The sequence below is a fragment of the Isoptericola sp. NPDC057391 genome (assembly GCF_042668085.1).
GTDB lineage: Bacteria > Actinomycetota > Actinomycetes > Actinomycetales > Cellulomonadaceae > Isoptericola.
The window spans coordinates 1-43507 of the sequence record NZ_JBHVBO010000019.1 but is presented as its reverse complement, the minus strand read 5'-3'; the positions used below and the strand labels follow the sequence as shown (position 1 = coordinate 43507).

The following is a 43507-nucleotide window of genomic DNA, read 5'->3' as shown; positions in this document are numbered from 1 at the left end:
CCCCGCGGGCTGCCGCGGGGCGCGCGGCTCGGGGTCGACGTCGGCAAGGCGCGCATCGGGCTCGCGGGCAGCGACCCCGACGGCCTCGTGGCGACGCCCGTCGAGACGGTGCCGCGCGTCCTGGACGTGCCCGCGGGCGTGGACGGGACGCCCGCGGTGACGCCCGACGTCGCGCGCATCGCCGCGGAGGTCGAGGAGCGGTTCGCCGCGGTCGTGTACGTGGGGCTGCCGCGCCACCTGTCCGGGGCGGAGGGCGCGGCGACCGCGGACGCGCGCGACTTCGCCGCCCGCGTGGCGGCCGCCGTCGCGCCCGCCGAGGTGCGTCTCGTGGACGAACGGATGACGACCGTGACGGCGCACGCCCAGCTGCGGTCGGCAGGACGACGCACCAAGACACACCGGTCTGTCGTCGACCAGGCCGCAGCCGTTATCATTCTGCAATCTGCACTCGACGTGGAGCGGTCGGCGGGGGAGCGCGCCGGCGAGCTCGTCGAGCGGCGGTCACCGGGCGCCTGACCTGCCCGGACAGCAGCACCCGACCCCACGTGCCCACCTCAGGCCCTGTCAGAAGGAAGAACCCGGCGTGACGGACCTCTTCGAGCACCCCGCCCTCCAGGAGGCGCCGGCGGCACCCTCGCGGCGCCGCTCGGCCGCCAGCCGGAGGGCCGCCGCCAAGCGCAAGCGCCGCCGTCGGCAGCGCACCGCGGTGGTCCTGGTGGTGGTCCTCGGGTTCGTGGGCGCGGGCGCCTACCTGCTCTGGGACCGCATGGACTCGCTCGTCGGCGACCTGCCGTTCATCGGCGCGCAGAACGAGGACTACCCGGGGCCGGGTGGGGAACCGGTCGAGGTCGTCATCCCCGAGGGCGCCTCGGGCGGCGAGATGGGCACCGTGCTCCAGGAGGCGGGCGTCGTCGCCAGCGTGGGCGCGTTCACCGACGCGTTCGGCCAGAACCCGGCGGCCGCCGGCATCCAGCCGGGCACGTACCAGCTGCAGGCCGAGATGAAGGCCTCCGACGCCGTCGCCGCGCTGGTGAAGAACGAGAAGCTGCAGACCAACGTGACCATCCCCGAGGGCTACACGGTCGCGCAGATCGTCGAGCGTGTCGGCTCGGTCACGGACATCACGCCCGAGGAGCTCGAGAAGGCGCTGGAGGACCCGGACTCCTTCGGGCTGCCGCAGCAGGCGAAGGGCAACGCCGAGGGCTGGCTGTTCCCGAAGACGTACACCGTGCAGCCGGGCGACGACGCCACCACGCTGCTCACGGCCATGGTGGACCAGACGAAGAAGGAGCTGGAGTCGCTCGGGGTCGAGAAGTCCGACTGGCAGGACGTGCTGAACAAGGCGTCGCTGGTGGAGAAGGAGGCACCGGACGGGTACCGGGGTGAGGTCGCGCGCGTGATCGAGAACCGCCTGGACCGCGGCGAGGCGCTGTACCTGGACGCCATCAACTCCTATGGGCTCGGCAAGCCGGCCGACGAGATCACCAAGTCGGAGTTCGCGGACGCGAGCGATCCCTACAACTCTCGCAAGAACACCGGGCTTCCGCCCACGCCGATCGCCAACCCTGGCCAGGAGTCGGTCGAGGCCGTCCTCGACCCGCCCGAGGGTGACTGGAACTGGTACGTGACGGTGAACCTGGACACCGGCGAGACGAAGTTCACGGACAACTACCAGGAGTTTCTCCAGTACCGCGCCGAGTACCAGAAGTGGGCCTCGGAGAACGCCGGCTGACATGACCGTCTCCCGACGAGCGGCGGTGCTGGGCCACCCCGTCGCGCACTCCCTCTCGCCCGTCCTGCACACCGCCGCGTACGACGCCCTCGGCCTCGAGGGCTGGGAGTACTCCGCGATCGACACCACGGTCGACGACCTGCCGTCGTTCGTGCGCGGTCTGGACCTGGGCTGGGCCGGCCTGAGCGTCACGATGCCGCTCAAGCACGCGGTCATGGGCCTGGTGGACCACGTGGACCCGCTCGCGGTCGCAGTGGGTGCGGTGAACACCGTGCTCGTCGCCCCGGCGCGGTGCGGCGTGACCCTCACCGGCACCAACACCGACGTCTACGGCCTGGTCACCGCCCTGCGCGAAGGGTTCGCCGCCCAAGGGCGGGCTGCCGGCGCGGGAGCGGCGAGCGCCGTGGTCCTGGGCGGCGGCGCGACGGCGGCATCCACCCTCGCGGCGCTAGGGGAGCTCGGCTGCACGACGCCGCGCGTCCTGGTGCGCTCCCTCGGCCGGACGTCCGGCCTGCAGGAGGCGGCCGCGCGCATGGGCGTGAGCCCGCGCTTCGAGGTCCTCGACCCGTCGGCGTCGCTCGGCGCGCTGCAGGACGCCGACGTCGTGGTGTCGACCATGCCGGCCTACGCCGCCGACCCGGTCGCAGCCGCGCTCGCCGCCCAGGGCGGCCTGCCCGCCGGCGTGCTGCTGGACGTCGTCTACGACCCGCGCCCCACCGCGCTGTCCTCGGCCTGGTCCGCCGCGGGCGGCACCGTCGTCGGGGGCGAGCGGATGCTGCTGCACCAGGCGGTGGAGCAGGTGCGCCTCATGACGGGCCGCACGGCCCCGGTCGCGGCCATGGACGCGGCGCTCGGCCGGGCCCTGGCGGCCCCGGCGTCCGCCCGCTGACCACCGGACCGACCCGCGGCGCGGGCGTGGAAGAATCGCAGGCATGCTGCGCTGGATGACGTCGGGGGAGTCGCACGGTCCGTCACTCGTGGGGGTGCTGGAGGGCCTGCCGGCAGGCGTCGAGGTGGTGACCGCGGACATCCAGGCGGCGCTCGCCCGCCGCCGGCTCGGTTACGGCCGCGGCGCCCGCATGAAGTTCGAGCAGGACGCGGTGCGCGTGCTCGGCGGGCTGCGTCACGGCGTCACGCAGGGCGGCCCGCTGGCCTTCGAGATCGGCAACACCGAGTGGCCCAAGTGGACCGACGTCATGTCGCCGGACCCGGTCGACCGCGAGGCGCTGCTCGTCGACGCCGGCACCGGTGACGAGCGCGAGATCGCGCGCAACCGGCCGCTCACCCGCCCCCGCCCGGGCCATGCCGACCTGGTCGGGATGCGCAAGTACGGGTTCGACGACGCCCGCCCGGTGCTCGAGCGCGCGTCGGCCCGCGAGACGGCGACCCGCGTCGCGCTGGGCCTGGTCGCGGCGAAGTTCCTCGAGCAGGCGGTCGGCGTGCGGCTCGTCTCTCACGTCGTGGCGATCGGCCCGGTCGAGGTGCCCGAGGGCGCCGACCTGCCCGCGCCCGACGACGTCGCGGCGCTGGACGCCGACCCGGTGCGCTGCTTCGACGCCGCGACGAGCGCGGCGATGGTCGCCGAGATCGACGAGTGCCGCAAGGATGGCGACACCCTGGGCGGCGTCGTCGAGGTGCTCGCCTACGACGTGCCCACCGGCCTCGGCAGCTACGTGCAGGGCGACCGCCGGCTCGACGCGCGCCTGGCGGGGGCGCTCATGGGCATCCAGGCGATCAAGGGCGTCGAGGTCGGCGACGGCTTCCGCACCGCTCGGCGCCGGGGCTCCGCGGCGCACGACGAGATCGAGCGCGGGGACGACGGCCGCATCCACCGCCGCTCCAACCGCGCCGGCGGCATCGAGGGTGGCATGAGCAACGGCGAGGTGCTGCGCGTGCGCGCCGCGATGAAGCCGATCTCGACCGTGCCGCGCGCCCTGGCGACGGTCGACGTCGCCACGGGCGAGGCCGTCACGGCGCACCACCAGCGCTCGGACGTGTGCGCGGTGCCGCCCGCGGCCGTGGTCGCGGAGGCGATGGTGGCGCTCGAGCTGGCGCAGGCCGTCGTGGAGAAGTTCGGCGGGGACTCGGTCGCCGAGGTGCGCCGCAACGCCGAGGCGTACCTCGCCTCGATCCCCGAGCTGCTCCGATGAGCGCGGGCGTGCCGCGGGCGGTGCTCATCGGCCCGCCCGGCAGCGGCAAGACGACCGTGGGCCGCCTGCTCGCCGAGCGCCTCGGCGTCGCGTTCCGGGACACGGACGCCGACGTCGAGGAGACCGCGGGCAAGCCGGTCGCCGACATTTTCGTGGAGGACGGCGAGCCGCGCTTCCGCGAGCTCGAGCGGGAGGCCGTCACCACCGCCCTGGCGTGCCACCCCGGCGTCCTCGCGCTCGGCGGCGGCGCGGTGATGGACGAGCACACCCAGCGGGCGCTGGAGGGCTACGTCGCGGGCGGCGGCACCGTCGTCTTCCTAGACGTCTCCCTCGCGCACGCGGCCCCCCGCGTCGGCTTCAACCAGTCGCGCCCGCTGCTCGTGGGCAACCCGCGGGCGCGCTGGGTCGAGCTGATGCAGGCGCGCCGGCCCACCTACGAGCGGCTCGCCACGGTGCACGTGGTCTCCGACGAGCGGCCCGCGCACGAGGTCGCCGCTCAGGTGCACGCCGGGGTCACGGGCGAGGCAGGAACGCAAGGCGCGGCGCAGCACGACGCGGCCGCGGGCACATCGGCTCAGGAGGTCCAGTCATGACGGTCCGCGTGACCGTGCAGGGCAGCACGAAGGAAGCACCGGCCTACGACGTCGTCGTCGGGCGACACCTGCTCGGCGAGCTGCCGGGCCTGCTCGGGGACGGGGTGCGGCGGGTGCTGGTCATGCACCCGGCGTCGCTGCAGGCCACCGGCGAGGCCGTCCGCGAGGACCTCGTGGCGCAGGGCTACGAGGCGTTCGCCGTCGAGCTGCCGGACGCCGAGGAGCAGAAGACCGCCCAGGTGGCGGCGTTCTGCTGGCAGGTGCTGGGCCAGGCCGACTTCACGCGGTCGGACGCGATCGTGTCCGTCGGCGGCGGCGCGACGACCGACCTGGCCGGCTTCGTCGCGGCCACGTGGCTGCGCGGCATCAAGGTCGTGCACGTGCCGACCACGCTGCTCGCGATGGTCGACGCCGCGGTGGGCGGCAAGACGGGGATCAACACGGCCGAGGGCAAGAACCTCGTGGGCGCGTTCCACCCGCCCGCGGGGGTGCTGTGCGACCTGGCGGCCCTGGAGACCCTCGACCGCTGGGACCTCGTCGCCGGCATGGCGGAGGTCGTCAAGACGGGCTTCATCGCGGACCCGCGCATCCTCGAGCTCGTCGAGGAGCACGCCGACGAGCTGCGCGAGTGGAAGGGCGCGGACACCACCCCCGAGACGTGGGCCGTGGTGACGGAGCTCATCGAGCGGTCGGTCCGGGTCAAGGCCCGCGTCGTGGGGGAGGACCTCACGGAGCAGGGGCTGCGGGAGATCCTCAACTACGGGCACACCCTGGGGCACGCGATCGAGCTCACCGAGCGCTACCAGCTGCGGCACGGCGCCGCGGTCGCGATGGGGATGGTCTTCGCGGCCGAGCTCGCGCGCCTCGGCGGCAAGCTCGACGACGCGGTCGTCGACCGGCACCGCGCGATCCTCGACTCCCTCGGCCTGCCCACCACCTACCGCGGCGACCGCTGGGACAAGCTCCTCGCGGCCATGCAGCGCGACAAGAAGACGCGCGGCAACCTGCTGCGGTTCGTCGTGCTGGACGACGTCGCGAAGCCGACGCGCCTCGAGGGCCCGGACCCGACGCTGCTCGCCGCCGCGTACGCGGAGATCTCGAAGGAGCCGCCGGCCGGCCGGCCCGGCGTGACGGTCCAGCTCGGGCTCTAGCCGACCTGCTCGGGCCGCCGGCGCGCGGCCTCGCGGTCGGCGTCCCACGCCCGGACGACGTCCCGGCACGCCGGGACGTCGTCGTCCGGGACGAGCAGCACGAGGTTGCCGTCGTGGTCGCTGTACAGCGTCCGGACGACGACTCCGGCCTCCGCCAGGCGACGCGCGAACGCGCCCATCTGCCCGGGCCGGTCCTGGGCGAGGCGGGTCGTGACGACGTCGCGCGCGACGGCGGGGCCGAGGCCGGCGGCCGCCATGGCGGCGACGGCGCGCGGGCCGTCGTCGACGAGGAAGTGCGCGACGCGGCCGCCGCGCAGGGACGTCACCCCGCCGCCCTCCAGGCTGACGCCCGCGCGCCCGAGCGTCTCGCCGAGGTCGGCCAGCGCGCCGGGAGTCGCCGGCAGCAGGACCTCGAGGTCGGTGCAGGTCTCCGGTGTGCCCATGCCCGGACGATAGGCCCGGGACGCTTCGGCACCCGCCGAAGCGTCGTCGCCGTATCGTCGGGGCCATGGGTGGTGACGGGCGGGACCGGGACTTCACCGACGTCGGGCGGGCGCTCGCCGCGCCGGCGCGGTCGGTGATGGTCGGGCTGCTCATGGACGGCACGGCGCGGCCCGCGGGCGAGCTGGCGCGTGCGGCGGGCATCGGCGCGCCCGCCGCGTCGGAGCACCTGGCGGTCCTCGTCGCGAGCGGGCTGGTGACCGGCCGGGCCCGCGGCAGGCACCGGTACTACGCGCTCGCGGGCGTGGAGGTGGCCGACGCGCTCGAGGCCCTCGGCGCGCTGGCCCGTCCGACGCCCGTGGCGGGGCTCCGGCGCAGCCGGGAGGCCGACCGCCTGGCGGCGGCGCGGTTCTGCTACGACCACCTGGCGGGCCGCCTCGGCGTGGGTCTCGCGGAGGCCTGGGTCGCGCAGGGGTGGCTGGCCGACCCCGAGGTGCTCGCCCTCACCGACGCGGGCGCCGACGGGCTGCGCGGCATCGGCGTCGACGTCGACGGCGCGGTGGCCGCCCGGCGCCCGACGTCGCGGACCTGCCTGGACTGGACGGAGCGCCGCGCGCACCTGGCCGGCGCGCTCGGCGCGGCGGTCGGGACGAGGTTCCTCGACGCGGGGTGGGTGACGCGGACGAGCGGGCGGGGGCTGCGACTCACCCCGAGCGGGAAGCACCTGGTGCGCGAGGCCTGGGGCGTCGAGCTCGCCCCGGGTCCCGCGGACGCCGGCCCGGGACGGGCCTGACGGACGGGCCGGTCAGCCCCGCCGGCCGCTCAGCCCCACAGGCCGCGGGCGACGAGCACGTCGCGCAGCAGGTCGGCGCGGTCGGTGACGATCCCGTCCACGCCGAGGTCGAGGAGGCGGCCCATCTCCCCGGGGGTGTTGATGGTCCACACGTGCACCTGGCGCCCGGCACGGTGGGCGGCGGCGACGGTGGCGGCGTCGACCACGGTCAGGCGGCCCTCGGCGACGGGGACCTGCAGGGCGTCCACCTCGCGCAGCGCGCGGCGGGCGATCGCGTCCACCCGGAGGCGGGCTCCCGCGAGGAACCGCGCCACCTCGCGGCGCCCGGCCGACGTCGCGACCGGCCGGGACAGGCGGGCGACGGTGGCGCGGCGGCGCCGGACGTCGAACGACGTGACGCAGACCCGGTCGTGCGAGCGCGTGCGCTCGATCGCGGCGGCCGTGGGCGCGATCCCCGAGTCCTCCTTGACGTCGACGTTGACGCGCACGTCGGGCCAGGTGCCGAGCACGTCATCGAGGCGCGGCACGGGCTCGCTGCCACCGATGCGCGCGTGCCGCACGACCGACCACGGCAGGTCGGCCACGCGGCCCGTCGCGTCGGTGGTGCGGTCGAGGGACGCGTCGTGCAGGGCGACGGCCACGCCGTCGGCGGTGCCGTGCGCGTCGGTCTCGACGTACCGGAAGCCCAGGTCGACCGCGGCGGCGAACGCCGCCAGCGAGTTCTCCAGGTTCTCCCGGCCGTGCGAGAAGCCGCGGTGCGCCAGCGCGAGGACGGGCAGCGGCGCCCCGTCGGCGCCGCGCGGGTCGAGGTAGGGGTGCGCGGGCGCGGGTCTCACGGCTGCTCCTCGTCGTCGTGTATGTCGTCGCGCGTGTCGTCGTGCATGTCGTCGCGGGTGCGGTCGGTGACCGCGACGCGGGCCCCGGCGTCGGGGGGCCGGACGCCCGGCAGCCGGGCGTCGAGCCAGGCGACGACGCCGTCGAGGTAGGTCCGCCGGGCCGCGTCGGCGGAGAGGGCGAGGTCGTGCACGCCTCCCGGCACGACGAGCGCGTCCACGTCCGCCCCGACGCGGTGCGTCAGGGCCGCGATCCGCCCGACGTCGAGCACGGTGTCCTGCGCGTCGAGCCGCGGGTTGTCGGGTCGGTCGGGGCCGGACGAGTCGCTGCGCGCCACCAGGACCGGCCCGGGGACGGCGAGGCCACGGGCCAGGCGGGCCTGCGCCCGCGTGACCGTGCGGAGCCAGCCGGCGCGGGCCGGGAGCCCCTCGGGGCGCTTCAGCGTGGTGTCGAAGTCCCACCGGCCGCCGTGGGAGGCGTGCTGGTAGGTGGCGTACTCGGAGCGGTTCGCGCTGACGACGGCGAGCGGGCGGCGTCGACCGAGGAGCTCGAGCACCGCGGAGCGGCCCGCGTCCGCGAGCCGCGAACCGCTGAGGGAGAAGAACGGGGAGTTCAGCACCAGGAGGTCGGGCCCGTGCGCCGGGTCGTCGCGGGCCGCGTGCGCCCACAGCGCCGCGCCCAGGCCGCCCGTCGAGTGCGCGTGCACGACGAGCGGCAGTCCGGGCTCGAGCTCGCGGACCGCGTGCGCCGCGGCGGACAGGTCCGCGCCCGCCTCGCGCAGGCTCGCGACGTAGTGCGGCGGGAGCGGGTCGTCGGCGCCGGGGCCGCCGTCGAGCAGGGACCGTCCCGCGCGGCGCAGGTCGACGGCGCAGAACGCGTGCCCGGCGGCCACCACCGCGCGCGCCAGGTGCGCCTGGAAGAAGTAGTCGTTGTACCCGTGCACGTGCAGCACGACGGCGCGCGGCCGCTGCGGCCGGTCGACGGCCCGCACCAGCGTCGCGGGGCCGAGCGGGCGTTCCTCGAAGGCCGCGCCCAGGAGCCGGTCGACCCGCCACCGCGCCGCCGGGGCCGGGCGCGGGGACGGGGAGGGCGCGTGCACGGCGCGATCGTAGCCGCGCCCCGCCGCGCAGGCTCGGCGCCGCCCCGGGGTCAGCCGACGTCGAGCGCCGCGCGGCGCAGCTGCTCGAAGTGGTCGGCCCGCCGCTCGGCGAGGTACGGCACGCGGCGCAGCGGTGCGGCGATCTCCCACGCGCGCCGGTGCTCGCCGGCGTGGAACGCGGCGTACGCCTTGGCCAGCTCCAGCACCTCGGGGAACGGGATGCCGCCCGTGACGTCGTCGCCGAGCCGGTCCTGGACGCGGGAGATCAGGTCGAGCTGTTCGTCGACGTCGGCCTCCTGCCGGGCGATGCGGTCCAGCACGGCGGCGGGCACGGGCTCGCGCACGACGAACGCCAGGGTGGAGCGCACGGGCGGGCCCACCAGGTCGACCCACGGCAGCAGCGCGCCGGTGCTGTGGTGCAGCCACGGCAGGCGCGGGCTCGCGAAGTCCTGGTGCAGCACCACGGCCCCGGGGGCGAGCAGCGGGAAGAAACGCTCGGCGACGAGGCGGAACACGCGCGGGGTCTTCGCGATGTCCACGTGCAGCAGCTCGATCGTCGCGTGCGGGGGGTCCGTCGAGGTCTCGGCGAGGTCCCCGGCGTGGACGTCCAGGAGGTCGAGGTACCCCGCGAGGTGGGCGCGGAAGTCGGCCAGGAACGAGCCGTCCGCGCCGGGCCCGTCGTCGGCGAAGCGCGGGCTGGCGAACGTGCCCCGGCCCACGCGGAACCAGTCGTAGGCGTGCAGCCGGTGGTGCGCCCGGTCGAACACCGAGTTCTCGGCGAGGCCCTGCGCCAGCGCGACCGTGGAGCCGCCGCCCCCCGACCCGAGCTCGACGACGTCGCCACGCCCGGACCAGAGGTCCCGCGCCACGAGGTAGAGGAAGGCCCGCTCCCACTCGCTCACCTGCGTGTACGGGCCGACGGGCAGCTCCACCTCCGCCAGCGCCGCGTACCGGTCGCGCCAGTCGACGAGGGGTTCGGGGAGCGGGGCGGTGCCGGTGCCGGGCGCGGGGGTGTGCGGCGTCGTCATGCGGGCGGTCCCTCCGTCGGTCGGGGTCGGGCCGGCGTCGTCGCCGGTCGGCCCTCCCGACGCTCGCACCGCGGGGTGACGCCCGGGCGGCCCGCAGATGAAGCCCTGGTGACGACACGACGGCCACCCCTGCCGCTGCACCACCCGGGTCCGGCAGACTGCACGCTCATGAGCGACCAGCACGACGCGACGGACCCCGCGGGCACCGACGACGTCCCGCGCACGTCCGGGCAGGGCGTCGCCGTGCCCCCGGCACCGGTCCCGCGCCGCCAGGTGGTCTCCTGGGCGATGTGGGACTGGGCCACCCAGCCCTTCAACACCGTGATCGTCACGTTCGTGTTCACGGCGCTGTACCTCACGAGCGACGCCTTCCTCGCGCCCGAGGTGGCCGCGCTGCCGGCCACGGACCCGGCGCACGAGCGTGCCCTGGCCGGCCTCACCAGCGGGCTGGGGCTCTGGATCACGGTGGGCGGGCTGCTCGTGGCCCTCCTCGCCCCCGTGCTCGGCCGCCGCGCGGACGTCGAGGGTCGCCGCAAGGCCTGGGTGGGTGGCGCGACCCTTGTCATGGTCCTGGCCATGGCGGCGCTCTTCGCCGTCCGCGCCGACCCGGTCTGGTTCGTGCTCGGCGCCGCCCTGGTGTCGCTCGGCAGCGTGGCGAGCGAGATCGCCGGCGTGAACTACAACGCGATGCTCGTGCAGGTCTCGACGAAGGCCACGGTCGGCAGGGTCTCGGGCCTCGGGTGGGGGCTGGGCTACCTGGGCGGGATCGTCGCGCTCGTCCTCGTGGTGGTGGCGCAGGCCTTCGACTGGTGGGGGATGCCGACCGACGACGGGCTCGCGTACCGGGTCATCGCCGTCGGGTGCGCCCTGTGGGCCGTGGCCTTCGCCTGGCCGCTGTTCCGGTACGTGCCCGAGGCGCCGCCCGCGGACGACCGCCCGCGGGTCGGGTTCTTCGCCGGATACGTCGTGCTGGTGCGCGACGTGGTGGCCCTGTACCGCCACGAGCGGCCCACCTTCTGGTTCCTGCTCGCCAGCGCCGTCTACCGCGACGGGCTGTCCGCCGTGTTCACGTTCGGCGCCGTCATCGCCGCGGTCTCCTTCCGGTTCGGCGACGACGCAGTGATCGCGTTCGGCATCGCCGCCAACCTGCTCGCCGGCCTGAGCACGATCGTCGCCGGGCGCCTCGACGACCGGTTCGGCCCGCGCGCCGTGATCATCGGGTCGCTCACCGGGCTCGTGGCGTGCGGGCTGCTCGTCGTCGCGCTGCACGGGTTCGGGCCCGTCGTGTTCTGGGTGGCGGGCCTGGCCCTGACCTGCTTCGTCGGCCCGGCGCAGGCCGCGTCCCGCTCCCTGCTGGCACGGGTCGCGCCCGCCGGGCGGGAGTCCGAGATCTTCGGCCTCTACGCCACGACGGGTCGCGCCGTGTCGTTCCTCGCCCCCTCGATGTGGACCCTGCTCATCGCGCTCACGGGGGCCACGATCTGGGGCACCCTGGGCATCGTCGCCGTGATCCTCGTGGGACTCGTGCTCATGCTCAAGGTGACGGTGGGGCGTCGGGAGCCTGCGCGTCCCGACGCCGCCGCCCCGCTGCCCTGATCTCGGCGGCGACCGCCTCCAGGTCGGCCAGCGGGGCCAGGTGCCGTAGCTTGTCGGGGTTGATGACGCCGTCGATCCGAGTGATGCGGCCGCCGGAGATTCGCAGGGAGTACGTGCCGATGACGCCGCCGCCCACGGAGTCGTCGGCGTACGCGATCAGCCCCGGGCCGCCGTTGACGACGGTCGCCTCGATGCGTGCCGGCGCGCCCCGCCTCGCGAAGCCCGACAGCAGCCGGGCCACCGCCACGTTCCCCGACACCGGCCGCGACACCGCCAGCCCTGTGGGCACGTTGCCGCCGCTGTCGCCGGTGAGGGCGACGTCGTCGGCCAGCAGGGCCACCAGCGCGTCGACGTCGCCCAGCTCGGTCGCCGCGATGAACCGCCGCACCAGCTCCGCCGCGTGCGGGTCGTCCCCGCGGGCGGCGGGCGTGTCCGTGGGGGGCGCCTCCGAGTCCCGCCGGGCCGCCACCCGGCGCCGGGCCCGGGACGCGAGCTGCCGCGCGGCCAGCTCGGTCGTCCCGATCACCCGGGCCGACTCCCGGTGGGGGTAGCCGAACACGTCGTGCAGGAGGAACGCGGCCCGCTCCGCCGGCGTGAGGGTCTCCAGCAGCACGAGGAACGCCGTGGACAGGTCGTCGGCGAGCTCGGCGTGCGCGGCGGCCTCGCGCCCCGCCGACCCCGCCGCCACGACGTCCCCGACGAGCGGCTCCGGCACCCACTCGCCGACGTACGACTCGCGGCGGACCCGCGCCGAGCGCAGCACGTCCAGCGCGATCCGGGTCGCGACGGTCGTCGTGTACGCCGCCGGGTTCACGACCGCGGCGTCGACCGCGCCGACGGGCGCCACGCGCAGCATGGCCTCCTGGGCGACGTCCTCCGCCTCCGTGACGCTGCCGAGCATCCGGTAGGCGGCGCCGAACGCGACCCGGCGCAGGTCCTCGAGGTCGGTGACGCGGTCGGTGACCCGGTCGGTGGCGCGGTCGGTGGGTCGGTCGGTCGCGCGCCCGGCGCGTCGCCGGGCCGGGTGCTGCGTGCGTGGCATGCTGCCCATCCTTCCGCGGGGCGGGCGTTCCGCCCCGTACCGCCGACGACGCGGCGCGGCGCGACGTGACGCGAGCTGACGTGAGATGACGGTGCGCCGGGTGCGGTGCGCGCTCGCGCGCCGCACGATGGACCCGTGGGAGACGTCGAGGACTACCTGGCCACGCTGTCCGGGGCGGAGCGCGACGCCGTCGCGCGCGTCTACGCGCGGGCGCGGTCCCTGGTGCCCGACGTCGAGGAGGGCCGCGGCTACGGCATGCCCGCGCTGCGCTACCGCGGTAGCCCGCTGGTGAGCGCCGTGGTCACGCGCACACACGTGGGCCTCTACCCGTTCAGCCCGGACGTGGTCGCGGCGCTCGCGGGCGACCTGGAGGGGTTCCGCACCACGAAGGGGTCCGTCTCGTTCCAGCCCGAGGCGCCGCTGCCGGACGACGTCGTCGACCGGCTGGTGCTCGCGCGCCGCGACGAGATCGACGCGCGAGCCCGCTGACCGCGCTCACCCCGGCGGCACGTTGACGTTGCCGCGGAACAGGTTCTGCGGGTCGTAGCGCCGCTTGAGTTCGCGCAGCCGGTTCCAGGTCGCGCCGGGGTAGGCGGCCCGCGCCACGTCGACGCCGCCGTCGAGGCAGAAGTTCGCGTACGCGCCGTCGGCACCCCGCAGCCGGGCCGCGAGCGCGTCCACCCACGGCTGGTACCCGGCGGCGGTGGCCGCGTCGCGCGCGACGGCGGCGACGTTGCCGACCACCCGGGCCGTCCGGTGGGCGTAGGCGGTCGCGTCGGCGGGCACCTCGGCCACCGCGCCGCCCAGCACCCGGAGCTGGGCGGCGCGCATGAGCGCGTCGGACCCCTCCAGCTGGTCCAGCAGGTGCGCCGCGGCGGCCTCGTCGAGCCCGTCGGCGAGGAACGAGCGACCGGTGGCCACGACCGGGCCGCCCTGCGGACCGCCCTCCAGCAGGCTCGGGTAGGGCGCGGTGCGCAGGCCGTCCAGGAGCGCGCCGCCGGCGCGGGCCGCGACGTCCCGCAGCGGCGCGAGCGCGGCGTCCGCGCTCTCCACCGGCCCGGACCAGCAGGCGTTCGCCATCACGACGAGACGCCCGTGCCACTCCGCCGGGATCATCGGCATCGGGGGCGCCGGCATCACCATGACGACCATCGTCAGCTCCGGCGGCGCGGCGTCGGCGGCCGCGACCACGCCGGCGACGGACTCGGGGGTCGCCGGCATGAGGAGCACCCCGCCGACCACCTGCGACACGTCGTGCAGCGCGAACCGGAACCGGGTGACGACGCCGAAGTTGCCCCCGCCGCCGCGCAGCGCCCAGAACAGGTCGGGCTCGTGGTCGGCGTCGGTGCGCACCACCTCGCCGTCGGCCGTGACGACCTCTGCCTCGACCAGGCTGTCGATGGTCATGCCGAGGGACCGGGACAGCAGGCCGATGCCGCCACCGAGGGTGATCCCCCCGACGCCGACCGACCCCGTGTCGCCGAACGGCGTGGCGAGGCCCGCCGCGCCGACGGCGGCCGAGTACGCGCCGGCGGTGATCCCGCCGCCCGCCCAGGCGGTGCGGCCCTCGGCGTCGAGGTCGACGCCGTCGAGGCCGCGCAGGTCGAGCGTGAGGGCGCCGTCGGCGGCGCCGAGCCCGAACACGGAGTGACCGCCCGAGCGGACGGAGACCTCGACGCCGGCGTCGCGCGCGAAGCGCACCGCGCGGACCACGGCGTCGGTGTCGGCGGGTCGGACGACGGCGGCCGGGCGCTGCTCGACCCCGCCGGGCTCGACGGTCCGGGCGGCGCCGTAGTCGTCGTCCTCGGGAGCCACGACGGGGGTGGCGGCGCCGAGCGCGGTGCGCAGCGCCTCGACCGGGACGGGGGGACGGGTGGGGGGAACGGGGGACTGGGACATGTCGCTGCTCCTCGTCGTGGGGGGATGGCGTGCCGGGCACGCCGGGGCGCTCGGGTGCTGTCGCGTTCAGATGCTGTCCGTCAGGACCGTGCGGGGACGGGATCCTCATCGGCAGCATCCCGTACACCCGACGGGAATGCGACGGAATTCGTGACCTCCCCGACGACGGCCGGCCGGGTGCGAACGACCAGCACGGTCGCGACCAGCGCGAGCGCCGCCGCGAGGCCGAGGCACACCGCGTACGCCGCCGCGCCGACCCGGTCGTGCAGCGCCCACAGGAGCGCGCCCGTGCCGGCGAGCGCCAGCGACGACGCGACGGCGTCCGCCACCTGGAGCGCCGACATCGACACGCCCTGCGCCGCCGGCGGGGCCAGCTCCAGCACGAGCAGGTTGAGGGTCGGGTACGTCAGGCCCATCCCGAGGCCGCCCAGCACCCACGGGACGGCGGCCGCCGCGAGCGGCACCCCCGGCGCCACGAGGAGGGCGACGCCGGCGGTGCCCAGCACGAGCGAGAGCCCGCCCGCCCGCAGGTACCCCGCGTGCGACAGCCCGCGCAGGCCTCGCCCGCGCGCCCACGACCCGGCGGACCAGCCGAGCACGCTCAGCGTGAGGACCGCCCCGGCGAACGCCGGGGAGAGCCCCCGCTCCCGCGTCAGGGCCAGCGGCAGCAGCACCTCCGCGCCGACGAACGCCGCCGCGACGAGCGCGCGGACCAGGACGACCGTGCCCAGGCCGCGCGACCCGCGCAGCACCGCGCGCGCGACGGGCCGCCAGGACGCGCCGGCGTCGGGCGCGGCGCCCGGCGGCGCGCCGGGGCCGCGCGCGCCCCGCGCCGCGGTCAGGCCCGGCCGCAGCGCGAGGAGAGCGGGGACGGCCACCACCGGGACCGCCAGGAAGACCCACCGCCACCCGAGGTACTGCGTCACCGCCCCCGCCAGCAGCGGCCCGACCACCCCGGGTACCACCCACGCCGCCGCGAACCACGCGAAGACCTTCGCCCGCCGCGCCTCGGGGAACACCCGCGCCACGAGCACGAACAGCGCCACGCCCTCCAGGCCAGCACCCGCGCCCTGCAGCGTGCGCCCGACCAGCAGCACGGGCATGCTCGGCGCGAGCCCAGCCACGACCACGCCCCCCAGGAACAGGGCGATGCCGGTCCACAACGGCGGGGTCGGGCCGCGGCGGTCCGTCCACGGTCCCGCCACGAGCATCCCCACCACGCCCGCCGCGGACGCCGCGGCGAACGCCAGCGTGTACAGGCGCAGCCCGTCGAGCTCGGCGGCCACCGTCGGCATCGCCGTCGAGACCGCCAGCGACTCGAACGCCCCGAGCGCGACGTACGCCACCATGCCCACGAGCACCGTGCGCTGCGCCCGCGCGTCCAGCAGCCCGCCGTGCGACCCGTCGGACGCGCCGCCGGGGGACGCGCCGGTCATCCGAGGACCACCTTCCCGACCGTGCGGCGCTCCTCGAGCTCACGGTGCGCTCGCGCGGCCTCCGCGAACGCCACCCGGTGGGTGAGCACGCGCCACTGGCCCGACGCGGCCCGCTCCAGGGCCCGGCGCTGGTAGGCGCGCAGGTCGCCGAACGCGGGCGCGCCCGGCCCGACGACGGCCCGCACCTCGATCGGGTCGCCCCCCGGGGTGACGGCGCTCGCGGCCGCGGGGTTCGAGCTCCCGGAGGCCCACCCCTGCACGACGAGCCGGCCACCCGGGCCGAGCAGCGCCGCGGCCCGTGCCCCCAGGTCGCCGCCGACGCCGTCGATCAGCAGGGTCGCGGCCGGCGCCCGCAGGCGCCCGAGCGCCGCGCGCGCGTCGGCGGGCCAGGACGGCGCGGCGACGTCGACGACGGCGAGGCGCTGCCCGGCGTCGGGCACGAGACCCCGCACCGCGCGGACCTTGCGCGCCCCGCCGGCCAGGGCGAGGACGCCAGCGCCGGCGTCCAGCGCGGACTGCACGAACAGGGAGCCGAGGCCGCCCGCGGCGGCGGTGATCGCCACGACGTCGTCGGGGCCGACCTGCGCGACCTCCAGCGCCATGAGGGCCGTGCGACCCGTGCCGATCATGGCGACGGCGTCGGCCAGGTCGAGCCGGTCGGGCAGGCGGTGCACGGCCTCGACGGGCGCGACGGCGAGGCGCGCGTACCCGCCCCCGTCGGGGGTGGCGCCCAGGTGGGCGGCGACCCGGGCCCCGAGCCAGTCGTCCCCCACGCCCGGGCCGACGGCGACCACCGTGCCCGCCACCTCGCGGCCGGGGATCGCGGGGAGGCGGGGCGCGGGCAGGGGGCCGGAGGCGTCGCCGCGGCGCAGGGTGGTGTCCAGCAGGTGCACGCCGTGCACGCGGGCGGCGACGAGCACCTGGTCGGGGCCGGGCACGGGGTCGGGGACCTGCTCGAGGACGAGGGTCTCGGGCGGGCCGTAGGTGTGGTGACGGATGGCGTCCATCCCGTCATGCTGTGACCTGAACTATGGTTGAGGTCAAGGGTCGGGAGGCCGCCGCGCGGGGAAGGACACGGATCGTGCCGGAGCAGGCCACCGAGAGGGTCCCGTGGGACCACGTCGAGCTGACCGTCGGGGAGGTGGCCGCGCGCAGCGGCGTCGCCGTCTCCGCCCTGCACTTCTACGAGCGCCGCGGGCTCATCGCCAGCCGCCGCACGGCGGGCAACCAGCGCCGCTACCGGCGCGACGTCCTGCGCCGGGTCTCGTTCATCCGGGTCTCCCAGCGGGTCGGCATCCCTCTGGCGCGCATCGCCGAGGCGCTCGAGACCCTGCCCGCCGACCGCGCGCCGAACGTCCGCGACTGGGAGCGTCTGTCCACGGCGTGGCGCGCCGACCTCGACGCGCGGATCGAGCAGCTCGAGCGCCTGCGCGACGACCTCACCGACTGCATCGGGTGCGGGTGCCTGTCGCTGAGCCGCTGCGTGCTGGCCAACCCGCACGACGCGCTCGGCGACGACGGCCCCGGCCCGCGCCGGCTGCTCGTCGACGACCCGGACTGATCCGACCGGCGGGTCGGCTCTGACGGACGCACTCACGCGGACGGCCGGGACGCCGGCCCGGACGTCCCCGTACCCTCGGGCCATGACTCACGTCCTCGTCCTCAACGGTCCCAACCTCGGTCGGCTCGGCGTGCGCGAGCCCGAGATCTACGGCCACGCGTCCATGGCCGACCTCGAGCGGGAGTCCGCCGTCTGGGGGAGCGAGCTGGGCGTCACGGTCGACGTGCGCCAGACCGACGACGAGTCGGAGCTCGTGGGCTGGCTGCACGAGGCCGTGGACGCCCGCGCGCACGTGGTGCTCAACCCCGCCGCGTTCACGCACTACAGCTACGCGCTGCGGGACGCCGCCGCCCAGGTGACGTCGTCCGGCCTGCTGCTCGTCGAGGTGCACCTGTCGAACCCCGCCTCGCGCGAGTCGTTCCGGCACTACTCCGTCGTGGCCGGGATCGCGACGGGGACGATCGCAGGCTTCGGCTTCGACTCCTACCGGCTGGCGCTCGACGCCCTGGCGCACAAGCTCCAGTCCTGAAGCACAGCAGATCCACGGTGCAGGCTTGAGGCAGATCAGGCCTGCACCCTTGAGCGAAGCGGGACAAGGCTCTAGCCTGAAGTCATGATCGTCGTGACCGCGGACCAGCGGGGCAGCACGGGTGCCGGTGACTGCGTGCCCGAGGCCCTGACGCTCGTCGCGGCGCGGGTGCGAGGACGGCCGGGGGTCGTGCTGCCCTTCGACCGCACGGTCGGGGACGAGCTCCAGGGCGCGCTCGCCGCGGACGAGGACGGCGCGGCACTGGCCGTCGACGTCGTCCTCGACCTGGTGCGCGACGGCGGGTGGTCCGTGGGCATCGGGCTCGGCGCCGTCGACCGCCCGCTGCCGACGGAGTCGAGAGCGGCCTCCGGCGCGGCGTTCGTGCGGGCCCGAGCGGCTGTCGACCGCGCGAAGCGGCGCGGTCGGGGCAGCGTGCCCCTGGCCGTGGTGGGCCCCCAGGAGGAGCCGCGCGCGACCGTCACCGCCGACGCGCAGGCGCTCCTGCACCTGCTGGGGGCCGTCGTCGCGCGGCGCTCCGCGGCAGGGTGGGAGGCGGTCGATACGCTCGTCGCGCAGCGCGGCCCGGCGCCGCAGCGGGCGTCCGCGGCGGCGTTGGGCGTCAGCGAGCAGGCCGTGAGCCAGCGGCTGCGTGCCGCGCTCTGGGCCGAGGACGCGGCGGCCCGGCCGCTGGCGGCGCGCCTGCTGCGGGCGGCGGGCGCCGACCCGGGCGACGAGGACCCGAGCGACGAGGACCCGGGCGACGACGCGCACGGCGCCCGCGACGACGAAACAGGGGAGGGGCACGCACGGTGAGCTTCGGAGCGGTGGCGGCGGACGTCGCGGTGTGGCTGGTGGGCCTGGCCGCGAGCGTGGGCGGCGGTGCCTGGCTCGTGCCGTGGGTGCTCCGGCACGCCGAGCGGGAGCCGCAGGTGGCGGCGGAGGCGGTGGCCGTGCTGCGCGGCGGCACCTGGATCGGCCTGCTCGAGCGGTTGTGCGTCACCGGCTCGCTGCTCGCCGGCTACCCGGAGGGCGTGGCGGTCGTCGTCGCGGTCAAGGGGCTCGGCCGGTTCCCCGAGCTGCGCGAGCACCCCGTCGCGAGCGAGCGGTTCGTGGTCGGCACGCTGGCGTCGCTCGCGTGGTCGGCGGCCCTGGGCCTCGCGGGCCACGTGCTGCTGGTCGCGCTGTAGAATGTTCCGGGCCCTCTGCGGCCCCGCACGCCGACTTCCGCACGACCTCCGCTCAGCACCCGACCGCACCCCGAACCTGAGGACGAACAAGAAACGTGGCTACCTCCAACGACATCAAGAACGGCACCGTGCTCCGCATCGACGGTCAGCTCTGGACGATCATCGAGTTCCAGCACGTCAAGCCGGGCAAGGGTGGCGCGTTCGTCCGCACCAAGATGAAGAACGTCGTGTCGGGCAAGACGGTCGACAAGACCTTCAACGCGGGCATCAAGATCGAGACCGCGAACGTGGACCGCCGCGACTTCCAGTACCTGTACATGGACGGCGCCGACTACGTCTTCATGGACACCGACACCTACGACCAGATCACCGTGCCCGGCGCCACCGTCGGCGACGCGGCGAACTACATGCTCGAGGGCATGAACATCATGGTCGCCTCCAACGACGGCACCCCGCTGTACGTCGAGCTCCCGTCGTCCGTGGTCCTGGAGATCACCTACACGGAGCCGGGCCTGCAGGGCGACCGGTCCACCGGCGGCACCAAGCCCGCCACGCTCGAGACGGGCGCGGAGATCCAGGTCCCGCTGTTCCTCGAGCAGGGCACCAAGGTCAAGGTCGACACGCGTGACGGGTCGTACCTGGGCCGCGTGAACGACTGACGGGCGCCCGCTGACATGGGTGCACGCACCAAGGCGCGCAAGCGTGCCGTCGACATCCTCTTCGAGGCGGAGCAGCGCGGGATCGACCCGCAGGTGCTCGTCGCGGACCGGGTGATCGAGCCGCACACCGAGGCCGCCGTGCCGCAGTACACGGTCGACCTCGTGGAGGGCGTCGCCGCCCACCGCGAGCGCATCGACGAGCTGCTGGCCACCTACTCGCAGGGGTGGACCGTGGAGCGCATGCCCGCGGTCGACCGCGCGCTGCTGCGGATCGGCACCTGGGAGCTGCTGTACAACGACGACGTCCCCGACGCCGTCGCCGTGGACGAGGCGGTCGACCTCGCCGGGCAGCTCTCGACGGACGACTCGCCGTCGTTCGTCAACGGGCTGCTGGGCCGGCTCGTCGACATCAAGCCGACGCTGTTGATCTGACCGCACCCTGGGGTGCGCGGACGAAGGGCGGGAATCCTGACCAGGGTTCCCGCCCTTCGTGCTCCCCGCGACCGGTCGGGTGTGACGCAGGACGCGCCCGCATCGTGGGCACGCTCACCGTCGGCGCGGGGGCGACGGGATAGGGTGGAGGCCGTCAGAACGACACCCTTTAACCCCGTCCCGTGAGGCGGAGAAGGAGGTCGCCAGTGACTGCTGGCACCGGCATGCCCGGAACACCCGAACCGCGCGACGTCCCCGAGGGGACCGTCGTGCTCGGCGCGAGCGACGTCGCCCGCGCCCTCACCCGCATCGCGCACGAGATCGTCGAGCGCGCCAAGGGGGCCCAGGACGTCGTCCTGCTCGGCATCCCGACCCGCGGCGTCACCCTCGCCGCCCGCCTCGCGCAGCGCCTCGCGAGCATCGACCCCGGTTTCGACCCGGAGCGCGACCTCGGCGAGCTGGACGTCACGATGTACCGCGACGACCTGCGCCGCCAGCCCACCCGCGCGGTCGGCGTCACCCGCCTGCCCGCTGCGGGGATCGAGGGCAAGACGGTCGTCCTCGTCGACGACGTGCTCTTCTCCGGCCGCACGATCCGCGCCGCGCTCGACGCCATCGGCGACCTCGGCCGCCCGCAGGCCGTCCGCCTCGCCTGCCTCGTCGACCGGGGTCACCGCGAGCTGCCGATCCGCCCCGACTTCGTGGGCAAGAACCTCCCCACGGCCCAGACGGAGCGGGTGCGCGTCCTGCTCGCGGAGGTGGACGGCTCCGACGCCGTGGTGATCAGCGGGCGCGAGCCCGGCGCCGCGACCCCGACCCACCAGGCCGGCGAGGGGGACGAGCGATGAGGCACCTGCTCTCCACCGCCGACCTCGCCAAGGACGAGGCGATCGAGCTCCTCGACACCGCCGCGCAGATGGCCGCCACGCAGTCCCGCGAGATCAAGAAGCTGCCGACGCTGCGCGGCCGCACCGTGGTGAACCTCTTCTTCGAGGACTCCACCCGCACCCGCATCTCGTTCGAGACGGCAGCCAAGCGGCTGTCCGCGGACGTCATCAACTTCTCGGCCAAGGGGTCGAGCGTCTCCAAGGGCGAGTCCCTCAAGGACACGGCGCTCACGCTGCACGCGATGGGTGCCGACGCCGTGGTGGTCCGGCACTGGGCCTCGGGCGCGCCGTACCAGCTCGCGCACGCCGGCTGGCTCGACGCGGCCGTGCTCAACGCCGGCGACGGCACGCACATGCACCCCACGCAGGCGCTGCTCGACGCGTACACGATCCGCCGCCATCTCGGCGGGCACGGCGTGGGCCTGCGCCGCGGCGGGGACGACGGCGTCGGCGCGGACCTCGCGGGCGTCAAGGTCGCGATCGTCGGCGACGTCCTGCACTCGCGCGTCGCGCGGGCCAACGTGTGGCTGCTGCGCACGCTGGGCGCCGAGGTGACGCTGGTCTCGCCGCCCACGCTGCTGCCGGTCGGGGTCGAGACCTGGCCGTGCCGCACGTCCTACGACCTGGACGCCACGCTCGCCGACTGGCAGCCGGACGCCGTGATGATGCTGCGCGTGCAGCGCGAGCGGATGTCAGGGGGAGCGGGCGCGTTCTTCCCGAGCCCGCTGGAGTACACCCGCTACTTCGGCCTCGACGGCCGCCGCCTCGCGCTGCTGCCCGCGCACTCGATCGTCATGCACCCCGGCCCGATGAACCGCGGGCTGGAGATCTCCGCCGAGGCGGCCGACTCGGAGCGTGCCGTCATCGTGGAGCAGGTCGCCAACGGCGTGGCCGTGCGCATGGCCTCGCTCTACCTGCTGCTGTCGGGCACCGCTTCGTCCGCCTCTGCGCCAGCCCCGGCGCCGGCCTCTGCGCCCGCCCCTGTCTCACCCGCCACCGAAGGGACCGCCCTGTGACCACGACCTATGTGCTGCGCGGGGCCCGTCCCCTCGGCGGCGAGCCCGCCGACGTCGTCCTCTCCGGCGGCGTGATCGCCCAGGTCGCGGCCCCCGGCGCCGCTGACGTGCCCGCCGGCGACGACGTCGTCGAGATCGCGGCCGACGGGCACGTGCTGCTGCCCGGCCTGGTCGACCTGCACACCCACCTGCGCGAGCCGGGCCGCGAGGACGCCGAGACGGTCGCGTCCGGCACCCGTGCCGCTGCGGCGGGCGGCTTCACCGCCGTGCACGCCATGGCGAACACGTCGCCGGTGGCGGACACCGCCGGCGTGGTCGAGCAGGTGTGGCGCCTGGGCCAGGAGGCCGGCTGGGTCGACGTGCACCCGGTCGGGGCCGTCACCGTGGGCCTCGGCGGCGAGCGCCTCGCGGAGCTCGGCGCGATGGCCGACTCCGCCGCCCGCGTCCGGGTCTTCTCCGACGACGGCAAGTGCGTGCACGACCCGATCCTCATGCGCCGCGCGCTGGAGTACGTCAAGGCGTTCGACGGCGTCGTCGCGCAGCACGCGCAGGAGCCGCGCCTCACCGAGGGCGCCCAGATGAACGAGGGCGTCGTGTCCGCGGAGATCGGGCTCGCCGGCTGGCCCGCGGTCGCGGAGGAGGCGATCATCGCCCGCGACGTGCTGCTCGCCGAGCACGTCGGCTCGCGCCTGCACGTGTGCCACCTGTCGACCGCCGGCTCGGTCGAGATCGTCCGGTGGGCCAAGGGCCGCGGCATCGACGTCACCGCCGAGGTGACGCCGCACCACCTGGTCCTCACGGACGAGCTCGCCCGCACCTACGACCCGACGTACAAGGTGAACCCGCCGCTGCGCACCGCCGAGGACGTCGAGGCGGTGCGCGCCGGCCTCGCCGACGGCACCATCGACATCGTCGCCACGGACCACGCCCCGCACACCCGCGAGGACAAGGACTGCGAGTGGGGCGCCGCGGCGTTCGGCATGACCGGGCTCGAGACGGCCCTGTCGGTCGTGCAGCAGACCATGGTCGACACCGGCCGACTGACCTGGGCCGACGTCGCCCGCGTGCTGTCCACCAACCCGGCCCGGATCGGCCGGGTCACCGACCACGGCCGACCGGTCGAGGTCGGCGAGCCCGCCAACCTCACCCTGGTGGACCCGGCCGCCACGCGGACCGTCGACGGCGCCGCCCAGGCCACCGCGAGCGGCAACACCCCCTTCGCGGGGCGCGAGCTGCCCGGCCGCGTGGTGGCGACGTTCCTGCGCGGCCGCGCCACGGTGCTGGACGGCGCGCCCGTCGAGCCCGCCGCTGCGCCCGCCGTCCAGCGGGGAGGCGCACGATGAACCTCCCGATGCCCGTCGCCGTCGGGATCTGGGTCGTGGTCGGCGTCCTGCTGCTGCTCGTGATCCTCACGGGCCGGCGCCGGCTCGCCGCCCGCACCCGGGACACGGTGCCCGTGCCGCCGGCCGTGCCCGAGGACCTCGGCGCGCTGCGCCTCGGCCCCCTCGAGGCCACGTACGTCTCCTCGACCCTCGCGGGGGACTGGCTGGCCCGCGTCGGAGCCCACCACCTCGGCGACCGCTCCACCGCCCGCGTGTCGGTGCACGACGCCGGCGTCCTGGTCGAGCGCGACGGTGCCCCGGACGTGTTCGCGCCGGTCGGCGCCCTGCGCGGCGTCGGGCTCGCCCCGGGCATGGCCGGCAAGTACGTCGGCGCCGACGGCCTGGTCGTCGTCACCTGGGAGGACCCGGAGGCCGGCGGCGTGCCCGCCGTCGCCCTCGACACGGGCCTGCGCACGCGCCACGAGCCCGACCGCTCCCGCCTGGTCGACGCCGTGCGCCACCTCATGACCTCAGCCCCCGCACCGAAGGACGAGCAGTGACCTCCAGCTCCCTGACCAGCCCTGCACCGAGCTCCGTGCCGAGCCCCGCACCCGCGCCGCACGCGGCCCTCCTCGTCCTCGAGGACGGCACCGTCGCCCGCGGCCGCGCCTACGGCGCGCGCGGCGCGACCTTCGGCGAGATCGTCTTCTCCACCGGCATGACCGGCTACCAGGAGACGCTCACCGACCCGTCCTACCACCGGCAGATCGTCGTCATGACGGCCCCGCACGTCGGGAACACCGGCATCAACGACGAGGACCCGGAGTCCGGCAAGATCTGGGTCGCCGGCTACGTGCTGCGCGACCCGGCCCGCCGCGTGTCCTCCTGGCGCGCGGACCGCTCTCTCGAGGAGGAGCTCGCCGCCCAGGGCGTCGTGGGCATCAGCGACGTCGACACCCGCAAGCTCACGCGCCACCTGCGCGAGCTGGGCGTCATGCGCGCCGGGATCTTCTCCGGCGACGCGCTGGTGCGCGAGGTCGCCGGCGGCACGCTCGTCGAGCGGTCCGTCCCGGAGCTGGTCGCCGAGGTGCAGGCCTCCCCGCAGATGGCGGGCGCCAACCTCTCCCCGGAGGTGACGACCGAGCAGGCGTACGTCGTCGAGCCGTCGGGCGAGTTCGCCGGGCAGGCGCCCCTCGCGACCGTCGTCGCCGTCGACCTGGGGATCAAGGCCATGACCCCGGCGCGTCTCGCGCAGCGGGGCGTGCGCGTCCACGTCGTGCCCCAGTCGGCCACGATCGCCGACGTCGAGGCGCTGCTGCCCACCGACGGCTCGCCCACCGGCGTGTTCTTCTCCAACGGCCCCGGCGACCCGTCGTCGGCCACGCACGAGATCGAGCTGCTGCGCGGCGTGCTGGACCGCGGCATCCCGTTCTTCGGCATCTGCTTCGGCAACCAGCTGCTGGGCCGCGCCCTGGGGTACGGCACCTACAAGCTCGGGTACGGCCACCGCGGCATCAACCAGCCGGTCATGGACCGCACCACGGGCAAGGTCGAGGTCACGGCGCACAACCACGGCTTCGCCGTCGACGCGCCGCTCGACGCCGTCTCCACGGCGCCGCACGACGCCGAGCGCACCGACGGCCGCGCCTACGGGCGGGTCATCGTGTCCCACGTCGGCCTCAACGACCAGGTGGTCGAGGGCCTGACGGCGCTGGACGTGCCCGCCTTCTCGGTGCAGTACCACCCCGAGGCCGCCGCCGGCCCGCACGACAGCGCCTACCTCTTCGACCGCTTCGTCGAGCTCATGACCACCCGCGAGCCCGTGACCGTCCCCGCCGCCACGCTGGCCGCGCTGAAGGAGAACTGATGCCCCGCCGTTCCGACCTCTCCTCCGTCCTGGTCATCGGCTCCGGCCCGATCGTCATCGGCCAGGCCTGCGAGTTCGACTACTCCGGCACGCAGGCCTGCCGCGTGCTCAAGGAGGAGGGCCTGCGCGTCGTCCTCGTGAACTCGAACCCGGCCACGATCATGACCGACCCGGAGTTCGCCGACGCCACGTACGTCGAGCCGATCACCACCGAGGTGCTCACCTCGATCATCGCCAAGGAGCGCCCCGACGCCCTCCTGCCCACCCTGGGCGGCCAGACGGCGCTCAACGCCGCCATCGCCCTCGACGAGGCCGGCGTCCTGGAGCAGTACGACGTCGAGCTCATCGGCGCGAACATCCCCGCCATCCAGAAGGGCGAGGACCGCCAGCAGTTCAAGGACGTCGTCGAGAAGTGCGGCGGCGAGTCCGCCCGCTCCGTGATCGTGCACACCGTGGAGGAGGCCGTCGCCGCGGCCGCCGACCTCGGCTACCCGATGGTCGTGCGCCCGTCGTTCACGATGGGCGGCCTCGGCTCCGGCTTCGCGTACGACGAGCGGGAGCTGCGCCGCATCGTCGGGCAGGGCCTGCACTACTCGCCGACCACCGAGGTGCTCCTGGAGGAGTCCATCCTCGGCTGGAAGGAGTACGAGCTCGAGCTCATGCGCGACAAGGACGACAACGTCGTGGTCGTCTGCTCGATCGAGAACGTCGACCCGGTCGGCGTGCACACCGGCGACTCGGTGACCGTCGCCCCCGCGATGACGCTCACCGACCGCGAGTACCAGAAGCTGCGCGACATCGGCATCGCCGTCATCCGCGAGGTCGGCGTCGACACCGGCGGCTGCAACATCCAGTTCGCCGTCGACCCCGACACGGGGCGCGTCATCGTCATCGAGATGAACCCGCGCGTGTCGCGCTCCTCGGCCCTCGCGTCGAAGGCGACCGGCTTCCCGATCGCGAAGATCGCGGCGAAGCTCGCCGTGGGGTACACGCTCGACGAGATCCCCAACGACATCACGCGCGTCACGCCGGCCAGCTTCGAGCCCACGCTCGACTACGTGGTCGTCAAGGTCCCGCGGTTCGCGTTCGAGAAGTTCCCCGCCGCCGACCCGACGCTCACCACGACCATGAAGTCGGTGGGCGAGGCCATGGCCCTCGGCCGCAACTTCACCGAGGCGCTCGGCAAGGCCCTCCGCTCGATCGACAAGGGCGGCGTCGCGTTCCACTGGGACGGCGCCGCGCCGTCGGGCGCGGAGCTCGACCAGCTGCTCGCCGAGATCGTGCGCCCCACCGAGCACCGCATGGTCGGCGTCCAGCAGGCCCTGCGCGCCGTCGTCGCCGGGCACACCACCCTCGAGGCCGTGTTCGACGCGACCAAGATCGACCCCTGGTTCCTCGACCAGATCCTGCTGATGAACGAGGTCGCCGCCGAGGTCGCCGCGAGCCCCACGCTCACCGAGGAGGTGCTGCGCCGCGCCAAGCGGCACGGCCTGTCCGACGTGCAGGTCGCGCGGCTGCGCGGCATGGGCCCGGCGGGGGAGGCCACCGTCCGCGAGGTGCGGCGCGCCCTCGGCGTCCGCCCGGTCTACAAGACGGTCGACACCTGCGCCGCGGAGTTCGCGGCCCGCACGCCGTACCACTACTCGTCCTACGACGAGGAGACCGAGGTGGCGCCCCGCGAGCGCGAGGCCGTCATCATCCTGGGGTCGGGCCCGAACCGGATCGGCCAGGGCATCGAGTTCGACTACTCGTGCGTGCACGCGGCCCTGACCCTGTCGGAGCGGTACGAGACCGTCATGGTCAACTGCAACCCGGAGACCGTCTCGACGGACTACGACACCTCCGACCGGCTGTACTTCGAGCCCCTCACGTTCGAGGACGTCCTCGAGGTCTACGAGGCCGAGCTCGCCGCGGGCCCCGTCAAGGGCGTCATCGTGCAGCTCGGCGGGCAGACGCCGCTCGCTCTCGCGCAGCGCCTCGCCGACGCGGGCGTGCCGATCCTCGGCACCTCGCCGGAGGCCATCGACGCCGCGGAGGACCGCGGCATCTTCGGCCAGGTCCTGCTCGACGCCGGCCTGCCCGCGCCGGCGTTCGGCACGGCCCGCTCGCTGGGCCAGGCCCGCGAGGTGGCCGAGACGATCGGCTACCCGGTGCTGGTGCGCCCGTCGTACGTGCTGGGCGGTCGCGGCATGGAGATCGTCTACTCCGCCGAGCAGCTCACCGAGTACGTCGAGCGCGCGCTCGAGGCGGCTGCGGCGGACGAGCGCACCGCGGGCGGCCTGCTGCCCGCGCCGCTGCTCATCGACCGCTTCCTCGACGACGCGATGGAGATCGACGTCGACGCCCTGTACGACGGCGAGGAGATGTTCCTCGGCGGCGTCATGGAGCACATCGAGGAGGCCGGCATCCACTCGGGCGACTCGGCCTGCGTGCTGCCGCCGGTCTCGCTGTCGGCCGCGGAGGTCGAGCGCATCCGTCGCTCCACCGAGGCGATCGCGAAGGGCGTCGGCGTGCGGGGCCTGCTCAACGTGCAGTACGCGCTCGTCTCGGACGTCCTGTACGTGCTCGAGGCGAACCCGCGCGCGTCGCGCACCGTGCCCTTCGTGTCCAAGGCGACGGGTACCTCGATGGCCAAGGCCGCGGCCCGGGTCATGGTTGGCGAGTCGATCGCCGAGCTGCGCGCGGCGGGCGTCCTGCCCGAGGGCGACGGCGGCACCCTCGACCTGGGCGCGCCGCTGGCCGTCAAGGAGGCCGTGCTGCCCTTCAAGCGGTTCCGCACCGCCGAGGGTCAGGTCGTCGACACGGTGCTCGGCCCGGAGATGCGCTCCACCGGCGAGGTCATGGGCTTCGACAAGGACTTCCCGCACGCGTTCGCGAAGTCGCAGGCCGCCGCGTTCGGCGGGCTGCCGACCGCGGGCCGGGTGTTCGTGTCGGTCGCCGACCGCGACAAGCGCTCGATCATCTTCCCGGTGAAGCGGCTCGCGGAGCTGGGCTTCGAGGTGCTCGCCACGGCCGGCACGGCGCAGGTGCTGCGCCGCAACGGCATCGGCAGCACGGTGGTGCGGAAGTTCTCCGAGGGCCGCGGCGCCGACGGCGAGCCGACGATCGTCGACCTCATCACCGACGGCGACGTGGACCTCGTGGTCAACTCGCCGTCCGGCCAGGGCGCGCGCGCCGACGGCTACGAGATCCGCGCGGCCACCACGGCGGCCGACAAGCCGATGATCACCACGGTGGACCAGCTCGCCGCGGCGGTGCAGGGCATCGAGGCGGTGCGCGGCGGCCCGTTCGACGTCGCGAGCCTGCAGGAGCACACGGCGGCGACGCGCGAGCGGCTCGGTGCGGGCGCGGCGGCGGGGGTGCCGGCGTGAGCGGGGCGGCGCCCTTCGGTGCCCGCCTCGCCGCGGCGATGGACGCGCACGGGCCGCTGTGCGTGGGCATCGACCCGCACGCGTCGCTGCTCGCGGCCTGGGGGCTGGCCGACGACGCCGCCGGCGTCCGCGAGTTCGGGCTGCGCGTCGTGGACGCGCTCGGCGGGCGGGTCGCGGCCCTCAAGCCGCAGGCCGCGTTCTTCGAGCGGCACGGCTCGGCCGGCGTCGCGGCGCTGGAGGACGTGATCGCCGCGTCGCGGGCCGTCGGGACGCTGACGATCGTCGACGCGAAGCGCGGCGACATCGGCTCGACCATGGGCGCGTACGCGGACGCCTTCCTGGCGGACGGCTCGCCGCTCGCCGGGGACGCCGTGACGGTGTCGCCCTACCTCGGCTTCGGGTCGCTGGCGCCGGCCGCCGAGCTGGCCGCCCGCACCGGGCGCGGGATCTTCGTGCTGTGCCTCACCTCCAACCCGGAGGGCCACGAGGTGCAGCACGCCGTCGGGCCCGACGGCGCGAGCGTGGCGGCGTCGGTCGCCGCCCAGGCGGCGGCGCTGAACGCCGGTGCCGTCGCCGAGGGGCTGCCGATGGGCTCGGTCGGCCTCGTCGTGGGCGCCACCGTCGGCGACGCCGCCCGGGAGACCGGGACGGACCTCGTGGCGGTGCGCGGTCCGCTGCTGGCGCCCGGCGTGGGCGCACAGGGCGCGGGGGAGCGGGAGCTCGCCTCGGCGTTCGGGGACGCCCGACGGCAGGTGCTCGCGTCGTCGTCCCGGGGCGTCCTCGCCGCGGGGCCCGACGCCGAGGGGCTGCGCGCCGCCGCGGCGACCGCCGTCGCGGACGCGCGGGCCGCGCTGCGTCCCTGACGCCGCGGCGCTCTCGGAGCGGACGACGGGCCCGCCCCCTATGGAGACTTCCGGGGGCGGGCCCGTCGTGCTCCCCAGCGTGGTCAGGACGCGGCGACCTGCCACACGGACACGTGCCGCTCGCTGTCGGCCGTGAAGGGCGTGCGGTCCCAGTCCTCCCAGCGGTGCACCAGGCGCATCCCGGCGATCCGCGCCATGAGGTCCAGCTCGGCCGGCCAGACGTACCGGAACGGCAGCCACCGGAACCGGCCGGTGCCGTCCGGCCCCACGGTGACGTGGTTCGACGTGAACCGCTGGGTGACCACGTCGAGCCGGTCGAAGCCCACGTACCCGCCGCCGGCGCCGTCGGGCGCGACGGTGAACGGCACGGTGTCCTGCCCGGGCGGCATCCGGCGCAGCGGCGGGACGCCGACCTCGACCACGAAGTGCCCGCCGGGGCGTAGGTGCGCCGCCGCGGTGCGGAAGCAGTCCACCTGGCCGTCCTGCGTCGTGACGTTCCCGATCGTGTTGAACACGAGGTAGGCGAGGGAGAACTCCCCGGGCACGCGCGCGCTCGTCATGTCGCCGACGGTCACCGCCACGCGGTCGCCGCCGGGCTTGTCCGCGACGCGCGCCGCCATGGCGCGCGACAGCTCGATGCCGTGCACCGGCACGCCGCGCAGGGCGAGGGGCGCGGCGACGCGACCGGTGCCCACGGCGAGCTCGAGGGCGGCGCCGTCGCCGGCGAGCCCGGCGAGCACGTCCACCGTGCGCGCGACGACCGCCGGGTCGAACTCGCGGTCCGTCGAGGAGTCGTAGGACGCGGCCACGCTCTCGGGGAACCACCCGTCCTCGACGGCGTCCGGCATGGCGTGCGGGGTGGTGCTCGGGTCGGTCGGCATGACCCGACCGTAGGGCGCCGAGCGCGGGACGGAGGAGCACTTTTCGGCGCAGGCCGCGACCTGCGACGATGTCGTGACCCGAATGCCGCTTTCCTCCCGGTCGGAGGGCGACCCGCCCTGCGCTACGGATTGCCGCCTTCGCAGGTCGTGGCTACTTTCGAGGGAGCAGTTCCCTCATCAGGCGGACCGACAAAGTAGGTGACTTGCGTGGCTCTCCCCCCTCTCACCCCGGAACAGCGTGCTGCGGCTCTCGAGAAGGCGGCCGAGGCTCGGCGCGTCCGCGCGGAGATCAAGAACCGGTTGAAGTACTCCCAGGGCTCCCTCAAGGACGTGATCGAGCAGGGGCAGAAGGACGACGTCGTGGGCAAGCTCAAGGTCGTCTCGCTGCTCGAGTCGCTCCCGGGGGTCGGTAAGGTGAAGGCCCGGGCGATCATGGAGGAGATCGGGATCGCCGAGACCCGCCGGGTCCGCGGCCTCGGGCCGCACCAGGCTTCGGCGCTCATCGAGAGGTTTGGCTGACATTTCCGCACCACCCGCCGGCCGTCCGGCACCGCAGCACGCCCCCGTCACCGCGCCGGACAGCGCTCCCGACGACGCGCCCGACGCCCTGGGCGCGGGGGCGGCGCCGGCGCGGCTGACCGTGCTCGCCGGACCGACGGCCGTCGGCAAGGGCACCGTCTCCGCGGACGTGCGCGCCCGCTACCCGCAGGTGTGGTTGTCGGTGTCGGCGACGACGCGCCCCCCGCGCCCGGGGGAGGTGCACGGCGTGCACTACCTCTTCGTCTCGCCCGAGGAGTTCGACCGCATGGTCGCCGAGGGGCAGATGCTCGAGTGGGCGGTGGTGCACGGCCGTCACCGGTACGGCACGCCCCGCGGGCCGGTCGAGGAGCACCTCGCCGCCGGCGTGCCCACGCTGCTGGAGATCGACCTGCAGGGCGCCCGGCAGGTGCGCGAGGCCGTCGCGTCGCGGGGGCTCGCCGCGCAGTTCGTCTTCCTCGCCCCGCCGAGCTTCGAGGAGCTGGTGCGGCGACTCGTCGGCCGCGGCACGGAGGACGCGGAGGAGCGTGAACGCCGCCTGAGCACGGCGCGCACCGAGCTCGCCGCGGAGGCCGAGTTCGACGTGACGATCGTCAACGACGACGTCACCCACGCCACGGACCGGCTCGCGCGGGTGATGGGCGTGACCTCCGTCGCAGCACCCCGGGTCGCGCTGTAGGTCGGCGCGCCACCGCGGGTAGGATGGACCGCTGACCCCCTGACGTCTCGTCACCGAACTTTGTCTGGAGTGTGACCCATGGCCGGAACCGTGGCCCAGCCCATCGGCATCACCGACCCGCCGATCGACGAGCTGCTCGAGCGCACCGACTCGAAGTACGGCCTCGTGCTGTACGCGTCCCAGCGCGCCCGCCAGATCAACGCCTACTACTCGCAGCTCAACGAGGGCCTGCTGGAGAACGTGGGCCCGCTGGTCGAGACCCGCAACCAGGAGAAGCCGCTCTCCATCGCCATGCGCGAGATCAACGAGGGCCTGCTCACCTCGACCCCGGTCGAGGAGAAGCCCGCGGCCGCCGCGGAGCCGGTCGCCGACCCCGGCGACGAGATCACCTTCTGACGGCCTGACGCCGGTCGGCGACCGGCGTCTCCCTGCGGCGACGAGGGAGCGCGCGATGAGGATCCTGCTCGGCGTCAGCGGCGGCATCGCCGCGTACAAGGCCGCGCTGCTGCTGCGGCTGCTGCGCGAGCAGGGGCACGCGGTGCGCGTGATCCCCACCGCGTCGGCGCTGCGGTTCGTCGGGGCGCCCACGTTCGAGGCGCTGTCCGGCGAGCCCGTCACGGACGAGGTCTTCGAGGACGTCGCGCACGTCCCGCACGTCGCGCTCGGGCAGGGCGCCGACCTCGTCGTCGTCGCCCCCGCGACGGCGGACCTGCTCGCCCGGGCGGCGACCGGCCGGGCGGACGACCTCCTCACCTCGACGCTGCTCACCGCGCGCTGCCCGGTCGTCATGGCTCCCGCCATGCACACCGAGATGTGGGAGCACCCCGCCACCCGCGCCAACGTGGCGACGCTGCGCGAGCGCGGCGTCACGGTGATCGAGCCGGCCAGCGGCCGCCTCACCGGCGCCGACACCGGGCCGGGTCGGCTGCCCGAGCCCGAGGAGATCGCCCGCGTGGCCCTCGCGGCCGCGTCGGACGTGGCGGGCGCGTCGGACGTGGCGGGCGCGGCGGGCGCGGACGCCTCGGCGACCGGGAGCGGGCACCACGGGGACCTGTCGGGCCGCACCGTCGTCGTCTCCGCGGGCGGCACCCGCGAGCCGATCGACCCGGTGCGCTTCATCGGCAACCGGTCCAGCGGCCGCCAGGGCGCCGCGCTGGCCGAGGCCGCCCGGGCTCGCGGCGCCGAGGTCACGCTCGTCGCCGCCAACCTCGACGACGCCGTGTGCGAGGCCACGCGGGCGTCGGGCGTCGTCGTCGTCCCGGTGGAGACCACCGCCGAGCTGCGCGACGCCGTGCGCGAGGGCGCGCCGGGCGCGGACGTCGTCGTGATGGCCGCGGCGGTGGCCGACTTCCGCCCGGCCGACGTGCCGGACGCCAAGATCAAGAAGGTGCCGGGCGCGGGCCCGGCGCCGATCACCCTGGTGGAGAACCCGGACGTGCTCGCGGAGCTCGCCCACGACCGGCTGCGCCCTGGGCAGCTCGTCGTCGGCTTCGCGGCCGAGACCGGCGACGCGGACGGCTCCGTGCTCGAGCACGGGCGCCGCAAGGCCCTGCGCAAGGGGGCCGACCTGCTTGCGGTGAACGCCGTGGGCTCCGGGCGCGGCTTCGGCGCACCCACCAACGCCGTCACGGTGCTCGACGGGCGCGGCGAGGTCGTGGCCGAGGCCGCCGGCACGAAGCGCGAGGTCGCCGACGCGATCTGGGACGTCGTGGCAAAGACGCTGCCCAGCATCTGAGATTCTCCCCAGCATGTGAGACTTTTCCTCTCTGGGGGGCCTGGTCAGGCGGCCCCCTGCCCGTAGGCTGTCCGCCATGACCGATGCGCTGCGCCTGTTCACGTCCGAGTCCGTGACCGAGGGCCACCCGGACAAGGTCTGCGACCAGATCTCCGACGCGATCCTCGACGCGCTGCTCGCGCAGGACCCGCGCTCGCGCGTGGCGGTCGAGACGATGGTGACCACGGGGCTCGTGCACGTGGCCGGCGAGGTCACCACCGACGCGTACGTGGAGATCCCGCAGATCGTGCGCGAGGTGGTGCGCCGCATCGGCTACACGTCGTCGGCCATCGGGTTCGACGGCGACTCCTGCGGCGTCTCGGTGTCGATCGGCCAGCAGTCGCCCGACATCGCGCAGGGCGTCGACAAGAGCCTCGAGGAGCGCGACGACGCCTCCGGGCCGGGCCTCGACCGCGACCCCCTCGACGCGCAGGGCGCGGGCGACCAGGGCCTGATGTTCGGGTACGCCACGGACGAGACGCCGTCGCTGATGCCGCTGCCCATCTGGACGTCGCACCGGCTCGCCGAGCGGCTGTCGGCCGTGCGCCGCTCGGGCGAGCTGCCCGGGCTGCGCCCCGACGGCAAGACCCAGGTGACCGTCGCGTACGACGGCGACCGTCCGGTGCGGATCGACACCGTCGTGCTGTCCACCCAGCACGACGCCGACATCGTGCAGGAGAAGCTGCAGCGCGAGGTGGCCGACATCGTCATCGCCCCGGTGCTGGCCCAGGTGGCCCAGGAGACGGGCGTCGAGACCGCGGACGCGCGGCTCATCGTCAACCCGACGGGCAAGTTCGTCGTCGGCGGTCCGCAGGGCGACGCCGGCCTCACCGGCCGCAAGATCATCGTCGACACGTACGGCGGCATGGCGCGCCACGGCGGCGGCGCCTTCTCCGGCAAGGACCCGTCCAAGGTCGACCGGTCCGCGGCGTACGCGATGCGCTGGGTCGCGAAGAACGTCGTCGCGGCCGGGCTGGCGCGCCGGTGCGAGGTGCAGGTCGCCTACGCGATCGGCAAGGCGCACCCCGTGGGCCTGTACGTCGAGACCTTCGGCACCGAGACGGTCCCCACCGAGCGGATCGCCGCCGCCATCGAGACCGTGTTCGACCTGCGCCCCGCGGCGATCATCCGCGACCTCGACCTGCTGCGCCCGGTGTACGCCGCGACCGCCGCCTACGGCCACTTCGGCCGCGAGCTGTCCGGATTCACCTGGGAGCGCACGGACCGTGTCGACGCGCTGCGGGCTGCGGTCTGATTCTTCGCTTTGTCGCGTCCGTGGTCGCGTCCGTGGTTGCCGCCACGCTCAGCGTTCGTCTCGCGGTGTCCTGATGACCGGACCCTCGTGTCGCGCCGTCACCGCGGTCGGTGGAGACGGTGCGGGCTCGTGGGCGGGGCGTGATGGGATGGCCTCGTGACCGACATCTCCGAGCCCGAGCAGCCCGCGCTGCTCGGGCTCGACGACGTCCCGGCACCGCGCGACGCCGGGGCGAAGGGGCGGCGCAAGCCCGGGAAGGGCGGGAAGGCGGCCCTGGGCGCGACGCCCGTCGCCGACGACCTGCCCGTCGCGCGCGTGGTGCTGGACCTGCAGCCGGCTCACCTGGACCGTCCGTACGACTACCTGGTGCCCGTGCCGATGGCCGACGACGCCCGGCCCGGCGTCCGGGTGCGTGCGCGGTTCGGGCCGCAGGAGGTGGCCGGCTACGTGGTGGAGCGTCGGGAGACGTCCGACCACGACGGTCGGCTCGTGCCGCTCAAGCGCGTGGTCTCGGCCGACCCGGTGCTGTCGGAGCCCGTGCTGCGGCTGGCCCGCGCCGTCGCCGACCGGTACGCGGGCACCCTCGCTGACGTGCTGCGCCTCGCCGTGCCGCCGCGGCACGCCCGCGTCGAGAAGGAGGTCCTCGCCGCACTCGCGGAGCCCGAGGCCGACGTCGAGGCCGACGTCGGGGGAACGGCCGTGCCGGACGACGCGGCTGAGGAGAGCGTCGATGACGTCGCCGACGGCGCGTCGACAGGCGAGGAGGCCCCTCAGGAGGCCCGTGAGGCCGCCCAGGGCGCGTCCGGGGGCGCCGCGACGACCCACGCGCCGACCGTGCCTGCTCTGCCTCCCAGGAGTCCTCGGGCGGTGCGGCCCGTCGCTGCGGGCTCCGTGGCCGCGTGGGAGTCCTACCTCGGCGGGGAGGCGTTCTGCCGCCACCTGCTCGCCGGGGGTGCGCCGCGGGCCGTGTGGACGCCGCTGCCCGGGCTGGCGCCGCCGTCCGGGGACGGGCCGGCGCACGTGCCGCACTGGGCCGAGGCCGTCGCGCAGGCGGCACGTGCCACCGTCGCCGGGGGGCGCCGCGTCCTCGTCGTCGCGCCGGACGGCCGCGACGTCGAGCGCGTCGTGGGCGCCCTCGCCGGGGCCGGCCTCGACGACGTCGTGCGCCTGCTGGCCGACGACGGGCCCGCCCCCCGGTACCGGGCCTTCCTGCGGGCCCGCCACGGCCTCGCGGACGTGGTGGTCGGGACGCGGGCCGCGATGTTCGCCCCGGTGCCGGACCTCGGGCTCGTCGTGCTCTGGGGCGACGGGGAGGACACGCTCGCGGAGCCGCACGCCCCCTACCCGCACGCGCGCGACGTCCTCGCGCTGCGCAGCGACCTCGAGGAGGCCGCGTACCTGCTGGCGTCTCCGGGGCGGACCGTGCAGGCGCAGGCGCTGCTGGCGTCCGGGTGGGCGCGCGAGATCGCCGCGCCCCGCGACGTGCTGCGCGCCCGCGCCCCCCGCGTGCGTGCGCTCACGTCCGTCGAGCTCGCCGCCGAGGGCCCGGGCGCGGCCGCACGGCTGCCGACGGCCGCCTGGCGGGCCGCCCGCGACGGGCTGACCCGCGGCCCGGTCCTCGTGCAGGTGCCGCGCACCGGCTACCTGCCCGTCGTGGCCTGCGCCAGGTGCCGCACCGCCGCCCGTTGCGGGGCCTGCCACGGCCCCCTCGGCATGACCCGCACCGGCGGCGCGCCGCAGTGCTCCTGGTGCGGACGCCTCGCCGGCGGCTGGCGCTGCGAGGAGTGCGGCGACACCCGGCTGCGCGCCGTCCGCGTGGGGTCCGACCGCACCGCCGAGGAGCTGGGCCGGGCGTTCGCGGGCACGCCCGTGCGCGTGTCCGCGTCCTCCGCGCCCGCCGGTGTGCTCGACCGGGTCGGGCCCGAGCCGGCGCTCGTCGTCGCGACCCCCGGCGCCGAGCCCGTCGCCGACGGCGGGTACGCCGTCGCCCTCCTGCTCGACGCCGCCGTCGCCACCGCGGGCACCGGGCTCGCCACTGCCACGGAGGCGCTGCACCGCTGGCTCGCCGCGGCGGCCCTCGTGCACCCCGCCCGCGCGGGCGGGCAGGTGCTCCTCGTCGGGGACGCCGCCCCCGCCCCGACCGGTGCCCTCGTGCGCTACGACCCCGGTGGTCTCGCCGACCGGGAGCTCGGCGAGCGCCGCGAGCTGGCGCTGCCGCCCACGGTCCGCGTCGCGGCCGTCACGGGGGACCGGGGGGCCGTGGACGCCCTCGTCGGCAGGGTCGCCCTCGCCGGTCCGGACACCGTGCTCGGCCCCGTCGAGCAGCCCGACGCCGACCCGCGGCGCGGCGCCACCCTCGAGCCGCAGGTGCGCACCGTGCTGCGCGTGCCGCTCGCCCAGGGCGGGGAGCTCGCCGCACAGCTGCGCGCCTCCCTCGCCGTCCGCTCCGCCCGGCGCGAGGGCGGCACCGTCCGCGTGCAGGTCGACCCGAAGGAGATGCTCTGATGACCGCCCCCGCCGCAGCCCTCGTCGACACCGTGGTGCTCGACTTCGGCAACGTGCTCGTCGGCTGGGACCCCTACGGGGCGTTCCCCGGCCGCACCCGCGCCGAGGTCGACGCGTGGATGGCGGAGATCGACTTCCCGGCGTTCAACCTCGCCCAGGACGCCGGCCGCAGCTGGGCCGACGCCCGCGCGAGCCTCGACGACCGTCCCCACCTGCAGCCCCTCCTGGACGAGTACGTGGCGGGCTTCCCCGGCACCCTGACCGGCCCCGTGCCGGGCTCGGCGGAGCTCGTCGAGGAGCTGCGCGCCGCAGGCGTGCGCCTCCTCGGGCTCACGAACTGGTCCGCCGAGCTGTTCCGGCACGCCGCCGGCGCCGCCCCCGCCACGGCCCGCATGGAGCACGTCGTCGTCTCCGGGCGCGTGGGCCTCGCAAAGCCCGACCCGGCGATCTTCCGCCACCTCGCGGTCACGCACGACGTCGAGCCCTCCCGCGCCGTCTTCGTGGACGACAGTCCCGCCAACGTCGCCGCGGCCCGCGAGCTGGGCTTCCACGCCGTCCGCTTCACGGACACCCCCGCGCTGCGCGCCTCGCTGCGCTCCCTCGGGCTGCCCGTCTCACGGTAGGCGCGGTCAGCCGGCCCGCCCCGACCGGGCCGCCGCGCGTCGCCGCCCGACTACGATCGGGTGGTGCGCCTGCTCTTCGCCGGAACCCCCGACCCTGCCGTCCCCTCCCTGCGCGCCCTCCTGGCGTCACGCCACGAGGTCGTGGCCGTCCTGACCCGGGCCGACGCGCCCGCCGGACGCGGCCGCCGCCTCGTGCCCAGCCCCGTACGCCTCGCGGCCGAGGAGGCCGGCACCCCGGTGCTCACCGAGCGCCCCCGCGGCGAGGAGTTCCTCGCCCGCCTGCGGGAGCTCGACGTCGACGCCGCACCCGTCGTGGCGTACGGGCACCTGCTGCGCCCCGACGTGCTCGCCGCGCCCCGGCTCGGCTGGGTCAACCTGCACTTCTCCGTGCTGCCCGCGTGGCGCGGGGCCGCCCCCGTGCAGCACGCCGTCCTCGCGGGCGACGAGGTCACGGGCGCCACCACGTTCCTCCTCGACGAGGGCATGGACACCGGCCCCGTGCTCGGCACCGCCACCGAGACGATCCGCCCCCGCGACACCTCCGGCGACCTGCTCGGCCGCCTCGCCACCAGCGGCGCCGACCTGCTCGTCGCGACCCTCGACGCCCTCGAGGACGGCCGCCTCGCCCCCCAGCCGCAGCCCGCCGACGGCGCCTCCCTCGCGCCGAAGGTCACGACCGACGACGCCCGCGTCCGCTGGGACGACCCCGCCCTCGCCGTCGACCGCCGCGTGCGGGCCGTCACCCCCGCCCCCGGGGCGTGGACCACGCTGCCACCCACCACCGGCCCCGACGCCGCCCCCGGGGCCCGCCTCGGGCTCGGCCCCGTCACCCCGCGCCCCGACGTCACCGACCTCGCCCCCGGCGAGGTGCGCGCCGGCAAGAAGGAGGTTCTCGTCGGCACCGCCACCCACGCCGTCGCCCTCGGCCAGGTGCAGCCCGTGGGCAAGAAGCCGATGTCCGCCGCGGACTGGGCCCGCGGCGCCCGAGGTCTCTTCACCGGAGACACCGCGGACGCCGGCCTGCGCCTCGGGCAGGACGCCCGATGAGCGCGGACCGCTCCCGCAACAGCAAGGGCCGCCAGCGCAGCGCCGCCCGCACCCGCGGCGAGACGCACCGCAGCGCCCAGGCACCCGGCGAACGCCGCCGCCGCACCGACCCCGCCCGCACCGCCGCCTACGACGTCCTGCGCCAGGTCGACGGCTCCGACGCCTACGCCAACCTCGTGCTGCCGCCCCTGCTGCGCGAGCGCCGCATCACCGGGCGCGACGCCGCCTTCGCCACCGAGCTCGCGTACGGCACCCTGCGCCTGCGCGGACGCTACGACGCGATCCTCGCCCGCTGCGTGACACGCCCCCTCGACCAGCTCGACCCCGAGGTGCTCGACGTGCTCCGCCTCGGGACGCACCAGCTCCTCGGCATGCGCGTCCCGTCCCACGCCGCGGTCTCCGAGACTGTCGCCCTCGCCCGCGACCGCGTGGGCGCCGGGCCCGCCCAGATGGTCAACGCCGTCCTGCGCGCCGTCGGACGCACCCCCCTCGAGGACTGGCTCTCCCTCCTCACCGAGGAGGCGCCCGACGCCGTCACCGCCCTCGCCACCACCGGCTCGCACCCCGTGTGGATCGCCCGCGCACTGCGCGAGGCGCTCGCGGGCCACGGCCGCAGCCCGGACGAGATCGCCGACCTCCTCGACGCCGACAACGCCGCGCCCCGCGTCACGCTCGTCGCGCGCCCCGGCCTCGCCGGCCCGGAGGTCCTCCGGGAGCAGGCCCACGACGCCGACGTACGGCTCGAGGCGGGCCGCTGGGCGCCCACCGCGCTCGTCCTCGCCGGCGGCAGCGACCCCGCCGCGCTGCCCGCCGTCGCGGACGCCCGCGCCGGCGTGCAGGACGAGGGCTCCCAGCTCGTCACCCTCGCCCTCGCGGGAGCCCCGCTCGACGGACCGGACGCCCGCTGGCTCGACCTCTGCGCCGGGCCGGGCGGCAAGGCCGCGCTCCTCGCGGCGCTCGCGGGGGAGCGGGGTGCCACCCTCGTCGCCAACGAGGTGCAGCCGCACCGTGCGCGCCTCGTCGAGCGGGCCCTGCGCGCCGTGCCGGGCGACGTCGTCGAGCGCGTGCGCACGGGCGACGGGCGGGAGGTCGGCGCCGAGGAGCCCGCCGCCTACGACCGGGTGCTCGTCGACGCCCCCTGCACCGGGCTCGGCGCCCTGCGCCGTCGCCCCGAGTCGCGCTGGCGTCGCACGCCGGCGGACCTCGGCACGCTGACGGTGCTGCAGCGGGAGCTGCTCGGGTCCGCCCTCGACGCGGTGCGTCCCGGCGGGGTCGTCGCGTACGTCACCTGCTCCCCGCACCTGGCGGAGACGCGGCTCGTGGTCGACGACGTGCTGCGCCGCCGCGACGACGCGGAGCGGATCGACGCCCGGTCGGCGCTGCGCGGCGCGCTGGTGCCCGGCGCGGACATCGACCTGGGCGCCGACGACGGCGGGGCGCACGGCCTGGACGTCCAGCTGTGGCCGCACGTGCACGGCACCGACGCGATGCACGTCACGCTGCTGCGCCGGCTCCGCTGACCGACCCCTCGTCAGGCGAGGGTGCGCTGCAGCAGCGTCGTGCTCACGGAGCGGCCGTGCTTGACCCCGACGTCGCGCAGCACGCCGGCGACCTCGAAGCCGAACCGCCGGTGCAGGGGGAGCGAGCCGGCCGCCGCGGGGTCGTCGGCCACGACGGCGACGACCTGCCGCACGCCGGCGCGCGTGCAGGCCTCGAGCAGCGCCGTCATGAGCAGGGAGCCGACGCCCCGGCCCTGGGCGGCGGGCGCGAGGTAGATCGTGTCCTCGACCGTGTACCGGTAGGCGGCCTTGGGCCGCCAGGGCGCCGCGTACGCGTAGCCGACGACGGCGCCGTCGACCTCGGCCACGAGGAACGGCAGGCCGCGGGCGTCGAGGTCGACGAGGCGCTGCCGCCAGGTGGCGACGTCGGGAGTCTGCTCGTCGAACGTCACGGCCGTGCCGGTGACGTACGGCTCGAGGATCGCCGCGACGGTGGGCAGGTCGTCCGCGACGGCGGCGCGCACGACCGGCGCCGCAACAGCCGTCGGTGCGGCGGTCGTCGGTGCGGCGGTCGTCGGTGCGGCGGTCGTCGGCGACGGCTCGGCGGGGGAGGGGAGCGGTGGCACGGGGCGAGCGTAGTGGCTGCGCCGCCTACGCTGGGCGCATGCCTGCGCTGATCAACCCGAGCATCCTGTCGGCCGACTTCGCGAACCTCGAGCGCGACCTGGGGGCCATCGCCACCGCCGACTACGCCCACGTGGACGTCATGGACAACCACTTCGTGCCGAACCTCACGCTGGGGCTGCCGGTCTTCGAACGGCTGTCGCAGGTCTCCCCGGTGCCGATCGACGCGCACCTGATGATCGACGACCCGGACCGCTGGGCGCCGGCGTACGCGGAGGCCGGCGCCGCCTCGGTGACGTTCCACGCGGAGGCAGCCACGGCCCCGGTGCGCCTCGCGCGCGAGCTGCGGCGCCTGGGCGCGCGGGCGGGCGTCGCGCTCCGGCCGGCCACGCCCGTGGAGCCGTTCCTCGACCTCCTGCCGGAGATCGACATGATCCTCGTCATGACCGTGGAGCCCGGCTTCGGCGGGCAGTCGTTCATCGACGGCACGCTGCCGAAGATCCGGCGGGCCCGGCAGGCGGTGGGGGAGTCGGGGCTCGACGTCTGGATCCAGGTCGACGGGGGAGTGTCGCGCGACACGATCGAGCGGGCGGCGGACGCGGGGGCGAACGTCTTCGTGGCGGGCTCCGCGGTGTACGGGGCCGACGACGTCCCGGCGGAGATCGAGGCCCTGCGCGGTCTGGCGTCGGCCCACGCGCACTGAGGCAGCGGACGGCGCCTCCCATGACCTCGCCATACCTTCGGAAAAATAGTGTGCCAAGCGCCCTGAACATCCAGAACTCACCGTCCCGAGGACCGGAACCCGGCCCGGAGAGAGGGGTCCCGGCGTCTAGGCTGGGCGGGTGAAGACGTTCGACTCCCTGTTCGCCGAGCTGACCGAGAAGGCCGCGACCCGCCCCGTCGGGTCGGGGACCGTGGCCGAGCTGGACGCCGGCGTGCATGCGATCGGCAAGAAGATCGTGGAGGAGGCGGCCGAGGTCTGGATGGCCGCCGAGCACGAGACCGACGAGGCCGCCGCGGAGGAGATCTCGCAGCTGCTGTACCACCTGCAGGTGCTCATGCTGGCCAAGGGACTGACGCTCGAGGACGTGTACGCGCATCTGTGAGCGCCCGGACCGGGGCCGCACCGCCCGCGGTGCGGCCCCGTCGTCCGTCGCGCGCGCCCAGTCGCCCGACACGTCCCGTCCTGAACCCCAGCCCTGATCCGAGCGAGGTAACCGCTGTGCTCCGTATCGCCGTCCCCAACAAGGGGTCCCTCTCCGTCCCGGCCTCCGACATGCTGCGCGAGGCGGGCTACCGCCAGCGCCGCGACACCCGTGAGCTGGTGCTCGCGGACCCGGACAACGGCGCCGAGTTCTTCTTCCTGCGCCCGCGCGACGTCGCGGTGTACGTGGGGTCCGGCACCGTCGACGTCGGCATCACCGGCCGGGACCTGCTGCTCGACTCGGGGGCCGACGCCGTCGAGCACCTCCCGCTGGGCTTCGCCGCCTCCACGTTCCGCTTCGCGGCGCCCGCCGGCACGATCACCGACGTCGCGCAGATCACCGGCCGACGCGTGGCGTCGTCGTACGACACGCTCGTCCGCTCGTACCTGCGCGAGCGGGGGATCGAGCCGTCGGCCGTGGTGCACCTGGACGGCGCCGTGGAGAGCTCCGTGCGCCTCGGCGTCGCGGACGTCATCGCCGACGTCGTCGAGACGGGCACCACGCTGCGCGCGGCGGGCCTGGAGGTGTTCGGCGAGCCGATCCTGCGCTCCGAGGCGCTGCTCATCCGCCGCAGCGACGTGGCGGAGCCGGCGGGGCTGGAGGTGCTCACCCGTCGCCTCCAGGGCGTCATCACCGCGCACGAGTACGTGCTCATGGACTACGACGTGCCGATGGAGCTCGTGGACGCCGCGGTCGCGGTGACGCCCGGCTTCGAGTCGCCCACCGTGTCGCCGCTGCACAACGGCGAGTCGGCGGCGGTGCGGTCGATGGTGAAGCGCTCGGAGACCAACCGCGTGATGGACGCGCTGTACGAGGTGGGGGCGCGCGGCATCATCGTCACCTCCATCCACGCCAGCCGCCTGTGACCCGGCGGGTCGGCGCCCGCCGACCTGTCGAGCACGCGCGGGCGGTGGCAGCGTGGTGGGCATGAGCACGTCACGGTTCCGCACGTTCCGCCCGCTGTGGGGCCAGGTCGCCGCCTGGTTCGTGTGGGTGGTCGCCGCGGTCGGCAGCGTCGTCGTCGGTCTCGGCTCGAACGGGCCGATGGGCGCCGCCGCGGTGAACAAAATCTCCTTCGTCGTCTTCGCGCTGGGCGTGACCTGGCTGCTGTGGCGGCTCGGCGGCGTGCACGCCGTGCCGTCGGAGGAGGGCCTGCGGGTGCGCAACCTCGTCCGGTCCCGGACGCTCGCGTGGCCGGAGATCGTCGAGGTCCGGCTCGGCCCGAACGACCCGTGGGTGCGGCTCGACCTCGCCGACGGCGGCACGATCGCGGTGATGGGCATCCAGCGCGCCTGCGGTGACCAGACGGACGCGGCGATCGCCCGACGGGAGGCGGCCAAGAACCGCAATCCGCACGCCCCGCTTTTCAGCAAGCTCCCCAAGGACGTCC

General features: G+C 75.6%; 45 protein-coding genes. 35 read left to right on the top strand and 10 right to left on the bottom strand.

Going from position 1 to position 43507, the window contains the following annotated elements:
* Positions 1-9: 9 nt before the first annotated feature.
* The 6 genes from ruvX to aroB all read left to right on the top strand — a co-directional run bounded on the left by ruvX (position 10) and on the right by aroB (position 5626).
* Positions 10-516 (top strand): Holliday junction resolvase RuvX, encoded by a 507-nt coding sequence (gene ruvX / locus ACFUVW_RS04890; protein WP_430570229.1) that lies wholly within the window; start codon positions 10-12, stop codon positions 514-516.
* Between the two features lie 67 nt (positions 517-583).
* Positions 584-1732 (top strand): endolytic transglycosylase MltG, encoded by a 1149-nt coding sequence (gene mltG, locus ACFUVW_RS04885; RefSeq protein WP_430570225.1) that lies wholly within the window; start codon positions 584-586, stop codon positions 1730-1732.
* A gap of 1 nt (position 1733) precedes the next feature.
* Entirely contained in the window at positions 1734-2621 is an 888-nt protein-coding gene (locus tag ACFUVW_RS04880) for a shikimate dehydrogenase (protein ID WP_430570224.1), read from the top strand.
* 43 nt (positions 2622-2664) lie between these two features.
* Positions 2665-3882: a chorismate synthase gene (aroC, locus tag ACFUVW_RS04875; RefSeq protein WP_429729415.1), complete on the top strand. Its 1218-nt coding sequence runs from the start codon at positions 2665-2667 to the stop codon at positions 3880-3882.
* Positions 3879-4475, top strand: a complete 597-nt coding sequence (locus tag ACFUVW_RS04870; protein WP_429729413.1) for a shikimate kinase — start codon at positions 3879-3881, stop codon at positions 4473-4475. Before aroC ends, ACFUVW_RS04870 begins: the two co-directional genes overlap by 4 nt.
* Complete coding sequence (gene aroB, locus ACFUVW_RS04865) at positions 4472-5626, top strand: 3-dehydroquinate synthase (protein WP_429729411.1); 1155 nt, start codon at positions 4472-4474, stop codon at positions 5624-5626. The genes ACFUVW_RS04870 and aroB overlap by 4 nt, the downstream gene beginning before the upstream one ends.
* Here the strand turns inward: aroB and ACFUVW_RS04860 are convergent.
* Complete coding sequence (locus ACFUVW_RS04860; RefSeq protein WP_430570223.1) at positions 5623-6069, bottom strand: hypothetical protein; 447 nt, start codon at positions 6067-6069, stop codon at positions 5623-5625. The two genes, aroB and ACFUVW_RS04860, sit on opposite strands and share 4 nt — an antisense overlap.
* A 65-nt stretch (positions 6070-6134) precedes the next feature.
* Here ACFUVW_RS04860 and ACFUVW_RS04855 point away from each other — a divergent pair, with 65 nt between their 5' ends.
* The gene (locus ACFUVW_RS04855) at positions 6135-6860 is read left to right on the top strand and encodes an ArsR/SmtB family transcription factor (protein ID WP_430570222.1); all 726 of its coding nucleotides are present in this window, start codon (positions 6135-6137) and stop codon (positions 6858-6860) included.
* Positions 6861-6889: 29 nt separating this feature from the next.
* On the opposite strand, the gene ACFUVW_RS04850 is transcribed toward ACFUVW_RS04855, so the two are convergent.
* From ACFUVW_RS04850 to ACFUVW_RS04840, 3 genes are read right to left on the bottom strand one after another with little or no spacing between them, the layout of a single operon-like run.
* Positions 6890-7696: a glycerophosphodiester phosphodiesterase family protein gene (locus ACFUVW_RS04850; RefSeq protein ID WP_430570221.1), complete on the bottom strand. Its 807-nt coding sequence runs from the start codon at positions 7694-7696 to the stop codon at positions 6890-6892.
* Positions 7693-8793: a serine aminopeptidase domain-containing protein gene (locus ACFUVW_RS04845; protein ID WP_430570220.1), complete on the bottom strand. Its 1101-nt coding sequence runs from the start codon at positions 8791-8793 to the stop codon at positions 7693-7695. Before ACFUVW_RS04845 ends, ACFUVW_RS04850 begins: the two co-directional genes overlap by 4 nt.
* Positions 8794-8843: 50 nt before the next feature.
* Entirely contained in the window at positions 8844-9821 is a 978-nt protein-coding gene (locus ACFUVW_RS04840) for a class I SAM-dependent methyltransferase (protein WP_430570219.1), read from the bottom strand.
* 168 nt (positions 9822-9989) lie between these two features.
* Here ACFUVW_RS04840 and ACFUVW_RS04835 point away from each other — a divergent pair, with 168 nt between their 5' ends.
* On the top strand, positions 9990-11417 hold the full coding sequence (locus ACFUVW_RS04835; protein WP_430570218.1) for an MFS transporter: 1428 nt from the start codon (positions 9990-9992) through the stop codon (positions 11415-11417).
* Here the strand turns inward: ACFUVW_RS04835 and sigJ are convergent.
* Positions 11356-12459, bottom strand: coding sequence for an RNA polymerase sigma factor SigJ (sigJ, locus tag ACFUVW_RS04830; RefSeq protein ID WP_430570217.1), 1104 nt, complete (start codon positions 12457-12459; stop codon positions 11356-11358). The genes ACFUVW_RS04835 and sigJ overlap by 62 nt on opposite strands.
* Positions 12460-12594: 135 nt before the next feature.
* Here sigJ and ACFUVW_RS04825 point away from each other — a divergent pair, with 135 nt between their 5' ends.
* Entirely contained in the window at positions 12595-12948 is a 354-nt protein-coding gene (locus ACFUVW_RS04825) for an iron chaperone (RefSeq protein WP_430570216.1), read from the top strand.
* Between the two features lie 6 nt (positions 12949-12954).
* Here ACFUVW_RS04825 and ACFUVW_RS04820 read toward each other — a convergent pair whose 3' ends face one another.
* From ACFUVW_RS04820 to ACFUVW_RS04810, 3 genes are all read right to left on the bottom strand, one after another.
* A complete protein-coding gene (locus ACFUVW_RS04820; RefSeq protein WP_430570215.1) occupies positions 12955-14358 on the bottom strand; it encodes an FAD-binding oxidoreductase in 1404 nt (467 codons plus the stop codon).
* 80 nt (positions 14359-14438) lie between these two features.
* A complete protein-coding gene (locus tag ACFUVW_RS04815; RefSeq protein ID WP_430570214.1) occupies positions 14439-15794 on the bottom strand; it encodes an MFS transporter in 1356 nt (451 codons plus the stop codon).
* Positions 15791-16801, bottom strand: a complete 1011-nt coding sequence (locus ACFUVW_RS04810) for an alcohol dehydrogenase catalytic domain-containing protein (RefSeq protein ID WP_430570213.1) — start codon at positions 16799-16801, stop codon at positions 15791-15793. Before ACFUVW_RS04810 ends, ACFUVW_RS04815 begins: the two co-directional genes overlap by 4 nt.
* 74 nt (positions 16802-16875) lie before the next feature.
* Here ACFUVW_RS04810 and soxR point away from each other — a divergent pair, with 74 nt between their 5' ends.
* From soxR to pyrF, 13 genes are all read left to right on the top strand, one after another.
* Positions 16876-17355, top strand: a complete 480-nt coding sequence (soxR, locus tag ACFUVW_RS04805; RefSeq protein ID WP_430570212.1) for a redox-sensitive transcriptional activator SoxR — start codon at positions 16876-16878, stop codon at positions 17353-17355.
* A gap of 82 nt (positions 17356-17437) precedes the next feature.
* Positions 17438-17884, top strand: a complete 447-nt coding sequence (locus ACFUVW_RS04800; RefSeq protein WP_430570211.1) for a type II 3-dehydroquinate dehydratase — start codon at positions 17438-17440, stop codon at positions 17882-17884.
* 84 nt (positions 17885-17968) lie between these two features.
* A complete protein-coding gene (locus ACFUVW_RS04795; RefSeq protein WP_430570210.1) occupies positions 17969-18697 on the top strand; it encodes a hypothetical protein in 729 nt (242 codons plus the stop codon).
* Positions 18694-19071 (top strand): hypothetical protein, encoded by a 378-nt coding sequence (locus tag ACFUVW_RS04790; RefSeq protein ID WP_430570209.1) that lies wholly within the window; start codon positions 18694-18696, stop codon positions 19069-19071. Before ACFUVW_RS04795 ends, ACFUVW_RS04790 begins: the two co-directional genes overlap by 4 nt.
* A 95-nt stretch (positions 19072-19166) precedes the next feature.
* Positions 19167-19730 (top strand): elongation factor P, encoded by a 564-nt coding sequence (gene efp, locus ACFUVW_RS04785; RefSeq protein ID WP_430570208.1) that lies wholly within the window; start codon positions 19167-19169, stop codon positions 19728-19730.
* Positions 19731-19745: 15 nt separating this feature from the next.
* The gene (gene nusB / locus ACFUVW_RS04780) at positions 19746-20162 is read left to right on the top strand and encodes a transcription antitermination factor NusB (RefSeq protein WP_429763561.1); all 417 of its coding nucleotides are present in this window, start codon (positions 19746-19748) and stop codon (positions 20160-20162) included.
* 224 nt (positions 20163-20386) lie between these two features.
* Positions 20387-21010 carry a bifunctional pyr operon transcriptional regulator/uracil phosphoribosyltransferase PyrR gene (gene pyrR / locus ACFUVW_RS04775; protein WP_430570228.1) on the top strand — a complete coding sequence of 208 codons (624 nt, stop codon included), beginning with the start codon at positions 20387-20389 and terminating at the stop codon, positions 21008-21010.
* A complete protein-coding gene (locus ACFUVW_RS04770) occupies positions 21007-22065 on the top strand; it encodes an aspartate carbamoyltransferase catalytic subunit (RefSeq protein WP_430570207.1) in 1059 nt (352 codons plus the stop codon). Before pyrR ends, ACFUVW_RS04770 begins: the two co-directional genes overlap by 4 nt.
* The gene (locus tag ACFUVW_RS04765) at positions 22062-23408 is read left to right on the top strand and encodes a dihydroorotase (RefSeq protein ID WP_430570206.1); all 1347 of its coding nucleotides are present in this window, start codon (positions 22062-22064) and stop codon (positions 23406-23408) included. The genes ACFUVW_RS04770 and ACFUVW_RS04765 overlap by 4 nt, the downstream gene beginning before the upstream one ends.
* Positions 23405-23947, top strand: coding sequence for a hypothetical protein (locus ACFUVW_RS04760; protein ID WP_430570205.1), 543 nt, complete (start codon positions 23405-23407; stop codon positions 23945-23947). The genes ACFUVW_RS04765 and ACFUVW_RS04760 overlap by 4 nt, the downstream gene beginning before the upstream one ends.
* A gap of 35 nt (positions 23948-23982) precedes the next feature.
* A complete protein-coding gene (gene carA, locus ACFUVW_RS04755; protein ID WP_430570227.1) occupies positions 23983-25254 on the top strand; it encodes a glutamine-hydrolyzing carbamoyl-phosphate synthase small subunit in 1272 nt (423 codons plus the stop codon).
* Entirely contained in the window at positions 25254-28625 is a 3372-nt protein-coding gene (gene carB, locus ACFUVW_RS04750; RefSeq protein ID WP_430570204.1) for a carbamoyl-phosphate synthase large subunit, read from the top strand. The genes carA and carB overlap by 1 nt, the downstream gene beginning before the upstream one ends.
* Positions 28622-29488, top strand: a complete 867-nt coding sequence (pyrF, locus tag ACFUVW_RS04745) for an orotidine-5'-phosphate decarboxylase (protein WP_430570203.1) — start codon at positions 28622-28624, stop codon at positions 29486-29488. Before carB ends, pyrF begins: the two co-directional genes overlap by 4 nt.
* Positions 29489-29571: 83 nt before the next feature.
* Here pyrF and ACFUVW_RS04740 read toward each other — a convergent pair whose 3' ends face one another.
* Positions 29572-30369 carry a class I SAM-dependent DNA methyltransferase gene (locus ACFUVW_RS04740; protein WP_430570202.1) on the bottom strand — a complete coding sequence of 266 codons (798 nt, stop codon included), beginning with the start codon at positions 30367-30369 and terminating at the stop codon, positions 29572-29574.
* A gap of 207 nt (positions 30370-30576) precedes the next feature.
* On the opposite strand from ACFUVW_RS04740, the gene mihF reads away from it, so the two are divergent.
* The 9 genes from mihF to ACFUVW_RS04695 all read left to right on the top strand — a co-directional run bounded on the left by mihF (position 30577) and on the right by ACFUVW_RS04695 (position 40309).
* Positions 30577-30888: an integration host factor, actinobacterial type gene (mihF, locus tag ACFUVW_RS04735; RefSeq protein WP_380323750.1), complete on the top strand. Its 312-nt coding sequence runs from the start codon at positions 30577-30579 to the stop codon at positions 30886-30888.
* 88 nt (positions 30889-30976) lie between these two features.
* A complete protein-coding gene (gmk, locus tag ACFUVW_RS04730; RefSeq protein WP_430570226.1) occupies positions 30977-31585 on the top strand; it encodes a guanylate kinase in 609 nt (202 codons plus the stop codon).
* A gap of 78 nt (positions 31586-31663) precedes the next feature.
* Positions 31664-31981: a DNA-directed RNA polymerase subunit omega gene (gene rpoZ, locus ACFUVW_RS04725; protein WP_430570201.1), complete on the top strand. Its 318-nt coding sequence runs from the start codon at positions 31664-31666 to the stop codon at positions 31979-31981.
* 55 nt (positions 31982-32036) lie between these two features.
* Complete coding sequence (locus ACFUVW_RS04720) at positions 32037-33320, top strand: bifunctional phosphopantothenoylcysteine decarboxylase/phosphopantothenate synthase (RefSeq protein ID WP_430570200.1); 1284 nt, start codon at positions 32037-32039, stop codon at positions 33318-33320.
* 76 nt (positions 33321-33396) lie between these two features.
* On the top strand, positions 33397-34614 hold the full coding sequence (gene metK, locus ACFUVW_RS04715; protein WP_430570199.1) for a methionine adenosyltransferase: 1218 nt from the start codon (positions 33397-33399) through the stop codon (positions 34612-34614).
* A gap of 156 nt (positions 34615-34770) precedes the next feature.
* Positions 34771-37119: a primosomal protein N' gene (locus ACFUVW_RS04710; protein ID WP_430570198.1), complete on the top strand. Its 2349-nt coding sequence runs from the start codon at positions 34771-34773 to the stop codon at positions 37117-37119.
* On the top strand, positions 37119-37742 hold the full coding sequence (locus ACFUVW_RS04705) for an HAD family hydrolase (protein ID WP_430570197.1): 624 nt from the start codon (positions 37119-37121) through the stop codon (positions 37740-37742). Before ACFUVW_RS04710 ends, ACFUVW_RS04705 begins: the two co-directional genes overlap by 1 nt.
* Before the next feature lie 63 nt (positions 37743-37805).
* Positions 37806-38789 carry a methionyl-tRNA formyltransferase gene (gene fmt / locus ACFUVW_RS04700; RefSeq protein WP_430570196.1) on the top strand — a complete coding sequence of 328 codons (984 nt, stop codon included), beginning with the start codon at positions 37806-37808 and terminating at the stop codon, positions 38787-38789.
* Positions 38786-40309 (top strand): RsmB/NOP family class I SAM-dependent RNA methyltransferase, encoded by a 1524-nt coding sequence (locus tag ACFUVW_RS04695; protein ID WP_430570195.1) that lies wholly within the window; start codon positions 38786-38788, stop codon positions 40307-40309. The genes fmt and ACFUVW_RS04695 overlap by 4 nt, the downstream gene beginning before the upstream one ends.
* 11 nt (positions 40310-40320) lie before the next feature.
* Here ACFUVW_RS04695 and ACFUVW_RS04690 read toward each other — a convergent pair whose 3' ends face one another.
* The gene (locus tag ACFUVW_RS04690) at positions 40321-40914 is read right to left on the bottom strand and encodes a GNAT family N-acetyltransferase (RefSeq protein WP_430570194.1); all 594 of its coding nucleotides are present in this window, start codon (positions 40912-40914) and stop codon (positions 40321-40323) included.
* A 38-nt stretch (positions 40915-40952) separates the two neighbouring features.
* Between ACFUVW_RS04690 and rpe the strand changes: the two genes are divergently transcribed.
* The 4 genes from rpe to ACFUVW_RS04670 all read left to right on the top strand — a co-directional run.
* Positions 40953-41615, top strand: a complete 663-nt coding sequence (gene rpe, locus ACFUVW_RS04685) for a ribulose-phosphate 3-epimerase (protein ID WP_430570193.1) — start codon at positions 40953-40955, stop codon at positions 41613-41615.
* Positions 41616-41754: 139 nt separating this feature from the next.
* The gene (locus ACFUVW_RS04680) at positions 41755-42018 is read left to right on the top strand and encodes a phosphoribosyl-ATP diphosphatase (RefSeq protein ID WP_430570192.1); all 264 of its coding nucleotides are present in this window, start codon (positions 41755-41757) and stop codon (positions 42016-42018) included.
* A 116-nt stretch (positions 42019-42134) separates the two neighbouring features.
* Complete coding sequence (gene hisG / locus ACFUVW_RS04675) at positions 42135-42983, top strand: ATP phosphoribosyltransferase (protein WP_430570191.1); 849 nt, start codon at positions 42135-42137, stop codon at positions 42981-42983.
* Between the two features lie 61 nt (positions 42984-43044).
* Positions 43045-43507 (top strand): PH domain-containing protein (locus tag ACFUVW_RS04670; protein ID WP_430570190.1); only part of this gene is annotated, 463 nt, incomplete at its 3' end.

Bases quoted from the DNA above. Each gene is read 5' to 3' on its own strand.
- ACFUVW_RS04880 (WP_430570224.1), top strand. From the start codon at position 1,734: ATGACCGTCTCCCGACGAGCGGCGGTGCTGGGCCACCCCGTCGCGCAC.
- aroC (WP_429729415.1), top strand. From the start codon at position 2,665: ATGCTGCGCTGGATGACGTCGGGGGAGTCGCACGGTCCGTCACTCGTG.
- ACFUVW_RS04870 (WP_429729413.1), top strand. From the start codon at position 3,879: ATGAGCGCGGGCGTGCCGCGGGCGGTGCTCATCGGCCCGCCCGGCAGC.
- aroB (WP_429729411.1), top strand. From the start codon at position 4,472: ATGACGGTCCGCGTGACCGTGCAGGGCAGCACGAAGGAAGCACCGGCC.
- ACFUVW_RS04860 (WP_430570223.1), bottom strand. From the start codon at position 6,069: ATGGGCACACCGGAGACCTGCACCGACCTCGAGGTCCTGCTGCCGGCG.
- ACFUVW_RS04855 (WP_430570222.1), top strand. From the start codon at position 6,135: ATGGGTGGTGACGGGCGGGACCGGGACTTCACCGACGTCGGGCGGGCG.
- ACFUVW_RS04840 (WP_430570219.1), bottom strand. From the start codon at position 9,821: ATGACGACGCCGCACACCCCCGCGCCCGGCACCGGCACCGCCCCGCTC.
- ACFUVW_RS04835 (WP_430570218.1), top strand. From the start codon at position 9,990: ATGAGCGACCAGCACGACGCGACGGACCCCGCGGGCACCGACGACGTC.
- sigJ (WP_430570217.1), bottom strand. From the start codon at position 12,459: ATGCCACGCACGCAGCACCCGGCCCGGCGACGCGCCGGGCGCGCGACC.
- ACFUVW_RS04820 (WP_430570215.1), bottom strand. From the start codon at position 14,358: ATGTCCCAGTCCCCCGTTCCCCCCACCCGTCCCCCCGTCCCGGTCGAG.
- ACFUVW_RS04815 (WP_430570214.1), bottom strand. From the start codon at position 15,794: ATGACCGGCGCGTCCCCCGGCGGCGCGTCCGACGGGTCGCACGGCGGG.
- ACFUVW_RS04810 (WP_430570213.1), bottom strand. From the start codon at position 16,801: ATGGACGCCATCCGTCACCACACCTACGGCCCGCCCGAGACCCTCGTC.
- ACFUVW_RS04800 (WP_430570211.1), top strand. From the start codon at position 17,438: ATGACTCACGTCCTCGTCCTCAACGGTCCCAACCTCGGTCGGCTCGGC.
- ACFUVW_RS04795 (WP_430570210.1), top strand. From the start codon at position 17,969: ATGATCGTCGTGACCGCGGACCAGCGGGGCAGCACGGGTGCCGGTGAC.
- nusB (WP_429763561.1), top strand. From the start codon at position 19,746: ATGGGTGCACGCACCAAGGCGCGCAAGCGTGCCGTCGACATCCTCTTC.
- pyrR (WP_430570228.1), top strand. From the start codon at position 20,387: ATGCCCGGAACACCCGAACCGCGCGACGTCCCCGAGGGGACCGTCGTG.
- ACFUVW_RS04770 (WP_430570207.1), top strand. From the start codon at position 21,007: ATGAGGCACCTGCTCTCCACCGCCGACCTCGCCAAGGACGAGGCGATC.
- ACFUVW_RS04760 (WP_430570205.1), top strand. From the start codon at position 23,405: ATGAACCTCCCGATGCCCGTCGCCGTCGGGATCTGGGTCGTGGTCGGC.
- carB (WP_430570204.1), top strand. From the start codon at position 25,254: ATGCCCCGCCGTTCCGACCTCTCCTCCGTCCTGGTCATCGGCTCCGGC.
- ACFUVW_RS04740 (WP_430570202.1), bottom strand. From the start codon at position 30,369: ATGCCGACCGACCCGAGCACCACCCCGCACGCCATGCCGGACGCCGTC.
- rpoZ (WP_430570201.1), top strand. From the start codon at position 31,664: ATGGCCGGAACCGTGGCCCAGCCCATCGGCATCACCGACCCGCCGATC.
- ACFUVW_RS04720 (WP_430570200.1), top strand. From the start codon at position 32,037: ATGAGGATCCTGCTCGGCGTCAGCGGCGGCATCGCCGCGTACAAGGCC.
- metK (WP_430570199.1), top strand. From the start codon at position 33,397: ATGACCGATGCGCTGCGCCTGTTCACGTCCGAGTCCGTGACCGAGGGC.
- ACFUVW_RS04705 (WP_430570197.1), top strand. From the start codon at position 37,119: ATGACCGCCCCCGCCGCAGCCCTCGTCGACACCGTGGTGCTCGACTTC.
- ACFUVW_RS04695 (WP_430570195.1), top strand. From the start codon at position 38,786: ATGAGCGCGGACCGCTCCCGCAACAGCAAGGGCCGCCAGCGCAGCGCC.
- rpe (WP_430570193.1), top strand. From the start codon at position 40,953: ATGCCTGCGCTGATCAACCCGAGCATCCTGTCGGCCGACTTCGCGAAC.